This window comes from Brucella sp. IR073 (genome assembly GCF_049065735.1).
Classification (GTDB): domain Bacteria; phylum Pseudomonadota; class Alphaproteobacteria; order Rhizobiales; family Rhizobiaceae; genus Paramesorhizobium.
Genome location: NZ_JBAKHD010000001.1, coordinates 1 through 54426, shown reverse-complemented (window position 1 = coordinate 54426; position 54426 = coordinate 1). Strand labels below are relative to the sequence as shown.

Genomic DNA, 54426 nt, shown 5'->3' with positions numbered 1-54426 from the left:
TAGGACGCTACCGGCCTCGTATTGCAGATGGATGGCGATAAGCTCCAGATCGGGCGGAGAAATACGCCCCGAAGAGATAGCCACCCCCGCCGTCAGCGCCGTCCCCACCGCCGCAACGGACTGCCATTCACTCAGGAATTTCCGGCTCTCGGCATCGCCCCAGGTGCTTTCGCCCCAGATTGCTCCGCCCCACACATTACCGTTTGCATCGCCATAGCTTATCCCGGTGCCGGGGATTTCAACCTGATAGTCGGAGTTGGCGAAAAGCACCGGCTCGAATTTATTGTTCGTCCTCGCCAGACACCGCGCATGGAGCGCGATCTTCTGCGCCGGAGACGCCATGTCATCGAACCGTGGAAGCAGCACTGCCGAATATGGTTCTCCACACTCGGAGCCGCCTGTTTCACCTTGGATGACATACCCGTCACTGGTGCCAAAATAGAGCTTGTCATCGAACACAATGGCGCATCGAGCATCCCACCCGGTATACCTGCACCACGCTCCTGTTTTGGCATTGGCCACCAGCGAAAACTGTGTGTTGCCAGCGAAGGCCGGAACCACGACAAACAGCAGGCTTTCCGTGGGCCAGACGACGGCGCAGAAATCATACCCTGAATAGGCTCGCGAAAAGACCGTCTCCCTCCACAAGCTCTCAATGGGGAAGGTGATCGCAACCGACTGGAGCCCGGCGCGATCCTTCTGCATAATCTGGCTCATCGAAACTATGCCATCATCGGTGATGATGGCTATATCGCCGCCGGTCTTGAAAAATGCATTTTTGCCGAGCGGCTTGCCAATGACATAAGTCCCTACCTTCGACCAAGTGTCGATAGTGTCAGGGTTTGACCCCTGAAACACAGCGACTTCGCCCATGTCGGTGACGAAGACACACATATCATCCATCCCGCTGCCGCTGTCTGTGGACCATGTGCCGCCGAACAACAACACGCCGCCCTTCGTGAAGGTGCTTCCCATCGGCAATTCCTTGGCTTGGCCGCCATAGGAAAGAGTCGGCAAGTACCATGCCGACATGCTGTCGCCCTCAACAAAAAACAGTCGGTTTTGAAAGGACCACACCGCCGAAAGCTTGGCCGTATTGATACCTGTTATGCCCGGCGTGGTTTTATCGGTGATGTCGCTCCACTTGGAGCCGTCGAAGCGCTTCATCGGGTCTGCACCATTCACGGCGATCAACGATACGCTGCCGGCGCTGTTAGAAAATATCGCACTCGACCACTTCCCGCCGGATAAGCCTGAGAACACGGGGGATCGCTGCGTTATCGGCTCTGACGGTATGGTCACGTCAAAGATGGCGGTCGGCGTGGCCGCGAACAGCCTCTTAGCGCTGCCGGTTTCGTAGGCCATAAACGTTCGGATATCCTCTGGCCCGACATAAGCGCGCTTGGCGGTGCCGCGCCGCATCCGCGCGCCGCGTTCGGTGGGGAACCAATTATCCATGACTTCCGCGCCCTCGCCCTGCGGCACGGCGAGACTGTCATTCTGGATAAGGCCGCGACGGGGAGCGGGGAAAACCTTGGTGCCCGACGTTTGTGCACTGCTGGTGGACGGCCCAGAAAAGCGACTAAAAAGCATGGTCAGTACCCCACTGAATAATACAGCGTCTGATTTGTTGGAAGCTGACCGGGATCGTCAGCGGCGACGGCAAAATGTGTAGCGCTCGCCGGGATACCGAGAATAGTTGTGGCCGGAGCCTCAATAAAGGTGCCCTTGCGCCCGGCGGCGTTGACCGTGGCATCCCCGAAATTGATCCAGAATGCGCCATTGGAGCGCAGACGGATAATGGCGGCCCGGTCGGTTACCTTCCCCGCCAGCGATACGGGAGCGCTGGACGGATAGGAGCCGTCACCGGGCGCGCGAGGCAAATAAAGAATGCCGTTTGGCCCCTGCGGGGTGAACAGGATGCACGTCATCGCTACCCCCTCGGCGGGATAAAGTCGGGCACAGGAATATCAAACGGGCTGCGCATAACCGGCGCATCGCCAAAACAGATCGTGCGTATCCCGCGCGCGTCATTGATCAGGCGCGACAACCGTCCTTCATATTCGTTCAGCCGGTCGGCATAGGGCATGCCTTTCGCGCGACGAAAGCGCCAAACTACACCGATACGCACCAGATCGGATGGAAAGAGGATATCGGCATCTTCGTCATCCCAGGACGATTGCCTCTCACCCTTCGCAACGTTCCAGTTTTTCGAGACGTAGGAAACAATCACCTGCTGGTTCGCCTCGAGCGGGCGATAGAAGCCGATGGAGAATGCGCCATCGCTCCCTTGAATGCGGTAATAACGGTTGCCGGCGGCTGATCCCAGTTGCTTAAGGTGGGACCATGCTCCGTTGCTGGTGATCGGGATACATGCCCGGCGCGTCGTCGTTGGTTCGTAAACTGCCAGTTCGTCGCGCGTGACGCGCAGAAAATCGGCCGGGAGCGGGTAATTCTCCGCGCCGCTCCCCACTATCGTCAAGTCCAGTGTGATAGGGTTCGGCCAATCCAGCCGCTCTTGCAATTCCTCAACGGTCTCGCTGAGATAGTCCTTCATGTCCTGAAACGATTGGCCGGTCGCCGGAACCCATGCGAGCGGCGGCTTCAGCCTACACTCCCTTGCGGCCCGGTTCATGAGTTCCGACACCTTCGCCATCACCGCCCCCCGATCATAGCGAACAGACCGAACAGACCGAGAGCGAACGCGGCATATGCGAGCAGGACGGAAATTCGCCAATGCTGGCGGTCCTGCCCGACAAACTGCGATGCGGCGGCCAGAAACGCTGCCACCAGCGCCACGGCGCGCGAGAACTCACCGCCATAGACGATGATCCCGACGAGAAAGACCGCCGAAAAGACGGTCGCACTCAGGGCAAAGCCGAGGAACTCAAGCCCGCGCTCCATCAGCGGACCTCCTCAACAAGTCTGTAACCGACAGGGTCAAGGGAATTTCGTTTTGCGGTTGGCCGGGCTTGGCGGCTGAACATAACAAGTTCGGGCCATCTTGGGCCAAACGGCGCAAAGCTGAAGAAAGATAGTCCGCGCCGTCAAAACCCGGAGCCGTTACATGAATAACATAGCCGCCGATCAGGAGAGCCGGGCCGCCGGTCGTCTCGACTACTTTGGCGAATGCAGCCTCTTGCGTGAAATACTCCTTCGTAATCATACCGCGACCTCCGCTTCTTTCTCGGCTTTAGCCTTTCCGCCCTTCGCCTTGTTTGTCTCTTCCAGGAGCTCCATTGCGGCGGCGAGCTGCTCTTTCAGGCTGTCGATTTCGTCTTGCTGCGCCGAGAGCTTGTCGGCCACCACATTCCGGTCAGCGGCTTCAAGGAAGGCCCGAGCCTGCACAACAAAATCCCGAACGCCGGGCAGATGGATCTTGGAAATGACGCCATCGGTCAGGCTCGCCACTTCCTCGACGGTGCGGATACCGGCGCGATGGAAAGCCTGCGCCTGTTCCGGCGTCACACCCGCCCAGGCGGCGAGCGGCGTCCCCTCCATGGGCAACTCCTGCCCGCGCTTCCACGCCTCATAGGCAGGCTCAATCATCGCCCACCGGACGCGCATGAAACTAAGCTTCTTGCCATCATCGTCGTTTTCGATGAACTCCGGCGGCCTCAGGTTCTTTACGCGCTCCCAGATGCGCGTGGTCATGACCGCGTGAACCGGCGCATACTCGACATAATCCACCGGCACATCGCGCTTGCCGGTTTCTCGGTTCAATTCGTACTCGGTCTTGAAGCTGAGTACGCGGATAGTAGGGGCTTCCATCTTAAAATCCTCATTTCGCGGAAGGCTTGGAAGCGGGGCCGAAGCCCCGCGCTATTATGCCATCAGGCCCGCGGCCTTGAGCTTGGCGAGCAAGCCGTTGAAGTCGGACACCAGCCCGGCCACGTCCGTGGCAGTGCTGTTCGCCTGCGTGGCTGCCTGCCTGACGATGCCAGCGGCGGAAGTCGTCGCGGCCGGCGGCGTGTAGTTACCCGCCTTTGCCGTGGTCGCCGTTGTGCCGATGGTCGGGGCGAACGTGGATGGCTTGCCGGTGATGCTGTCCCACGACACCGACGAGGGAGCGCCAGAGGCTCCGGCATCGGACTTCGTGAACCACGCTTCATCGCCCGCGACGAGCGCGAAATCAGGGGAAGTATAGCCCCCGGCGCCCGCCGTCGCCTCGAATGTCACCGGGTCGATGGTGACGGTAGCCCCGGCGGCGATAGCCCCCGCCGCCTTGGCATAGATGCGGATAAGGCTATCATCGCCGGTGAACGTGGTGCCGAGCTTGAACTTGCTGGCCTCGTCGTTCTTTTCGCCGGGCTTCACGCCAATGAGTGGGGTAATCGGATAAGGCATTGTTCTCCTCCTTACTGATCGAAAAGAACGCCCTGGAGGGAACGGTTCGTGACAACCATATTGCCCATCCAGTAAATCGGCACAACAACGGCGTCCTGATTGGTCGGGCGCTTTTCTTCGTCCGGCGTCCACTTTGCTTCCTTATGCTGGACGATGTAGAGGTAATCCGTGTTCAGGAAGTACATCTTCTCAGCATTGGTCGCGAAATTGGTGTTATCATCAAAGATAACGCTGGCCGTCTTGTACTTGATGTTGATGAACCCGGCCTGCGCTAGATCGGCGTCCATGTAGCGCTGAAGCTGCTGCTCCCCGGCCTCATAGATCGAGTAGAGGTCATGGGAGGCAACAATCAGATCGGGCTTATCCGCGCCGCGATTGAGCGGGAGCCAGAGCTTGTTCATATCGCCCTTCAACTGCTGCGGCGTCAGCGTCTCAGCTTCTGCCGAAAGCTGACGGAACTTGTTACGCCAGAAAGGCCATGTCAAAGCATCAATGCCCCCCACGGTGCCCTGTCCATTGACCTGGATGATCTGTGACAGCCCACCGATCTGGTTGAGCATCGATCCGTCCGAATAGATATCGGTCGAAAATCCATTTGCCGCCGTCTTCAAGGCGTTATCCTTGCGCGCCTTGACGAGATTGATCATGCGTTCGCGGGAACCCATGTTCATGCGGATTTCTTTACCCGACGCCGTGACATGCAAGGCAATCTGCTGCCAGTCGAACTTGACAGAGGTAAGCACGTCCGACGCATTGGTATTCAGACCGTCATAGCCAGAATAGCGCTGATAGGTGCTGTTCTCCGCATATTCGATAGGACGAGCGATTTCATAACCGCCGTCTTCGGTGAGGATCTTCCCCTTCTTTTTCAAGGTGTTCAGAAGGGCGTTGTGCTTGCTCACGTTGTCAGTGACCTTCGTGGACCAGTTGCGGTCCGTAGTCGTCACCATTTCCGTGAATACCTGGGATGGAGTGGGCATGTGGTTTCCCTATTAGCTTGTCATCATCCGGTCATAGGCCGCCGCCATGGCTTCTTCCTCGCTCATGGGACGTTCCTTGCCGGTCGATGTGGATTTCACGTTGATGGATGCGGCTTTTCGCGCTGCCTCGGTCCGTTTCGGGTCCGGCTTCGCTACCGTCGCCTTAGCTTCGGATGCGGCAACCTTTTCCCTGACTTCCGGTATTGCGTTGACTGCCATGTCATATGCTGCCTCAAGCACGTCCCTCAGGGGCGCGCTCGGCTTCGATTTCAAAGCAATGTCGATGAACGCGGGAAGACTGGCCTCGATGTCGGTATAGTGCGGCTTGCTCTTGGCGAAGTCGTCTATGATCCTCTCGGCGTCCTTCTGCGCCATCATTGCTTCGACATGCTTGTTTATTGCTGCCGGGTCACCAAGGCTTTGAAGCTGGCCTTTCAGGCTCGCTATCTCCCTTTGCAGCCCCTGCACCAAATGCTGATCCGGGGTAGGCTGCTGGCCGGAAAGAGCCTGCGCCACCCCACCAAGAACTCCGTATGTCTGCGCAATCTGGAGGATAGTCCCCACAGGATCGCGGTTGAGATTGACCTGCACTGCGCCAAGCTCAAGCGCGCCCTGCGCGAGCTGTTCCGGCGTCATGCCGTCGAAAAGCTCCGGCATCTGCTGCCGGGCCGTCGATAAGCGGTCGATGATGGGCTTGTTCTCACCCAGAAACCGGCCCATCTCTCCGAACTTCCGATCAATCTCGCCCTGGTACGTCGCCAGCGCCTCGCGCGCCTTTGGCGTCATATTCGCCCATTCGTCCTTGATCGCCTGGGGCATGTGCGCCGGGGCCGGGGCGGCGTCTCCGGCTGTCGAACCCGGCGCTCCCTCCCCGGCCCCTTCCTCGCCTTCCAGCGAAGCTTCGCCCGCACCATCGTCGGCGCCGTCACCCTGCTTGGCGGTAAACTTACCATCGTGGCCGCGCTCAGGACCGCCTTGCTTCGTGAGCCGGTCAAAGACGGCCCCCATCGCATCATCTTCAGACGGTTCACCGGTGTCGCCGCCGATAATGGCGTTCTCCACCGGCGGCGCGGCGCTTTCGATCTGCGGGGCTGAAATTTCGGCGTTCTCGACAGTCATAAATATTCCTCGGAAACCTTCAGGCCATGCCGGGCGGCAAAAGCCTTGTTCTTGATTTTGCCTTTGGTCGGAGATAGTGACGGCTCATATTCCACGCAGTTATTGCGCTTCAGGTCTTCACGGCGCTCAGATCGAGACGTGATCGGCTTGCCGTCGACGGGCGAGCGATATTCTGGAATGTCGGAAATAACCGCTGGCATGCAGATTTCACCGGCATACGGCAAATCCATCGCCTCGCCGGTACGCTTGTCCACAAAGCCGCCCTTTCGCCAGACATACACGCCCAAAACCGCCTCCTTTCAAGACAGCCTGAGCATCGGAAAAACCGCGCGAAAGAAGGAGGGATTTGAAAAATGGCGATCTCAGGCGCTAAAACTTGACATCCACCAAAGAATGTAACTTCATTCGCACCATAAAAGGGGGCGTACAGTGTCAGGCATCTCTAATTTCAGCTCATCGGGTCGGCTGTTCTGCGACGGCGAGGATGTATCGCCCGTCGAATATGTCATACAGGTACTGAGCGAAGGACCGGGCCGCTATGCCCGCGGGACGATGTGGGCCGACATTGATGCTCTCACCACGGCCATGCTTGCCTCTTCCGTCCAAATCTCCTCCGACGAGCGCGAGGGTAAAATCGCCGTCGAAGTGAAGGAGGTGAAGGGCGACGGAAGCGCAATCTTCGCCATTTCAGGGAAGCACAGCTTTTAACGGTCGGCGTGCCGTACCCTATGCGCCCACCATAACCGGCCTGCCCTGCACGGCTTCGAGCTGCAATTCCGCCGCCCTGATTTGGCCGTGCTGCTGGATTTCCTGCGCCTTCAGGCCAAGCTCCTGCTCCTTCAGCTCAAGCTCGCGCATCTTGATCTGCAATTCGACCTTGGCTTTCTCGAAATCGATCTCGAGCTTTTTGGCCTCCATCTCCATCTTCTTCTGCGCCGCCTCCTGCGCGGGGTCTGGCTTTTCCTGCCCTGCCGCCTCTTTCGCGCTCTGCGACATCCGTTCAATGGCGTCCTCGGCCTGCTTTCCAAGCCGGAAGACGCGCACGAACGACGCATAGATTTCCGACATGGGTTCAGCCATCTGCGGTGCCTGGGCGACAACCGGGGCCATAGTCGAGAAGAATTGAGCGGTGCCTTGCAGGAACTCGGCCATTTCGCCCTTCACGCGGGACAGATCGGCCTTAACCGTGCTGTCGCTCTCCACGTCAACGCGGTACGACGACGATACAGGGTTGTTCATCAGCTCCATGATTTCCGGCGTGATCTCGATGCCGGTCATCTCCTGCAATGTCGCCGAAGAGAACTTGGTGACGATAATGTCCGCCATCATGCAGAAGATATCACGAACCTGTCGCTCAATCATGCGCTGCATCTTCTGGATGCGCAGTGATCCCCATTGTGTCTTGATCTGCTGCGCGCCCAGCGTTTCGTTCGCGTTCGACGCGCCGCGCACGATATCGGAGATGCCGGTGATTTCGTAAATCGCGGCCTTGACCTCGCCGCGCTGCTGATAAAGCTGCTGGAGGACAGCAATGGCCTGCTGGATGGGCCACCACACCACAGCCTTCTCCAAGCCGCCGGTCTGCGCCAACTGCTCGACGTTTTCGATTGCGATCAGTTCGTTGTCGCCTGCCTCTGCCAGCCGCTTGATATCCGAAGCGTCACCGATGACGCCGCCGCGCACCTTCAACCCCTTCATGATGGCGTTGATGCGCTTGGTGCAAAGGTCAAGTTCGTCGGCCAGCTTCTTATAGACCGTGAACGGGCAAACGGGAGTCATGTTGCCAGTCAGCGTGATCGGCTGCACAATCTCCGGCGTCGGGAAAAAGCCGGGCAAGCCTAGCGGATCATCCTCGATCCGCTGCACTCGCCCGCTGTTCGCGTCCACAAACCACACCTGCTTGGTGCGCTTGTCCCAGATTTCCCATATCTGGATATCGTCTTCGTCATCGTCCTGGCCGTCCATGGTCGCGGGCTGCGATGAATAAAGATCGTCGTCACGGAAGTCTTCAAGGTCATCGCGGGGCATTGAATGCAGGAACGCAATCCACGGCACGTCCTTCCAGCGCTTGGCCTTGCCCATGCGGAAATCGCGCCATGACCACGCCTGAAACTCGATGGTCTCATTTTGCGGCACTATTGTCGGTTCGCCCGTTTCCGGATCGGGCGCTTCTTGCTCAAGGAAAGTCGCCTCAAAGGACAGCCGGACGATACCGCGACCGGAAAGAAAGCTGTCCTGTGCAACGCTTTCTATTTCCTTGTCGAGCCGGTTGTCATCGATCATGACGGTAATGGCCCGCTCGATCATCGTCCCGAAATCCTTGGCGGCTTGATCCGATGCAATCTTTGCCTGCCACGCCTGCACCTGCTGTTGGAACTGCTGCATGGCCTGCTGGTTAGGCGCGCCGGGCTGACCATCCGGGCCGGGCTGCGCTTGCGGCGGCTGCGGTGCCGGGCCTATCGCCAGTATGAACCGGCGGCGCACATCGGGAACCGGCGTGGAATTGTAGATCGCCGGGACAATCGTTTCCACGTTGGAATGCAGGATGTTGAAATCGTACAGCTTGCCGGACCGCGCCTTCGGATTGCAGGCATAGACCTTTTCCGCCGCCTCGGCGTCCTTGCGCCAATCCTCTTCGCGCGTCTCGGCTGCTCGAATGCGTTCAAGCCATTTGCCGCCCTTTTCGAGCAGCTTTTCGCCTTCCGGGGTGCCTTGTGCGGTCGCGTCCTGTTCCATGATCGCAGGCTATGGATATGGACGCGAAAGAGAGAGGGACTTGCGAACGATACCCGACCGTTAACCAAGCGGCATCCGTACCGTTGCCGACTCGCTTGCCGTATGGCAGAAGCTCCATATTCAACCATGGGTCGGGGAACATGCATATTTTCGCTAGCTGGTCCGGCGAGGACAGCAGACAAATCGCTGAATTGCTAAAATCGTGGATACCTTGCGTCCTTCAAGACGTGGACGTTTACGTCTCGTCACGAGACATCGGTAAGGGTGAGCGGTGGGCGTCATCTGTTACAGCACATCTTTCGGAAATCGACTTTGGCATCGTCGTAGTTACCAAAAATAACATGAATGCACCCTGGATACTGTTCGAAGCAGGCGCACTATCTAAAAGTGTAAAAAGTCGTGTTATACCGCTTCTGTGCGGCGTACATCGTATTGATACGGCGAACAGCCCGCTAACACAATTCCAATATGCAATAGTGGAAAAAAAAGAGGAAATTAAAGCCGTAATAGAGCAGGTGAATTCTGCAATGGTTAAACCTCTGGATCAAAAGCGACTTGATAACGCTTTCGATAAATGGTGGCCAGACTTTCAAAACGAGTACAGCCGCATTGAATTAATTTCCACGAGAGATGGAAAGAAAGTAACCGAAAGTGACCGCTTAGATAAAATAGAAGCAGCCATTGAAGAGCTTCTAATATCTTCTCGGCGCTCAAGCAGATACGAAACAGTAAATACTGGAGTCCCCGCATGGGCGACGACGGAGATTGCTTCACTATTCAACGATTCTAAAAGAAAATCTGATTGGATCAAGTATCTTATTAAGTCAAATCCAGCGGATATCGTACTCGCGCGTAAGGAAAAGCCGGAAGACGAGCCTGACGTGTCCAGCTAATCTTCCCTCTCTCTCCGCCTGCGAACCATGGCCTCCACGGCGTCCTTCACGCTCATGTTGCCCTGGATAAGCCCGGTCGGTCCCACCAGATATTCCAGCTCTCTCGGCTTAGCCGGCGGCTCGTCCTTCGGCTTGGCGTCTTTCCATGCCAGCGAGAGGTACCGGAAGCTTGATGCGATATGCTCGCACCAGTCTTTCACCGGGTTGTCACGGAACACCTTCAGCTCGTCATCCCACTCGCGCCGGAACTGCTTCAGGCCCTCTATGCCAAGCTCACAGCGCTCAGCATCAAACACCGCTGCCTTGATTGTCTGCCGGGCAGCGTTGATACCATCCGCCACCGACACCTTCGCCACGCGCACCGGCCTGCGGCCCAACATCTTCAGCGTCTCGAACCGCGTCCGCTTCGTCCCCCACTCCTGCACTACGATATCATGCGGCACATAGTCGTTGCCTTTGTAATCCCGATTATCAAGCCATTTCACCCACTCTTCCAGATCGTCGCTGTCCGGTCGGTAGAAATCCACAATGCGCGGCCCGGCCTCACCGGGGATCACTTGAAAACACCAGATCGGATTGTTGGACGCCTTGCCCAAATCCCATGCCGTATGAACAGGATACCGCTTATCGACGGGGACGGTCCGAATTCGGCCCTCGCGCTCGGCGGTGTTCATTTCAGCGCCGAAATAGGCACCAACCATCGCGCCGGAGAAGGAGCAGTAATATTCCTGTTCGAACATTGCCAAGCCAAGGTCTTCTCCATACAGGTCCTTGTATTCGGCCAAGCTCTCGGCAAGCTGTTCAGCGCTTAAAGCCCTCGTCTCGTGGATGCTGGACAGTTGCGCAAACCATTGGTCATTGGTCTTTGCGCGGTCGTACATGGTCTTTGCGTGGTTATTGCCGCGTGGAGTCGTGATGAAAACGGCGGTCCCGTCCGTTTCCTCGATCATGGGCTTATGGTAGGCCCACGCCGCCGGGTTGCACAGCGCCCATTCCGAATAGGCAACGCCCACCGGCCCGGAGCCTACGGTGGCATTGTACCGGTCGGAGCCAAGAAGCTGCCACGTCGAACCCCAAACCGTTTCTATGAACATGTCGTTGTCGTTTATGCGCTTCCTGATTTCAGGCGGGAACGCCTCATCAATGCGGCGCTTCCCGGTTCGGCCATTGACGCCGTTCCAAATCGCCTTGCGCGCCTGCGCGTATTCAGGGAAGCAATGCCAATAGGTTCCCACGCGCTTCTGTGATAGCTCGCGGAAACCGTTCAGTACGATTTCATCCTTACCCCACCGGCGATGCGCGATTTCAATGAGGCGCTTCTTCTTCTGCTGAACAAGGGCCTCGTGAAATGCGCGCTGATACCACCGAACGCGGAATTGATGGATCATTCTTCGCCCGGCCCCGCCTCATAGACCGTCTGGAAGGTGACGCTCGTTTGCTGCTGCACGTCCTGCTTATCGGCAAGGCCCAGATCGCGGGAAATGATATTGGCATTCAACAGGTCCGCCGCCGCCCCGGAGAATTTTTGCTGATAAATCACATCCTCCACCCGTGAAATGACGTCACGTAAATCGGGACGGCTTTCCCTCCATTCTGTCCACTGCTTGCGCGACACGTCGATGAAGAAGCATAGGCCGGCAAGCGTCATAGCTCGCATCTTGGCGACAGGCTCATGCGTTGCCATCCCTTGGAAGGTGACAAGACGATCCTCATAGAGTGGGTTCGCCTCCACCCACTCGAAATATTCACAGCAGGCCGCCCATAGCGCTTCCGGCGTTTCGAATTTCGGATTAGGGCCGTGAGAGGATCGAGCCTCCCAGAAGCGATTGCCGGGCAGGAAGCGCCCTTTCTCGTCGCGGTCAGGCATGGGTCACCGCCTCCTTCAGTCTCATCTGCACGAGCCGGGGGTGGATCGAGAGCGCCTTTGCAATCTCCTTCACTTCAAAGCCGCGCGTTTTCAGTTCGATGATGTTCCGCCGCCGGGCTTCAGCCGCCATTATGCGCTTTGCCGGGCGGGTTCTGGTGGCGCGGGGATCGCCTGCTTTTCGCCCGCTGCGAATATACCGGCGGACGGTCTCAATCGAGATATCCAGTTCCTCGGCTATCTCGGCGGCAGTGCGATACTCCCACCACATGGTCAAGGCGCGGTCTTTTCGCTTGAACACCACTGGGTGAGGCTTGCCGCCCTTCTTGTTCCGAGAGGAATAGGCATGAAACGGGGTCATGGTTAACCCCTTACGCAGCAGTGCTTAGCCTGCGGATTTCCGCAAGGGCTTCGGCGTGGGATTTTGCGCTGACAACCGCACCGGTGAGCGAGCAACGGGCGAGATAGGTGCCGTCCTGGGTAACGACGATAGCAAAGTTCTTCATGTGGCTTCCTCGATCTGGCGGACCTGAGGTGAAAGCCACGGTAGGGCGAACCGTATATAGCGCGTTCGGCTAAGCCAGGCAACAACATATAGAGTGTCAATCTGTCAACGTATCTATATACACCCCTGAAATTTCACTCATGAGAATACGATTTTTCATTTTGGTTGACATGTTGACAGGTTTTTTAATTTATTGATTTTGTTATATATTTTCCTATGAAATCCGTCACCTAACCCGTCAACCCGTCAACTATCCAATGCGAACCTGTCAATAGAAAAGGGGAATGTGTCGCTGTCAAAAAAGTGACGGGTTTGACTAAATACATCTTTACACAACGTTGTGTATTGTGTATAAATGTGTAAATCCAATGAGGAACACGAAATGAGCCCGAAGCGATCCCCACTCACCCCGCGCGAAGTTGTCAAAATGCTGCGCGCTGACGGATGGGAGATCAAGCGCAAGGGTCCCGGCGACCATGTTCAATACACTCACCCGACCAAGAGCGGTAAGGTGACGGTGGACATGGGCACCCCGGAGTTCCCTATTAAAACGTTGAAGTCGATATTCAAGCAGGCAGGCTGGGACTGGTAAGTCCCGGTTCAACAAAAGGAGCGCATGACGTGCCCATAGCTTACGCAATCATCCATGAGGAAAACGGCCATTACGGCATTTCCTTCCCCGACTTTCCGGGCTGCATTTCAGGAGGCAATTCGGAGGAGGAGGCTATTCGTCGCGGAACTGAAGGCCTGAATTTTCATGTCGCCGGTATGATCGAAGACAACGACCCGCTGCCCGTACTGCGGACGATTGCGGAACTTAGAAGCGATCCGGACCTTGCGGACGATCTACAGGACGGAGTTTTAACCCTTATTCCCTTCGACCTTCCGGGCAAAGCCGTTCGCATCAACGTGTCTATGGACGAGAACCTTCTAGACGCCATAGACCGCGATGCATCACGGCGCGGACAGAGCCGATCCGCCTATCTGGCCGATGCTGCAAAATCACGGTTGCGCGGCGCGGCATAGGGCATACATCAGAAAGGCCCGCTGAAGCAGATCATTGGCCGATCTGATACCAGAATGTAGAAGGACCGGTTTTGGGCTTTACCTCTTGCCGCTCCAACTGCCCGGCTTCGCACATCGACGCCAGCAGCTCGCGCAAATCGCGAGGGCGGATAGAATTTTGGAGGGAGCGCACCAGATCGCGTTGGCTGGCGCGGCCATTGCGGGCCTTTATTGCTCGCATGATCCGCTGTGCGTTCGCCTGGTTCTCGTTGTCGGCCATATAGTCGGCAGCGCCGGACGCCATGAAGCGCGCGGATTGGTGGGCAACCTCGATACCGAACTCCATATCCGCGCGGCGGACCTGCTCGTCATCAAGCCGGCCAATCGCAACGATGGTGGCGATACGGAGTGCCATTTCCACGGTGCGCGCATAAAAAGCCCCGGCATCGACCTCGCGCTCCATGAGCCGCTCGATCTCGCGGGAAAAAGAAGTGTAAGCAGCCTGTGCGCCGTCCGCACACCATGGAAGCGGGCGAACCTGATTGGATGCGGAAGGATCGGCGGCGGGATCATTGCGAACCGCGGATGCCAGCTCGCCGGAGCGGAAATAGATGCGGCGCAGCCCGTCAATGATTTCGGTGGGCACGGTGGCGGGATCGCAAGACGGATCGCACTCGCTCACGCTTGAGCGCCCCGACATAAGCAAGAAGCGGTTCAGCGTCCCATCCTCGAGCGCCGCCCCCTCCATGGAGGAATAGAACTGCTCCGGTGTGGACGCACCGAAAATCGTGATGGAGGGCGAATAGATTGTCTCGCTCGGCTTGCTCGCCCACTCCGGCGTCAGGTACGGCGCGAACGACGATGACCACATGGTGCGCAATACCTTCGATATCGAGCTTTCGAACCCGCTGGCGCGCCGGGAATTGATGCGCTTCATAAAGCCGCCGAACTCATCCATGGGGCAGATCGACAATGGCTTGCGCGTCAGGAAATTCACAACGGCGGGCATGGAGATGAATTCGGACGGCCCGATGTGATGCCCAAGGCTTGCCGCGCTCATGATCCGGGAAATCTGCTGCAATGGGTGGTCCTTTCCCTTGCCGGTGGGCGCAAGGCCAAGGACATAGAGATGTGTGCCGGATCGTGTCGGCCCGGCGAACTGGCGGCCCGCCACGGTGCCGACGATGGCGAGGGCTGCGCCAATAGCAAGCTCCGGCTGCGGGCGGCGCGCTGTAGCCACGATCCACCGGGCTATATCGCCCACCAGCCCCGGCGGATACTCAATCCCACGCTCCTGTTTCTGTGGCAGCGCCGGAACCTCTATCACCTCGCCTGTGTCGGCGTCGGTAATCGTACCGTCCGCCTGCTCGACAAGCTGCCTCACCCCCTCCTTCTCGCTCTGCTGCCTCTCCCACGCCGCGAGGATCATAGCGGACACGCGGGCCGCCTCCTCCTGGTCAAACACCGGCTCGTCGCTCGGCGGTAACTGGCGCGGCTCCTTTGCCCCGGCGCGAATTCCGGATTGGATGGTCTTGCGGCTCTCGGCCTGATTTAATCCGCATGATGCGGCCGCATTCATCAGCAGCCCGAAAATCTCCGCTTCCGATTTCCAGCCCGCGCCGACAAGCTGCCCAAGGGCAAAGGCTGCTTCGTTCAGGGTGTTGTTTCGGCTCCCCTTCGCCGCGTTTTCGACCTTTGCAATTTCCGCATTAATCGCGCCCTCACAATAGGCATTGATGCGCGCGTCACTGTGAGCTTCGCGTGTCACCGGCGCGGGGCGCACCGTTTCCGGCACTGGATTACTGGAGTCGATGATTGCCGCCAGCCAACCGGGGAGCACCGGCGCGGCGACCAAGTTCCCAAAAAGCTCGTAGGTCCGCCCGTCCTCCATCACCGTGCCGGGGGCGATGACATAGCCGCCGGAGCCGCGCACATCGACGCCAGCCGGGAGCGCGCCACGGGCGTTGCCATAGCTTTTCCCCTCAGGTTGCCGGAAGTAGACATGGCTCCCCTCCTTCGGCGTGGCGACCAAAGGCGATGTGTCGATATCGTGCCCGTGGGAGGCGGCGAGATGGCCGAATGCTTCAACACCATCAGCCTCCCCGCCATGGCGGTCGCAATCGATCACAACGAAACCGCACTTCGCCAGATCAAGGCCGATGGCCGCACCGGGCCATTTTGCCCACCACTGCCGGATTTGCGTCGTTTCTGTCGTAGAGACCTCGCGCCACTTGATAAACGGCATCGGGCTTTTCGCCTTCTCCCCCCCGGCATGGCAGGGGAAGACCGAGAAGCCGGACGCCGCCAGCTTCAGCGCCGTTTCCAGATTTTGCATTGCGGCCACCATCATCAGAACGCCGCCTCATTCTTCAGATCCTCTTTGAGCGCGTTGCGATATCCGGCGACGAGGCGGCGGCAGAATTCATGCCACTCATCGACGGTGAGGGTTTTCAGGTCGGTCTTACCGATCTCTTCGAGGTACCCCCCGGCTCTCTGGCCGCCCTTACCAGCGGCAAGGCTCTCTATACGGTCGAATTGATCCTGCTTCATGAAATAGGTGTCCTTCGCAATAGCGATGCACTCTGGATCGTCGCATACCCACAAAACGGGAAGGTTCTGCCTCGGATTGCTGGAATAGCCGATGCCGACTTCGCGCCGGGCGCAAACGGCGCAAAGGCCCGGCTGGGATCGATCCACGAAGCTCATTCCGCTGCCTCGATCATCTTGCGAGCCGGGAATGTGCGACTGACGATATCGAAGAACTTGGTGCCGGGGCGCGGCTTGACGTTCACCGTCTCCGGTTTTGTCAGCTCTCCGGCCCGGCTTAGCGCCTCGTCAGTGGTTTTTGGGAATGGCGTCTTGCCACGATGCAGAACCCACCATTGACATGCCCGCTGCGTGGCGCCGCCTCCATGCTCGAAAGCTACCCACTCGGGGTATGCGTTCAGCCCAGCAAAATGGGTGACCCGTACGCTATCCGGGGATCCCCATTTCTCGTAGCGCTCCAGCCGCCAATCCACCACGGGCAACATCGTAGGCGGCACAGCTTCGGTTGAAAGAATGCCCACCTCTTTCTCAGCGTGAGCTTCATGCTTCGGCTTCTCGTCGCGGGGCCATTCGTGGCCGCAAAATTTGCAGGTGAAGACGTTGACCGCCACCAGCTCGTTGCATCCGGGGCACTCTTTCGCGCGCACATCGCTGACCGAAACCTTGCCCTTGGAGTTGTCGCCGCTCTTTGGCATGACGGAAACAGCATCGACCGGCCCATGTCGGCGCACATTGCCGGCGAAATCGAGAATAAGACAGTCCTCCTTCCCGTGCGCCAGCCGCGTGCCGCGCCCGACAATCTGGACGTAAAGACTGGTCGAGAGCGTGGGGCGCAGCATCGCAACCAGATCGACATGGGGCACGTCAAAGCCGGTTGTCAGAACATTGGCATTCGTCAGGGCGCGAATTTCACCGTTGCGAAAACGCCTGATGATGCTGTCGCGCTCCGCGCCCGGCGTTGCGCCGGATACGGTCTCGCACGAGAAGCCCGCGGCCCGGATTGCATCGCGCACATTGATGGCGTGTTTGACGCCAGAGCAAAACACCAGCCACGCGCGCCGCTCCTGCCCGAAACGGCAGATTTCAGCCACGGCCTCGGCGGTGATGGCGTCGGATGCTGTCTCCAGCGATGCCGGAACGAATTCGCCGCCGCGCCGCTCGACCCTTGAAACATCGATTTCGATTGCTGTCGCCGGAGATCGCAGCGCCGATAAAAATCCGTCCTCGATCCCCTGGCCGATGCCGTAGGTATAAACCACCTTGTCAAAAAGGCGCGTCTGTCCCTCGTCCAGCCGCCCGCTGTCCAGGCGGTAGGGGGTAGCCGTGAAGCCAATAACGCGGGCGTCCGGCTGGATGGCATGCAGATCGTCCAGCAACCGGCGATACATGCCTTCGCTTTTCATCGGAACGAGATGCGCCTCATCGATGACAATCAGATTGCGCCGACCGAGTGCCGCCGCCTTGCGGAAGACGGACTGAATGGAAGCGAAGGTAATGCGGTGGTGCGTGTCGCGCCGGTTCAGCCCCGCACTGTAAATCCCGGCGGGGCTGTCCGGCCATACCTTCTTCAGCGCCATGAAATTCTGTTGCACCAGCTCCTTCACGTGGGTGAGCATCAACACCCGCATATCCGGGTAACTGGAAAGCAAATCCTGTATCATCTTGGCGATGACGACGCTTTTGCCGGTGCCCGTCGCCAGATCGACAAGCGGATTGCCGCCACCGGCGCGCCAATACTCCATGGCGGCGCCGATAGCCTCGGATTGGTAATAGCGAAGCTCGATCATGCCGCCGGCCCTCCATCACGCAAATCCGAGAAGGCCGACTTCATCAATGCATCATCGGCGCGTGTTGGCATCAACACCACAAATTCGCCCCGTGCATCCTGGGTAATTTTCGTGGGGCTTTGGGCGTCTGACACATGCAAGGTCAGTGCCCCACCAGCGGGGAAGGACCGAATAATCTGCGACAAATATTTGAGGTTGAGGCCTACCGCCATTTCTTCGGCAGTATCCGCCTGGATGATTTCGCTGGCGGCCAGCTCACCGGACTGCTGCTTCAGCGAAATGCGGCCATTGCGAAAGGCAAGAATGCCGTGTCGCGTTTGATCCTGCATCACCGACAATATGCGTCCGATTGCCCGTTGCGCTGTTACGCGATCAAAGGTCGCGCATGGGTGCTCATCCTTGAATGACGGGACTACGCGCGTCCAATCCGGGAACGTGCCGTCAATGGCTTTCGCAGTGATGGTCAGGCCGTCATATTGCAAGCGCAAGCCCGGTTTAGCTGAAAATTCAAACCCTATCGGGGCGGGAAGCCCGTTTATGATCGAAACGACCTTCCGCGGCACGATCATGCGTTTTGTCGCGGCGTAATCTTTTTGCGTTGGGAATAAGCCAAGGCGATGCCCGTCCGTGGCGACGACGTTCCCGCCGTCAAGGCAAACGCCATTGAGATAGTAGCGAGTTTCCTCTTTGGAGATGAATGGGCTGGTGAAATAGAGCGCCCTTTTCAATTCATCGCCGTCAATTGGAAGGACGGTTGTTTGACCAATATCCAGCTTCGGAAAGTCTTCCGCTGGCAACGCCGGTATCCGGTAATGACCGCTGGAAAAGCTAATGACAGCCCTCCCATCCTCGGCGGATAGCTTTACCGCTTCGTCGCGGGGAAGATGGCGCACGAGGTTGAACAGAGCGCCGTGATCAAGGGCAGCGCTCCCTTGAGAAAAGGTCACCGGCAACGCGATATCGATTTCCATGTCCAGATCGGTTGCCCGAACCCGCGCGCCGTCGAAAAGAACCATCGACAACACCGGAATGGTATTGCGGCGCTCTATAATTTTGTCCGCCAGCTTCAGCACACTGACGAGAGAATGGGCGGTCGTTTCAATTTTGAACGGAATTTTTGTCATGACAAAGCCTTCTTCGGACCGTCGATCCATTCGGACCCGTCTCGGAGCTGGTAGGTGACTGTTTCGGCCTGCTCGTCCGCGTCGATCTGCTCACCAGGGACAAGAGCCGGGAGATAGAGGTGCGTGGGGCAACCGGCCTTCTGATCTGCTATCGAAAGCTCTTTCTCGTGCCGCTGGCAGTACCACTGCCCGTCATTGATCGGCGTGGAGTGCAGGCAGGTCCGGCAGTTGCGAAGAGCAAAGCCACCGCCGTGGCAGACGCCATAGGACGAGCAATCAAATGCCTTGCACATGAAATAGCCGGGATCGTCGCTGACGCGAGGCGGCGCTGATTGCGTCTCCCTGATCCGCTCCGCCTTGGCAATGAGCGCCGCGCCATGGGCCGGGTCATAATGTACCCGTTCGGCATAAAGCTCGTCGGTATCCTTGTGCTTGGCGAGGTAGAAGGCCCTCGTCAGCCCGAGAAGGTGCATATAGCCCTGCATTTGCGCAACATGCTCGGGCTTCGCTACCTGGACGCCGTAGCGCTTCAGTTGCTCGAAGCTCTTGGCATTGTGGGTCTTGCACTCCAGAAGGTGCTGGACAACCGGCGCTTCTTTGATGCCGGTGGCCTTGCCATCGGTGTGGCCCTTGAAATGGCCGTCCACGGCGACGACTTCCCATTGCTGCCCCGTCGCCGGGTCAACATCTTCCACCTGGACGCCGGCCATGCGCAGCCACGCGACCATCCGCGCCTCTTCAACGTGGCCAGTGTCGAACAGGCGCAATTTGCGCCCGTCAAATTGCTCGGGCAGGTGCACCCAGCGAAATCGATACCAAAGGTGCCGCTCGCATGGGTGCCCGATGGACGATCCGCGAATGACATAATCGAAATCGCGCTCCTGGGCCGCCTCGACTGCCGCCTCTATGGCGGCAATCGTTGGCGATACGGTTTGCGGAAGGGCAACCATCACGCCGCCTCCTCAATCGGCAGTCCAAGCATCTCGTTGATTTCATCGACGCGCAGAGCAGGAACTTGCGGCGCTTCACGCTCCAGATACTTGGAATAAAACGGCTCGCCTTCAGGCCATGCCTCGGCCAGTTTCTTGATAGTCGTTATTTCGGCTAGCATCGCGTCAAGCTGGCGGCGGGCACTCTTTCTCTCATCCCGCAATTTTTCCTTGACCTGTGCATGGCCCTGGAGGCGGTCTGCAAGGTCTCCGGGCGGTATGGCTCCGGTCAAATAGCCGTAAGAGCCTGCGGTATTGCCATTTTTGTCGGTAGCTGGCACCGGCAACTCTTCACCGGCTGCGACGTCGATCGCATGCCCGGCCGCATTGAGCTTTAAAGTCGAAATATGCCTTATCCAGCCTTTCGGCAGGGACCGTGCTATATGGATGATGTCTTTTGGAAAGAGGTATGCGTGGACTTCACGAGCAAGCTCGTGCTCGATCTGTTTTAAAGCCTTTTCCTTCGGGTCGAACGCAAAGGCGATTGCAGAACTGGCGATTGCGTCCCTGGTATATTTCGTAATCCTGCTCATCACGCCTCCCCCTGAACGCGCTTTTCGGTGCGGATGGAAAAGACGGCGACTTTCGGCTTGCGGTATTTCTCGATATCGATACCGTCGCGCTCCATGGCTTTGGTATCGATTGCGCCGGCGCGTTCGCTGACGGCCTGCCGGGCGATATATTCATCGCCGCCAAGCACATCGTCGGTGCCCATCAACTCGGAGACCTCAGCCTTCAGTTCGGCCTCGCGCTCCTCCATCACTTTGATGGTCGCGCGGATATCACCGAGTTGGTCAACGGGGTGCCTGTTTACAGGCAAAGCATGATCGTTCATTGTCTCGGTCCTTTTCGAGCAATGTTGAAATTCGTTGTTTCGGATTGGGTGCCGGGTAATCTGGGTTCCTAGGCCGTGCGATTACCCGGCTGCTTCGTTACGCGCCCGTATTCCAGGGCGCAGAGTCGCCGCCATTGTTGACCGGCGCGCGCTGTTGAGTGGCTGCGGTGTTCGGCCTTGCAGGCACTGGTTGCGTCGTCGCGCCCCCGATTGGCATGACCCTCTTCACCTCGTTCTTAGGCCCGTACTGATCGTTGTTTACGAAAACGACGCGGATTGTGCAGGGAATGTGCTCGATTTCGTTCGTATTTTTCGGCGCTAAGACGCCCGTCGCCTGCCTGATTTCCGCGAACTGCGAATTAGCGATATTGATCACCTTATCGAGGTTTTTCATATTTTCGGCGTAGAGGTTGAGCCGCTGCCAAACCAGCCGACCGTCACAGTTGCCGGTTTCGATCTGCCATGTCAGAACAAGGCACCGCCCTTTGTTTTCGCGTTTGGAAATGGGCTGAATATCGCCCTCGATAATCTTGGCGCGATACTCACCCGGCGGTACAGGGTCAAACGACGAAATTTCAGCATTCGGGTCATAGCTTCCTGCGATATCGACCATTTATGCGGCCTCCTGCTTGGTATCATCTGCGAAGGTGGGGAAGTATTGTGCCAGGGCGGCAAAACCCTGCCCCTTGTCGTAGCGGATCGTCGGCGGCATATTGTACCGGTTCTTGGCGGTATAGGCGGGCTTGCCGACCGTGTGGATAAGGACGGTGCCGCCGCCGGACGCAATTGCGCGATCCTTGTTGAAGCCAACTTCTTCGGACTTGACCGTCACCGGCTGCTTCAGCAGGAAAATCGCGTCCATGTCCCGCTCGAACAGCCCACGGATATCGGCGTTCGGCTTGTCAGAGGTGCGAAGCGCAATTTCGTAGCGATCGTAGGAAACCGTTTCCGGATCATCGAAGCGCATCACCGTAGAATGCGCGATGAGGACAATCGCCATCCCGCGATCCCGGCGCAGCGCATTGATGCCCTCGATGAACTCCGACGCGATCCGCGTGGCAAGGACGTATCCCTTACCATACCCGAAGTCCTCGATATTGTTCTTTGGATTGCCCTTTTCGTCGCCGCGCGCGCAGGTTTCAGCAAAGATCAGCCGTTCCAGCGCCGTGACGCTATCCACCACCAGTGTCTTGAAATCATGCGCTTCGGTATAGAGCGCTGCCAGCGCCTCCATCACCTGTTTGAAGGATTTCAGATCGCTGAACGCATCAAGCTCGACGCCCATCGGCGTTCCTTCCTCGATCTGAAGGAAAACCGGGTTCGGGAATTCGCTCCCCATCGTCGTCTTGCCGATGCCGGGCGGTCCATAAAGCAGAACGCGTGGCGGTTTGTCCGCTTTGCTTTTCGTAAGGCTAGACAGGCTGATAGCCATCGTCTTCTTCTCCTGTGGTTGAGGGCGCATTGAGAAACCACCCGCCGCTCGCGCCGTTCTGCGAGGGGTGAAACGTCAGGTCCAGTTGCTGGACCGGAAGAATGGAGACGTGTGAAAGGCCGTTCGCTTTCGGAAGCCATGAAATCGCGATGGCGGTGACGAAGTGGTCATCCTCGATGATTTCGGCCTTGACGATGGCATCCAGCATCGCCTTGAGCCGATTGTCGATATCGGCGCGGTCGGACATGCGCTCCACGCCAAGTAGCGCTACCACGCGCCCCGGCACCGGCTTGACGCCCTGCCGGCGGATCGCGGCGACACCCATGCGGATGAAGTCATCGTAATGGGTGGCCTTTACGCGCCCCACGCCCTTCACATTCTTGAACAGGTGGTTGGCGCTCGGCGGCGTCGGCATCGTGAAGGTTGCCGGTTCCGGCAGGTCCGCCAGAACACCGGAACCGGCATTACACCGCCCTACCGTGGCAGCGTTCGTCACCATCATGCAGCCTCCCGCGCCGCTGCCGCCTCGGCAAGCCTCTCATAGCTGACGCCCTCAAGCCGTCGTTCTGCGGCGCGGGAAACCATGCGCTTCCAATGGCAAGACGGTATATTTCCCCTTGCGATCATGTTGGTGACCGCTTGGGGGGAGACGCCGATGTCTTCGGCGAATGCGCTCCGCGTCGGCCACAGACCGATGATGGTTAAAAAATCGTTCATGTCCGATCTATACGTTTCGTGTAACTTTTTGTCAACACGTTACGTGTAGAAATTTGTGCTAGAATGCGAAGCAAGCTACACGGGATTTCCACACATGAGCACACCGAGCGAGAGACTTATTCAGGCGCGTGAGGCGGCGGGCTTTAAAAGCGCGCATGAAGCGGCGCAGCATTTCGGCTGGGGATATTCAACTTACGCATCCCACGAGAATGGCCAGCGGGGCATAAGATTGGATGCAGCGCGGAAATACGCGCGCGCCTATCGAGTCGATGTGGCATGGCTGCTGGCCGGTAACGAACCGAAAACAAATAAGGCTGTAGAGCAATCAGTGATTTCGGTTCCTGTCATCGGTAAATCCGCCGCCGGCATATGGCTGGAAGCCGACGCCCTCATATTGCATGAAATGCCAATGATCCCCGCTGTGCCCTCCGCCCACTACCCACCAGAAAAGCAAATCGCCATTTTGGTAGAGGGGCCGAGCATGAATAAGGTTCTTCAGGATGGCAGCTTTGCCATCGGGGTGCTGCTCGAAGCTGCACGATATCCGCGGCACGGCGATATCGTTGCCGTCAGGCGCACAAGGGGCGGTCTCGTTGAAACCACCATCAAGCGATATAAGGTCGAAGATGACGAAGTGTTCCTCGCCCCAGAGAGCACCGATCCCAGGTTTCAAGCCCCTATCGAATACAAGGCGCACGAAGACGACACCCAGGTTGAAATTTTCGCGCTCGTAATCGGCTCCTACACACCCCTCGCATAATTACACATTATGTGTTGACGACTACACGAAACGTATATATCGTGTCTCCAGATTTCGAACCAGGGAGACACGAATATGTGCGACACCTTGCCGTGCAATACCGAACGGGCAACACCTAATCATCCGCTTAGCCATTTTCTCGAGACGGAACCGGCGGCGCTGGCATTAGACCTTGAACGGCTCAAGGTCTTCTCGTTGGCCGAGTTGCATTCACTCTTCAATGCCGTTCTTTTGGTCAGCAACACGCTCCAGGGCATAATCAATCAGCCGAGGTTTAGGAGCGGTATACTTTACAATCGGGCAGGTGATGCCGCTGATGAGCTGCTTGAGTTTCTCAATAAAATTCGAGGGCTGATTTGTAACGCCGCCATCCTGGCCGCGCCCAAGACCGAAGCGGAGCGGCGCCACCAAGCCATTATCATCGTGAAGGAAGAGGCTGATTGCGAAAGCGAGGTGCAGGCTCTCGCGGCGGTCGCGCAATATTTTTGCGGTGGCGAGATGCAAGGGAGTGCAGCATGAACTCCTTTCTCGATATCGAGCCTCCGATGCGCGATGCGGAATGCATGGCGTCGATCCTCACGAACCTCTTGCACGCGCACTTCGCAAGCGATCCCTCTAAGGAGTCGGGGCATCCGGACCTGTATCGCTTGAGCGACCAGGAGGTGAGCAACCTTCTTTATGCTTCCGGCCACCTCTGTGAGCTGATCGGCCAAACAAAGGAGGCTTTTTACAAGGCGAATGGCGAACAAGTGAAAGGCGGTGTGAAATGATCCCCGTTCAAGACATCATCATCCCGCCCAAAACTCGCGCGCCAATAGACCAAATGGACCAGGGCATGGATTTGCTGCGCACCGTACTGGCAGCCCTTCAAGACCAGTCTTTTCTCGACCGCACGATTTTGCAGGCCCTCACCGGGGTCGTGTTCACTGCAATCGAAACGCTTGAGCCAGTCCGGGCAGCGCTCAACAACGCTGGCACCCCAGAGGCGCAGAAAGGCGGTGCAGCATGAACGCCGCTACATGGACGCAGCGCGCCTTTAGGGAGATGCTCGAAACCGAAGCATTCTTCGCTCGTGACATGCTGCGATTGATCGTGGATTACGTTCTGGAGATTTCGCCACTGCCGCTGGACGCCTCCCAACAGATGGATTTGCAGGTGGTGAATACGCTGGCGATTGTCGCCCGCGACCGCGCCGATGGCGTCTGCCAGCAGATTGAGGGCTTCCATTCCGATGCCTCGGCCCAGGAGTCCGCTCCGGTAGCGAGAGCACCCGGCCTTCTTCGAGCCTTCGCAGAATATCAAGCGGCCTGCCAAGCCTTTAACAGCAGGCCCGAGTTCAAAAGCTCGAAGGATGAGGCCGCCGCGGTGGAAGCCACCTATGGGCCGCCCATGCGCGTTCTAAGCGAGTGGGACCAACCGCTGGAGAGCCTTGAGGAAGTGAGGGAAGCCATTCGCTTCGCCTTCACGGAGCAAGCCATCTGCGACGACATGGTGAAGCAGCCCTTGCAGGCAGCGCTCACCTATCTCGAAAAGGTAACCGGCTGGAAAGATCCCGTGGGAGGTGAGGCATGAAGAAGCGCGCTCCTCACGAACTCGACCCGAACCGCTTTGCTGTCCGGTTCTGGCTGTTCATCTACCTGTCCAACACCGCCTTCGTTCTGCTGGCCGTTGCTATCGTCGCATTTCGTTTCTGGAGGGGGTTTTGATGAACCAAGGTGCTACAATAGAAGAAGTTCATGTCGTGTTTGACGGGCTTCCTTCGCCAGAAATGCCCCGCTTTGTTGAGGTTGAGGATAAGGACGGAAGATCCATTAATTTCGGAGAATGGCGCCAGCGTCCGGACGGCTTTGCCGAGTTGGTCTTTTTCGTTCCGGCCGACGCCATCCGCGCGCTGAAATCAACGCCGGTTGCCGATAACCCCGCGCCCGCCGACAAGGGCGGCTTGGTGACGGTGGCGCGCCAGTATCTCGCATGTGGCCCTGCGGGTGCAACTTCGTGGCGAACGGTAAATGACAATCAGTATTCAGAATGGCTCGCCCACGAGAAGAAGGGCTGGGTGCTTATCCACTACCGAGACCTCACGCTCACCGCCGACGCCGAGCGCGAGATAGCGGCGCGGGATGCGGAGATTGCAGCGCTCAAACAGATCAACGCCAACCTGATGGGCGACGACGAAGACAAGCCTCGATACACGATCAAGCGCTTAAAGCAGGAGATCGAGCGAGCAACGGCAGCGATACGGGCCGAACGTGATGAAGCAAATAAGATTGCCAATAATTTAGCGCGCGATTGTAGGCTATTGTCAGTCGAGCGGAACACCCTGAAAGACGAAATCGCGAAGCTGCGGGACAAGGTCGAAAACGTTGTCATAGCGTTTGGGATGGGGTGGGACCTCGACGGCGTTATTGACGCTCTCCGCGCCGACGCAAACGCCAAGGGAGGGGAACAGGGATGATGTCTGCTTACGAACGGCGCGCCCTGGTGTGCAGTGAGTTGCGTCGGGCCGAGTTTGCCACTGCGGACGATTTAGCCCGGCGGCTGAATATCAGCGTTCGCACTGTTTACCGTCATATCGCCAGCCTCCGTTCCGTCGGACATCGCATCGCCGGTGAGGCAGGCGTTGGATATCAGTACCGCGGCGATCCGGTGTGCCATATGGAGGGCCGCCATGACCGATGACCGCCCTCGCCTTCGCAGGAAAGACGTGCCGGAATATCTGCGCAGCAAGCACGGTATTGATGTCTCCCTAACCACTCTCAATACCATGGCGACACGCGGCGGCGGCCCGGCGATGCAATACAATGGACGCATCCCACTCTATCACAAAGACGACCTTGATGCCTGGGCGAAAGCTCGCCTGTCCAAGCCCGTCCATTCGACATCGGAGCTTTAGGCGCCGGCCTAATTGGCCGGTATGCCATCTAGCGTATCCGCTATTTTTTTGGACACCTGATCGGCGGCGGACACCAGCGCCTTGTCAGCCACGTGGGCATAACGCGCCGTCACGCCCGGCACCGAATGTCCGAGAAGGCCCGCAATGGTCAATTCGGAATAACCCATGTCCGCCGCGACAGATGCAAAGGTGTGGCGCATCACGTGAACGCTTACATCTTCGATCTTGGCCTTCTTGCATAACCTCTCCAGGACGCGGGGCAACCCGACGAAATGCCCGTCGCCCCTCTCTGACGGGAAAACCCATCCATTCTTGCTTTCGATGCCAGCGATAGCCGCGAAAGCCGATTGCCCAATTGGCCGGATTTGAGCACCGGTTTTAGTGTCGCCAAAGCGGATCGAGCCTTTGTCTAGGTCCAGCCATTTGACAGGAAGCGCCAGCACTTCCATTCTCCTGCACCCCGACAGCATCAAAAAACGGAGCGCCGCCAGCGCCACGGCAGACTCATCATCCGCTTCCCGCATAGCCTTTCCCAGGCGAGCAATTTCTTCATAAGAGAGGAAGCGGTCTTTTTTCCCCGCCTTCGGCTTTTTTATTCCGCGAACGACATTCTCGCTCACCACTAGTCCGACGCGAGCAAATTCAAGCACCGTACCGAATATAGTAATTGCCCGCGCCGCCGCCGCCTTCCCGCCGGTTGTGACGCCGCCCCGCCCCTCTCGCTTCTTCGCAGTCTTGCCTGCCATGATATCGGCTTGCAGCTTCACAATGTCGGCTCGCGTCAGGCTGACAACAGTTCGATTGCCGATCAGCGGCTTGATGTGGGTTCGGAGCTGACCTTCATTGACGGAATAAGTGTTTGGCTTCAGGCGAGGCTTCGCGTCTTCAAGGTAGAGGTCGCACAATTCGGATACCGTGATAGACTGCCTCAGGCGCGCCCGTTCGGCAGAGGGGTCATTCCCCTTGAAGACTTCGGCCAACCTCTCCCTGGCAAGCTGGCGCGCCTCGTCCGGCGTGAGTGCGCCGACGCGGCCGAGAACCATCTTACGCTGGCGGCCTTCTGCATTTCGGTACTTGATGATATATGATCCGATGCCAGAGGGCATCATGCGGACGCCGAAGCCCTTAAGCTCGGTATCCCATAGATACTGTTCCCCGGCCTCTGACGGCTCAAGGGCGTCTATTATGCGTTTTGTTAGCTTAGGCACTTTGACCCCATCACTGACTTCCGCGGAACCATGGCGGAACCAACTGAAAGCAAAATGGGGCTAGCTCTGTCAATGAGCCTCAAACACCATCAAACACTAACCTATTGTTTTTGCTAATTTCTTCAAACTCAAAAAAACAGTGACAAACATGAGCAAACAGGGTATTTGAATTTTCGTAATGATGGGGTCGCGTGTTCGAGTCACGCAAGCGGCACCATTTTCCCAATGTCTGAAGTTTATTACGCTTTACGGGACGCTGGCTCTGCATCATGCTGAGCATATGGCTTCGCCGGAAATCGTCTATACATGCTTCTTTGATATTAGATACTTTTAGAAAAACTCAATAATCATACAGTAATTCCAACTTAACCTTAAATTTATACTTAATATATTCAATAAGCCGCACTAATTCTGCGCGTCCAGCACTGATTTCTGGGCGCTTCCGGAGATCAGTCCCATGATGGCTTTGGTGTGGGTATTGCTTTCGCTTGCGTTTCTGTTCGGCTGGTTTGGGCGGCGGGAGATTGCGCTTGCCTTTATCGCTCTGTGCTTCGCGGTGGCGGTGAAGCTGTTTCTCTGGGAAATCCATAGCCCCACCTACGGATACCGGATGCCCTGGATACAGACGCAGCATATTGAGACGCCGCCAGCGCCGCAGCAGCGTGCTGAAACCGCTGAGATCGGAGGGCAGGCATGAGCGCGCGCAGCACCAGCACCAGAAGGCGCACGAGCAAGGCTGCGGCGAGCCGCGATCCCATTCGCGCTGAGCCGTATTTACCCGCCGTCGCCGAGCCGCGGCTTGCCGCGCTGCACTCCTTCTACCTGCTGGCCATGCTGGCGGTTATCGCGGCCATTCTGACAGCGGCGATGGTGATGCAATATGGCTATGACGAACTGCCCTGTCCGCTCTGTCTGCTGCAGCGGGTCGCGCTGCTCGGCGTGGCGTTCGGCATCATTCAGCAGTTCCGCAGCGGCTTTTCGCTTCGCAACACCGGCCTCAGCCTGCTCTTCACGATTTTCCTGCTGGTCGTCTCGGTGCGGCAGACCTTGCTCGATATCTATCCGCGCCCCGGCCATTCCTATATCGGCAGCGCCATTTTCGGCCTGCACATGCCGGTCTGGTCGATTCTCATCGCGCTGGCGCTGCTCATCGCCTATGCAGCGAAGCTTATCCTTTTCGCCGAGGGCAGCCATATGCGCAACGGTCCTCCTGCCGGGCAGCCGGCGATCCGCGCGCTGGCGACGGTGCTTGGCCTCTATATGGTCGCCATCGTGCTCGTCAATTTCGGCTCGGTGGTGCTGCAATGCGGCCTCGACCAGTGCCACACCTTCGGCTACAGGCTTCTGCCATAGCCGAAAACGCGCTTATGGGTTTTCGGCTTCCGCGATGGCCTCTTCCAGCGGCTTGTCCTTCCAGAAGCGGACGTGGTTCTCCATGGTGCTGAAGCTGCGCCCCAGCATGCGGTCGGTGTACATGATGCCATTGAGATGGTCGATCTCGTGCTGGAGGATGCGCGCATACCAGCCCTCCGCCTTTATATGGACGGGCTCACCATTGTGGTCGAGGCAATCCACCTCGACGCGCGTGGCGCGCGGGACGAGCGCCGTGAAATTGGGGAGACTGAGGCAGCCTTCGAAGAAAACCGCCTCCGGGCCGGGCAGAAGCCTTATCCTGGGATTGATCACGACGTGGAACGGCACCGGGCGACGACCCCGGCGGGCAAGCTCTTCCTCCGGAAGCGCCTTCTGATATTCGGCGCGGTCCTCAATGACGGCAATTTGCAGGGACTGGCCTATCTGGGGCGCGGCCAACCCGACGCCCGGAGCGCTGCGCACGGTGTTACGCATCAGTTCCATCAATTGCTGTATCGAGGGCGACCTGATTTCATCGACTGTCAGCTCGCGGCCTACCTGCCGCAGGACAGGATCGCCGACTGTGAAGATCTTGAGGCTTAAGGGCATGCTATTCTCCCTGAAAAACAATTCGGCATTTCAATCCCTTACGGTCATCATACACCTTTCCGCCGGTGCGTAAAATTTTCCTCTTTTATTGGGATCGATAAGACGGCCCGACTCGTACAATATAGCAATGCGGCTGGACCTGAGTTCCAGTCTGGAGGCCCAGCGCGAAACGCCCCCCAACCCCGCGCCGGGCCTCCTCTCTTTTCCGCTTCATTCCCAAAAAACGCTGTCGGTCACGCCCTGGCAAGATGGCAACTTATTGGAGTAGCGCGAGAGCCGCCGCTCATCCATGATTGACCGGAGCTGATGCCGCAGAATTCCCCCGCCAAAGCCGCCATTATCAATGCCGGGCCTTCGCGCGGGGACGGCATCGCATAGCCAGCGGAAGCTGCCGTAATTTAAGGAGATGTGAATGCCTGAAACAGAACGCCGCCTGGACACCGCCGAGCCAACCTTTCCGCCTTATGCCGGCGATGGCGCGGCGGAACTCTCCGGCGGGAACAAAAAACATGTGGTCGGCTTCCGCTTCGTCTACGGGCTGGCGCCGCAGGAGCCGATGATCGAGCTTCAGCTCAAAGACAATCATTCGGGCATCGAGACGCTCCATATCCGGCTGCCGGACGCGATGTATCTGCTCGGCGCACTCCAGCATGTCCAGCAGGAAACGGAAGCCGCAATTCCGCTGGAACCGCCTGCCTTGGCCCGATAGATATTGCGACGCGAGACGGACCGAGCTGCATGTGGCGAAAAGCCGCACTGTGCGCTTGTCTTTCCAACTGATCGCGCTAAAATAAGTTCCATTCAGACAATGAAAGAAGCATGTCCTTCCGTAAGGAGGGAAGCATCATCGTTTGAGGGAGGTAACAATGAGTGAGGTTATTTTCGGCGCGGGCAGAACACCGCGCCCCGCGCCATCCCATCTACTACAGCAGATCCATATGGACATGCCCAAGCCATCGACTGATCCAACGCGCATTTCCGATATATTGCGGCTGGCGAAAGGCGGTTATTCGCGCTTCCGCCGCAAGCCGCCATCACCAAGAAATATTCAGGGCAAGGGAAGCAAAGGAGCTTAAAGCGCGTTGCGTTTAAATGCGCTTATGTAACGCGCTATAAGTTTGGTTTACGCCTGTCTTATCCAAAACCGGTTCTCGCTTTTGGAAAACATGCTCTAACCTTGCTTTCGCCTGCGGGCAGGCGCGGCGCTCATCATGCCGGTCTGTTCGCGGGCTTGGCCTTGCGTGATCAGCCGGGCGCTGCGGTTGCCCGTCAGGTAAATCCAGAGCCAGCTCAGCGCCACGGCGATGCGATTGCGCGTGCCGATGAGGAAGAAGACGTGGGCGATGCCCCATATCCACCAGGCAAGCCAGCCACGAAGCTTGATCCAGCCGAAGTCGATGACGGCGGCGCGCTTGCCGATGGTGGCGAGGCTGCCGGAATGCTTATAGTGAAACGACGCGGGCTCCGGCTTTCCGGCGAGGCGCGCCCGGATGACCGCCGCGACATACCCACCCTGCTGCTTGGCAGCGGGCGCGATGCCGGGAACCGGGCTGCCGTCCGGCGCGGTTACGGAAGCGGTGTCGCCGATGACGAAGATATCCGGATGGCCAGGCACGGTCAGGTCCGGCTCGACCTTGACCCGGCCCGCGCGATCGGCCTCCGCGGCAAGCCATTTCGCGGCAGGTGACGCCTTGACGCCGGCGGCCCAGAGAATGGTGCCCGTCGCGATCCTGTCATCGCCGAAGACCACATAGCCGTCTGCGCATTCGGTCACGGGCGCGCCGGTGCGCACCTCCACGCCCAAGCGCTCCAGCGCCTTGCGGGCATAATCCGACAAATCCTCCGAGAAGGCGGCGAGGATGCGCGGGCCGGCCTCGATCAGCACTACCCGCGTCATGTGCGGGTCGATGTTGCGAAACTCATCCTTGAGCGTGACATGAGCAAGCTCGGCGATGGCGCCGGCCATTTCCACGCCGGTCGGGCCGCCGCCGATGATGACGAAAGTCAGAAAGGCCTGCCGCCGCTCCGGGTCGGTTTCGCGCTCGGCGCGCTCGAAGGCGACGAGCATGCGGCGGCGAACGGTTGTCGCGTCCTCCAGCGTCTTCAGGCCGGGAGCGAATTTCTCCCACTCGTCATGGCCGAAATAGGCATGGGTCGCGCCGGTGGCGATGATGAGCGTGTCATAGGGCACATGGTAGCCATCGGCCAGCAGCACCTCGCGCTTGGCGGTGTCGACGCCGCTGACGGTGCCGAGGATCGTTTCGACCTCCGGGCGGTTGCGGAAGAGATGGCGGATCGGCCAGGCGATCTCCGACGTCGCCAGCGTCGCCGTCGCCACCTGATAGAGCAGCGGCTGAAACAGATGGTGGTTGCGCTGGTCGATGATGGTGATGCGAACCGGAGCGCCCTTCAAGGAGCGAATGGCCTCCAGCCCTCCAAAGCCAGCGCCGACAATCACGACATGATGCTCGCCCAAGGAAATTATCCTGTCCGTTGCGTCTAGAGTTTAATCTAGATCAATAAAGCAGCGGATCAATGAATATTGTTATGCAGTGGGGGAATAGGTGGAGCGTTTTATTGCGGGGGTGGAAGTTGTTTGGGGTGGTTGTCCATATCTTGGCGGGCCATCACCCCCTCTGCCCTGCCGGGCATCTCCCCCTCAAGGGGGGAGATTAGCTGCCATCGGCGACGGCTCATTTCTTCACCGTCTGCGATTGGCGAAGCCGGACCTCACATCCAATCTCCCCCCTTGAGGGGGAGATGTCAGGCAGGACTGAGGGGGTGGCTGAAGCGCACCGCCCTATCCGGCAGCGCATCTCACTCCGCCGCCACCGGCCCCGCTTCCTTCCGCACTCCCTCATCCTCCCGCTTCTTCGGGTCCTTCCAGGCAATCAACCGGTAGAACATGGGGATGAAGAAGGTGGCAAGGAAGGTGGCCGCCAGCATGCCGCCGATGACGCCGGTGCCGATGGAGTGGCGGCTGGCGGAGCCGGCGCCGGTGCTGATGGCGAGCGGGACCACGCCCAGGATGAAGGCGAGCGAGGTCATGACGATGGGGCGGAAGCGCAGGCGCGCCGCCTCGATGGCCGCATCCATAGCCGATTTCCCCTCCTCCCGCTGAAGGACGGCGAACTCGACAATCAGGATCGCATTCTTCGCCGCAAGGCCGATCAGCGTCACAAGGCCGATCTGGAAATAGACGTCATTGGTCAGCCCCCGCAGCAGCACCGCCACCAGCGCGCCGAACATGGCGAAGGGAACCGCCGTGATGACGGCGAGCGGCAGGCTCCAGCGCTCATATTGCGCCGCGAGGATGAGGAACACCATGATCAAGCCGAAGATCATCGCCTGCGAGCCGGTGCCGCTGGTGGAAAGCTCCTGATAGGCCGTGCCGGTCCAGGCGATCTGGTAGCCGGCGGGGAGCGCTTCCTTGGCGACTTCCTGCATGGCGCGGATGGCGTCTCCCGAGGTGTAGCCCGGCGCGGGATTGCCGGTGACCTTGGCCGCGTTGAAGGCGTTGAAGCGCTCCAGCTGGTCGGGGCCGACGACGCGCTTCACCGTCACGAGCGTGGAGAGCGGGATCATGCTGCCGGAATCGGCGCGCACGAACACATGCTTCAGATCGTCGGGCGTACGGCGGAAATCCGCCTCCGACTGGAGATTGACCTGATAATTGCGCCCATAGAGCGTGAAGTCGTTGACGTAGAGGCTGCCGAAGGTGGCCTGCATCGCCTCGAACACCGAGCTGATCGGCACGCCCATGGCCTTGGCCTTGTCGCGGTCGAGATCGAGGCGATATTGCGGGATGTTGGGATCGAAGCTGGTGCGCACGCCCGCCAGTTCCGGCCGCTTGGACGCCGCCTCGACCAGCTTGTTGGTCGCCTCGGTCAGCGCCGCCACGCCGCGCCCTGTGCGGTCTTGCACATAAAGCTCGAAGCCGCCTGTGGTGGAGAGGCCGAGGATCGGCGGCGGGTTGAAGGCGAGCACCATGCCGTCCTTGATGCCGGCGTTCATGCCCATCAGCTGGCCCGGTAGATTGCGCGCGTCGGTTTCGGGCGTCGTGCGCTCGTGCCAATCCTTCAGCGTCACGAACATGGTGCCGGCATTGGTCTTGAGGCCACCCGAGAGGAGATCGAAGCCGGACACAGCGAAGACGTTCTCGACCGCCGGGTTCTTGCGCATATTCTCGCTCGCAGTATCCACCACCGCCTCGGTGCGGGCGAGCGATGCGGCGGGCGGCAGCAGCGCCACGCTGAAGAGAACGCCCTGGTCCTCATCGGGCAGCAGCGAGCCGGGAATTGTGTAGAACATATAGGCCGTGGCGCCGCCGAGGATGGCGAAGAGCGCGAGGCCGATGCCGACCCGCTTCACGAAAAAGCGCACGCCGGATGTATAGCCGTTGGTCAGCCGCTCGAAGAAGCGGTTGAAGACACGGAACGGCAGCATCGGCTCGTGATGGCCGGGCTTCAGCAGAAGCGCGCAGAGCGACGGGGTCAGCGACAGGGCGACGATGCCCGATATGATCACCGACATGGCGATGGTGACGGCGAACTGCTTGTACATTTCGCCGACGAGCCCGCCCATGAAAGAGACCGGTACGAACACCGCGCACAGCACCAGCACGATGGCGATGACCGGCCCGGTCACCTCGCCCATGGCCTTGATGGCGGCTTCCTTGGGCGGGAGCTTCTCGGTCGACATGATGCGCTCGACATTTTCGAGCACCACGATGGCGTCGTCGACGACGATACCGATGGCGAGCACCAGGCCGAACAGGGTCAGGAGGTTGATCGAGAAGCCGAGCAGCCACATGCCCGCGAAGGTGCCGATGATCGAGATCGGCACGGCGATGATCGGGATCAGCGTCGCGCGCCAGTTCTGGAGGAAGATGAAGACCACCGCCACGACAAGGATGATCGCCTCGATGAAGGTATGGATCACCTCATCGACGGAGACCTGGATGAACTTGGTGGTGTCGTATGGAACCGAATAGTCGATCCCATGCGGGAAGTTCGCCTTCAGCTCGTCCATCCGCGCCTTGACGAGCTTCATCGTGTTGAGCGCGTTGGCGCCCGGCTGGAGATAGAGCGCGATCGGCACGGCGGGGGTGCCGTTGAGATTGCTGTTGACGAGATAGCTCTTGGTGCCAAGCTCCACCCGCGCCACATCCTTCAGCCGCAAGGTGGCGGCGTTCTTGTCGGATCGCAGGATGATGTTCTCGAACGCCTCGGCGTCCGGCAACCGGCCCTGCGTCGTTGCCGAATAGGTGAAGGCACCGGATTTCGGGTCGGGCTGGTCGCTGAACCGTCCGGCGGCGAATTGCGCGTTCTGCTCGCGGATGGCGGCAGCGACGTCGCTCGGCGTCAGATTATATTGCGCGAGCTTGTCGGGGCGCAGCCAGATGCGCATGGAATAGTCGATATCGCCCAGAAGCTGGACATCGCCGATGCCGGGAATGCGCTTGAGATCATCGATGACGTTGAGGAGCGCGTAATTGCCGACATAGGTACGGTCATAGGAACTGCCCTTGTCCGCATACATGGCGACGAGGCCGAGAATGGAGGTCGAGCGCTTGTTGACGGTGACGCCGAGGCGCGTCACCTCCGTCGGCAGCGAGGAAAGGGCGCGCTGCACGCGGTTGTTGACGTTGATCGTCGCCTGGTCGGGGTCGGTGCCGAGCGCGAAGGTGATGGTCAGCTGCATCCGGCCGTCGCTGGAATTGGTCGATTGCATGTAGAGCATGTTCTCGACGCCGTTGACCTGCTGCTCCAGCGGCGCGGCGACGGTCTGCGAGACGGTTTCGGCGCTCGCGCCCGGATAGGTCGCGGTGACGACCACCTGCGGCGGGGTCAGCTCCGGATATTGCGCAATCGGCAATATCCGCATGGTGATGAGGCCCGCCATGACGATGACGATGGAAATGACCGCCGCGAAGACCGGGCGGTCGATAAAGAAGCGATTCATTACTGCGTCACCGATGCCTGATTTACGTTCTTGCCGTCAGCCGCGGCGGTATCGACCGTGACGGGCGCGCCGGGGCGCACTTTCATGACGCCCTCGGTCACGACGCGGTCGCCCGGGTTCAACCCGGACGAGACGAGCCAGCCGCCCTCGACCGTGCGGTTCACCGTGACCGGCCGCATCTGCGCCTTGCCATCGGACCCCACCACATAGACGAACTGCCCCTGCGAGCCCTGCATCAGCGCCGCTTCCGGCACGACGATGGCGTTGTCGATGGTCACGCCCATGATGGTGGCGCGAACGAACTGGCCGGGGATAAGGCGATGATCGGGATTATCGACCACGGCGCGGGCGCCGAGCGTGCCGGTTTCCTTGTCGAGGCTCGACGAGGTGAAATCGATGACGCCTTCATGGTCGTAGACCTGCCCGTCGCCGAAGGTGATCTTCACCTTGAGCTTGTTCGGGTCGCCGCCCTTCGCCTCCTGCACGTCGAGCAGGCGGCGGATTTCGGCGGCTTCCGCGTCCGAGAAGGAAAAATTGATATAGACCGGGTCGAGCTGGGTGATCGAGGTCAGCAGGCTCGAAGAAGCGTCCGTGCCGATGAGGCTGCCTTCCGGCACCTGCTCGCGGCTGGTAATGCCGCTGATCGGTGCGGTCACCTTGGTGTAGCTCAAATTCAGCTCGGCGGTGCGCACCTGCGCCTTAGCGGCGGCAACGGCTGCGGCGTTGGCGTCGCGTGTGGCGATGGCGCTGTCGCGGGTCGCCGTGCTCTGCACCTTCTGCTGCACGAGTTGCTCGGCGCGCTCGGCATCGCGGATCGACTGGGTATATTGCGCCTCGGCCTGCGCCAGCTGCGCCTTGGCGCGCGCCAGCTCCGCTTCATAGGGCGCGGGGTCGATCTCGAACAGAACCTGGCCCGCCTTGACCTCAGTCCCTTCGGTGAAATTGCGGTGTAAAAGAATGCCCCCTACCCGCGCGCGCACCTGCACCTCGCGGAAGGCCGAAACTCTTGCTGCATATTCATAGGTCAGCGGCACCTCGCGCGGCTTCACATCCACCACGCTCACCTGCGGCGGAGGCGGCGTCTGAGCCAGCGCGGCGCTTCCCGCCAGAACGAGAAAAACAATGCCGGCGGCCGGTCCCGCCAGGGAAAATTTGCTCGATGTCATTGTGAAGCGAGGCCCCTTCTCGGATGTTTGCCCGAAATAAATACATACATGAATGTTTGTAAATAGGCTAAAAGTTGATATTATGTCGTGGTGGCTCCAATGACCGTTCACGATTGAGTTATTGGGGCCGGGAGGGTAATCACCCCGAAAGAATGGGGGGAAAGACAATGCGACGGACAAAAGCGGAAGCCGAAGGAACGCGCGAGGCCATCCTCGACGCGGCGGAAAAAGTGTTCCTGAAAAACGGGGTCAACCAGTCCACGCTGGCACAGATCGCCCAATGCGCGGGGGTAACGCGCGGGGCGATCTATTTCCATTTCAGGGACAAGACCGATATCTACAAATCCATCGTCGATCGCATCCGCTTTCCGGAGGAAGATCTGATCGAGCGGGCGGCGCGGGCCGACATGGAAGGCGATCCGCTGGACGTGCTGTTTCATGCGCTGGTGGCCTGCCTTCATCTGTTTGCCGAGGATGAGCGCCAGCAGCGCGTCTTCACGATCATACACCAGCGCTGCGAATATGTCGGGGAGCTTAGCGAGGCGCTCGGGCGGCTGCGTGAGCTCAACACCGGGATACACCAGCTTTTCGTGCGGCTGATGCAGGCCTGCGAGCGACGCGGAATGCTGTCGTCCGACTGGGCGCCTGATGATGCCGCCCGCGCGCTGATGGCCGCCATGTCCGGCATTCTCGGCGAATGGGTGCGGACAGAAAAGGCCTTCGATCTCGTGACCGTCGGCACCCGGTCCATCCGGGCGCTGATGGCCGCTTTCAGAAAAAGCGGTGTTTCTCGCGGGCAGGAAGAAAGCCGGGGGCCGAAAGTCCGCGTGGTTTAGAGCGTCCACCTGTAATGGAGATAGCTGACTCATTCTTTATCTTTGTGCCCATGCGACCGTAGAGGAATGGATCCCAGTGACAAGCACTGGAATGACGAGGTGGAGATGTTTTTTCCCACTATCTGATATGCTTCTGCCATGCGGGACGTCGGAGGTGATTTGCCTGCAGCCAAAGCAACCCGTCATCCCAGTGCTTGTCACTGGGATCCATTCCTCAACGCCTCCACTATAACAACGGCCCAAAACGGATCCATCAAACACAAACCACTCTAACAGCGAATTTTCCACCCGGCGGTGGGCGTCCCCCGAATTTTTACGCTTACGTCAATGTCATACTCTTGCGTGAGAGCCTGAACTGACCGTAGATAGATGTGGAGGACGAGCATTTGTCGCGATATCCGGTTGGTGGGCCCGCCAGACAGCGGGCGGATCGACCGGCGCAACGAAACTGACAGGGAGGCAGCATTGGCACAGGAACAGACACCGGCAGCGAAGGCTGCCGGGGTGCAGGTAACAGGCGCAAACGAGGCGGCGGATCAGGCTTCCAGGGGGGGGAACCGCGTCTGGCTCAAATCCTATCCCGCGGGCGTAAAAGCAGAAATGACGACGCCGGCCTATTCGTCCATCGGCGATCTCATCGTCTCATCCTGCCGGAAATTCGCCGAGCGGCCCGCCTTTACCAGCATGGGCAAATCGCTGACTTATGCCGATCTGGAGAAGCATTCGGCCTCGCTTGCCGCCTTCCTGCAGGCGCGCGGGCTCGTCAAGGGCGACCGTGTGGCGCTGATGATGCCGAACGTGCTGCAATATCCCGTCGCCATCGCCGCCGTATTGCGGGCGGGGTTCGTCGTGGTCAACGTCAACCCGCTCTATACGCCGCGCGAACTGGAGCATCAGCTCAATGATTCCGGAGCGAAGGCGATCATCATCCTCGAAAACTTCGCCACGACGCTGGAGAAGGTGCTGGCGAAAACTGAGGTGAAGCATGTCATCGTCGCCGCTATGGGCGACATGCTGGGCTTCAAGGGCCATATCGTCAATCTGGTGGTGCGCAAGGTCAAGAAGATGGTTCCGGCGTGGAGCCTGCCCGGCCATGTGCCTTTCAAGGCGGCGCTGGCAGAGGGCGCGGCGAAGAGCTTCACCCCAGCCGAGGTGGCGCCCTCCGACGTCGCCTTCCTGCAATATACCGGCGGCACGACGGGCATTTCCAAGGGCGCAACGCTCACCCACAGCAACATCCTCGCCAATGTCGAGCAGCTGCATATGTGGGTGGAGGTCGCCTATCGCATCAAGGGCAAGCCGAAGGACCTCAACTATATCTGCGCCTTGCCGCTCTATCACATCTTCGCGCTGACGGTGAACGCGCTGATGGGCATCGAGCAGGGCGCGCGCAACGTGCTCATCGCCAATCCGCGCGATATCCCGGCCTTCGTCAAGGAATTGCAAAAATATCCTGCGCATATCTTCCCCGGCCTCAACACGCTGTTCAACGCGCTGATGAACAATGAGGATTTCCGAAAGATCGACTTCAAGCCGATGATCCTGTCGCTGGGCGGCGGCATGGCGGTGCAGCGCCCCGTCGCTGAGCGCTGGCGCGAAATGACCGGCTGCCATATCACCGAAGGCTACGGCCTCTCCGAGACATCGCCCGTCGCCACCGCCAACAGCCTGGAGGCGACGGAATATACCGGCACGATCGGCCTCCCCCTTCCCTCGACCGACATCGCCATCCGCGACGAGGAGGGCAATGACCTGCCTCTTGGCGAAGTGGGCGAGATCTGCATTCGCGGGCCGCAGGTGATGAAGGGCTACTGGAACCGCCCCGACGAGACGAAGGCAGCCTTCCATGCAGACGGCTTCTTCCGCTCCGGCGACATGGGTTTCATGGACGAGCGCGGCCTCACCAAGATCGTTGACCGCAAGAAGGACATGATCCTCGTCTCGGGCTTCAACGTCTATCCCAACGAGATCGAGGAAGTAGCAGCGGGACACCCCGGCATCGTCGAAGCCGCGGCGGTGGGCATCCCGAACGAGCATTCCGGCGAGGTGGTGAAGCTCTTCGTCGTGCGCCGCGACCCTGATCTCACGGAGGAAGAGGTCAAAGCCTTCTGCGCCGAGCGGCTCACCAACTACAAGCGCCCGCGCATCGTGGAGTTCCGCAACGAACTGCCGAAGACGAATGTGGGCAAGATTTTGCGGCGGGAGTTGCGGGAGTAAGGCAGGTGCCGGAAGGCGGTTATCCGCTGCGGAGATAGCCGCCTATTCTGCCAGCCAGTTCTCCACCCTGAGACCGGGAATACGCACGAACTCACGCATATTGTCTGTCACCAGTATCAAGCCGAGCGCATAGGCGTGGGCGCCGATCAACAAGTCGTTGTGTCCGATCGTTTGCCCGGTTGCCTCGAGTTCCGCGCGGATGCGGCCATATTCGAGATCAACCGGCCTATCCATCGGCAGCACCGGAATCGTTTCAAGCGCGCCCTCGATTCTGGCAAGCAGCTTGGGCGATCCCTTTTTTGCGCCGCCGTAGCGTAGCTCTGCGGCAACGAGGATGCTGGTATAGATTTGTTTATGCCCGACCTTTTCGATACGGCTCGACGCCAAGCCGAATGGGTTGCGAATCATATCGCTGATGATGTTCGTATCGAGCAAATAGCCGTTCAAAAGATATCCTCGGGCTTCACCGACATATCCTCGATATCGGGGAACTGATCCTCCGGCCCGAGCGGCGCTTCCTTCTTCCACTCGGCCAGCAATTCGATGATGTTGGCCGGCTTGCTTACGGGCTCGATAATAAGCTTTGTTCCTTCGCGGTGGATCAATACGCGATCCCCCGGCAATTCAAATTCAACGGGAATCCGCACCGCCTGGCTGCGGTTGTTGCGGAACAACTTCGCCTCTTTGGGCCTTGATGGTGGCTGCGGGACAGGCATGACTTCGCCTCCTTAGCATATGTCATATTGTATATGCCTATTTGCGGCAAATCAACCGCGCCCCGCCAACACCCCCGGCAAATCCGCCACCGAATTCAGCACCATATCCGCATGGGGCTCCAGCGCCTCGCGCGGGCTGTTGCCGGAGAGCACGCCGACGCTGAGGCCTGCGCCAGCCGCACGGGCGGTTTCCAGATCGTGCAGATTATCGCCTACCATGGCGATCTGATGCGGGTTCAGTCCGAGCCTTTCGGCGAAATACAAAAGCGGGTCGGGGTGGGGTTTTGGGCGTAGAGCCGTGTCGTAGCCGATGAAGACATCGAACAGCGCGGCAATTCCCAGCGCCTCCGCCGTTGCCCGCGCGCCGGCTTCGGAATCGTTAGTGGCGATGCCGAGCCGGTAGCCCTTGGCGCGCAAGGCCTCCAGCGCCTCGCGCATTCCCTCGATGGCGATAGCGGCGCGCGCGCCTTCGCTGACGGCGTAATCATCATAGTCGCGGATCAGGGCTGCGCGGGCCGCCGGGCTTTCGGTCGGGTGCCAGAGATCGACGATATTCTCGACCGTTCCCGCCGCAATCACCGAATTGGCGCGGAAACACTGGGCCGACCAGTCATAGCCGCCCTCTTCCAAGAGGATGCGCGCCCTCGCCTCGTCGCCTCCGGCGGCGCGGCGTGCAAGCTCCTGCGAGATGCCGAACCAGGTGCGGTCGAAATCGACGAGCGTGCCGTCCTTGTCGAAGAGAATGGCCTTGATGGCGTTGAGGTTCGACGCCATCATGCCTCCAGCGTGCCGGGGCGCTTGACGACATCGGAGGGCCGGCTTCCGAGCAGCTTCAGGAGATCGTCGCCGCGCCTGATATAGCGCACGCTGCGGCGGGTGAGGATGCGCCCTGCCTGCGGCGCGGTGAGCGTGATGTCGCCCGAGGGGTCACCCGGACGGGTGACGATGGTGACGAGACTGTCACCCTCGGCCACCTCGTCGCCGAGCCCGACATGATAAAGCACCATGCCGCCCTGCGGCGCGCGAACCATCTCGACATTTTCCAGCGGCGTCACCGGGCCGTTGAAACTGTGGGCGAGCTTGACGCCGTCGTCCCTGACCACGCCGCGATGGGCGAGGAAGCGGTAGAGGCCTTCGGCGTCCGCGCGGCCCGTGTCGAAGCCGACATCGGCAAGGCCGCGGAACTCGACCGTGGTGACGGCGCGGCGCTTCATGTTGCGCTGGTCTGCCGGCAATTGCAGCACGGGATAGGCGCAGGCCTCCTCGAAGGCGGCGTCGGCGGTGGAATCCCAGGCGAGAATGGCCTTGGAACCCAGCGCGCTCGCCAGATCGAGCATATCGGGCAGGAAGTCCTTGTGGATGTAGAGATAGTTCTCGCTCTGGTCGTCGCAATGGAGGTCGAGCACGATCTCATGCGGCAAAGCAAGCCGCAACAGCGCCGCCTTCAGCCGCTGGGCGAGCGGCACAGGCGCGTCGGTGGCGACGAGTTCGGATGTGTCGAAATCCGGCAGCAGGGGAAAGGCGCGGTTGAAATTGGTCTGGGTAAAGAACTCGAACCGGCCGAGATGCTGATAGGCCATCCATTGGTTGGAGCCGATGGGGTTCGCCTGCGGGACGATGGTGATATTGCCCGCAATGCGCCCTTCCGCCTCCGCCTTCTCCAGCATCGGCACGAGGAAATGCAGCGCCGCCTGTCCCGGAAGTTCTGCGCCGTGGAGGGCGGATTGCAGGTATGCGTCGGGGGCGTGTTTGTCGCTGCCTGTAAAGCGCAGGATGCGGAGTTCGATGGCGTTGCCGGGGACGTCGCCGGGGAAGGTGATGGTTTCGGTGTTCATGCTAATTCTTCTGACTACGCATTTCAGTTGTAGCGCAAATTATGTTCCAACGGAATCGCGACGCGCCCCCCTCTGCCCTGCCGGGCATCTCCCCCGCAAGGGGGGAGATTACGCCTTCATGGACGCTCGGTGCCAATCGCAAACCGTGCTGGATGGGCGCCGTGAGCCGTGTCAGCCAATCTCCCCCCTTGCGGGGGAGATGTCCGGCAGGACAGAGGGGGGCGCTGTCCCGCCAGCGCGCCAAAACTACTCCCTACCCCGCCGCTCCAGCAAATGCGCCACCAGACCTTGCGTAGAAGCATCGCGGCCCTCGGCGCTCTTCTCGCCCGAGACAACAGGCAGAAGCTCGGTCGCCAGTTCCTTGCCCAGCTCCACGCCCCATTGGTCGAAGGCGTTGATGCCGAAGAGCTGCGCTTCGACGAAGACACGGTGCTCGTAAAGCGCCACGAGCCGGCCAAGGGCATAGGGGTCGAGAAGGTCATGGAGGATGGTCAGCGACGGGCGGTTGCCGGAGAAGACGCGGTGGGGCGCGATGCGCTCGACATCCGCTTCGCTCATGCCCTTGGCGGTGAGCTGCGCCCGCGCCTCATCAAGCGTGCGGCCCTTCATCAGCGCTTCCGACTGGGCAAGGCAATTGGCGATGAGCATCTCATGCTGGTGGGCCAGATGCGGCTCGTGCCCCTTTGCGGCAAGGATGAACTCCACCGGAATGACGTCCGTGCCCTGATGCAGCAGCTGGAAGAAGGCGTGCTGGCCGTTGGTGCCGGGCTCGCCCCACACCACCGGACCGGAAGGCCCGGAAACCGGCTTGCCGTCGAGCATGACGCTCTTGCCGTTCGATTCCATGTCGAGCTGCTGGAGATAGGCGGGAAGCCGGGCCAGCCGTTGCGCATAGGGGATGATGGCGCGGCTGCCATACCCACAAATGGCACGGTGCCAGTAGCCGACGAGGCCGAGCATGACAGGCAGGTTTTCCTCGAGCGGCGCATCGCGGAAATGCACGTCCATGGCATGGGCACCGTCGAGGAAGCGGCGGAAATTTTCTGGCCCGATGGCGATCATCAGCGGCAGGCCGATGGCCGACCAGATGGAATAGCGCCCGCCGACCCAGTCCCAGAAACCGAAGACCCGGTCGGGCGCGATGCCGAAGGCAGCGACCTTCTCGAGCGCGGTGGAAACGGCGGCGAAATGCGCGCCGACAGCCGCCTCGCCCAGCGCGTCCGCCACCCATTTGCGGGCGGTCTCAGCATTGGTCATCGTCTCGATGGTGGTGAAGGTCTTGGAGGCGACGATGATGAGCGTCGTCGCGGGATCGAGGAGTTCCAACGTATCGGCGATATGCGCGCCGTCGATATTGGAGACGAAATGAGCACGCGGGCCGTCATGATAGGGCGAGAGCGCCAGCGTCGCCATGACCGGGCCGAGATCCGAGCCGCCGATGCCGATATTGACGATATCGGTGATGGCCTTTCCCGTCGCGCCCTTGATGGTGCCGTCGCGAAGTCCGTTCGAGAACGCGGCCATACGGTCCAGCACCTCGCGGACGGCGGGCAGCACATTCTCGCCATCGACGAGGATTTCCTTCGACGTCGAATCGCGCAGCGCGACATGCAGCACAGCGCGGCCTTCCGTGGTGTTGATCGCCTCTCCCCCGAACATCGCTGCCCGGCGGCCCTCCACATCGGCGGCTTTCGCCAGGTTTTTCAGAAGGCGCATGGTCTCGTCATTGACGAGGCATTTCGACCAGTCGAGGAGAAGATCGTCGAGGGAAAGCGAATAGCGCGCAAAGCGCTCAGGATCGGCGGCGAAGGCGGCGCGCATGTCTCTCAGTGCGCCATTCTGCCAATGGGCTTTCAGTGCGGCTACGGCTTCGGCAATTTCAGGCTCGTTCCTGCTCATCACGCATACTCCCGAATCGAAAGGTTGGGTGAGACTAGAGCGGGACGAGGAAAAGTGTAAGGCCGGAGCGAGGAAATCTCCCCGCCCCGGCCTTCAAATCATCGCCAATCCGCGCTTAGTGGTTATCGCGCGGCAGGCCCATGGTCTGGGCGATGCGCTGGTACTTGACCGCGGGCTTCAGCACCATGCCTTCGGAGAGCTGGTCGACCATGCCGCGCTGGATCTCCTGCCAGGGCGTCTGGTGCGGCGGGTATTTGTAGCCGCCTTCCGCCATCAGATCGCTGCGGCGCTTGTTCAGCTCCTCGTCGGGGATGAGGATGTTGGCCGTGCCCTTGTTCAAGTCGATGCGGATGCGGTCGCCCGACTTCACCAGCGCGAGCCCGCCCATGGCGGCGGCCTCAGGCGAAGCGTTGAGGATCGAGGGCGAGCCAGACGTGCCGGACTGGCGACCGTCGCCGACGCAAGGCAAAGCGTGGACGCCCCTCTTGATGAGCTCTGCGGGCGGGCGCATGTTGACTACTTCCGCCGCGCCGGGATAGCCGATGGGGCCGGTGCCGCGCATGATCAGGATAGAGTTTTCATCGATGCCGAGCGATGGATCGTCGATGCGGTGATGGTAATCCTCCGGCCCGTCGAACACCACGGCGGTTCCTTCGAAGGCATCGGGATCGTTCGGGTTCGACAGGTAGCGGTCGCGGAATTCCGGCGAGATGACGCTGGTCTTCATGATGGCGCTATCGAAGAGATTGCCCTTCAGGTTGATAAAGCCGGCCTTCTCCTTGAGCGGCGCCGAGAACGGGCGGATGACATCGGTGTTGAGATTTTCCGCGTCGCGGCAATTCTCGCCGATGCTCTTGCCGTTGACGGTGAGCGCGTCCGGATGCGGCAGCTTGCCGGCCTTCATCAGCTCACCCACGACCGCGGGCACGCCGCCGGCATGGTGGTAATCCTCGCCCAGATATTCGCCAGCCGGCTGGAGATTGACCAGCAGCGGGATCTCATGGCCGAGCTCCTGCCAGTCGTCATTGTCCAATTGGACGCCGAGATGGCGGGCGATGGCGTTCAAATGGATCGGCGCGTTGGTGGAGCCGCCGATGGCGGAGTTGACGACAATGGCGTTTTCGAACGCTTCGCGCGTCATGATATCCGACGGGCGCAGGTTCTCGCGCACCATCTCCACGATGCGCATACCGGTTTCATAAGCGATCTGGCCGCGCTCGCGATAGGGTGCGGGGATGGCCGCGCCGCCCGGAAGCTCCATGCCGAGCGCTTCGGCGAGCGAGTTCATGGTGGTGGCGGTGCCCATGGTGTTGCAATAGCCGACCGAAGGCGCGGACGAGGCGACGATGTCGATGAACTGCTCGTAGTCGATTTCACCGGCGGCAAGGCGCTGGCGGGATTTCCAGACGATGGTGCCCGAACCGGTGCGCTCGCCGCGATGCCAGCCATTGAGCATCGGGCCGACCGAAAGGGCGATGGCCGGGATGTTGACGGTCGCCGCGCCCATCAGCATGGCGGGCGTCGTCTTGTCACAGCCAATGGTCAGGACCACGCCGTCGAGCGGGTAGCCGTAAAGCACCTCGACCAGGCCGAGATAGGCAAGGTTGCGGTCGAGCGAAGCGGTTGGGCGCTTGCCGGTTTCCTGGATCGGATGAACCGGGAACTCCAGCGCCACGCCGCCGGCAGCGGCAATGCCGTCGCGCACGCGCTTGGCAAGCTCGAGATGGTGACGATTGCATGGCGAAAGGTCGGAGCCGGTCTGGGCGATGCCGATGATCGGCTTGCCCGAGCGCAGTTCCTTGGCTGTCAGGCCAAAATTCAAGTAGCGCTCCAGATAGAGCGCGGTCATGTCCGGATTGTCCGGGTTGTCGAACCATTCCTGAGAACGGAGATGCCTGATTTTCTTTTCGCTCATGATTTCGCTTTCCTCACCGGGTTCCCCAGTCTTTTCCCATGCCATCCGCATGGTCCTTTGCCATGGCATAGGCCAATCCGGGAGAATCGGCAACAAGTATTACTAAATGACTTTTGGATCATCGCGCGCCATTTGGACGCGGAAAAGGCGGGCGTGTTTGATGCGTGGCAAATTTCCGTGAGAAACCCTACATTGGCCCGGGATAGAGACAAGGAGAGCACATGGATCTGACGGGAGAGGAGCGCATCGCCGCGCCGCGCGAAGCCGTGTGGCGGGCATTGAACGATGTCGAGACCTTGAAAGCCGCGATTCCCGGCTGCGAGGCGCTGGAATGGCGGGGGCCCGGTCAGCTCGAGGCGGCGCTCGTCATGCGGTTCGGCCCAGTGAAGATTAGGCTTTTCGGTGAGCTGGAGCTCTCCAATATCAACCCGCCCGTATCCTACACGATTTCGGGAGCCGGCAAGGGCAGCATCGCCGGCTTCGTCCATGGCAGCACGGATGTGGTGCTGGCCGAGGACGGCAATGAGACGGTGCTGACTTATACGGTGCGCGGCGACGCGGGCGGGGGAATCGCGCAGTTGGGCGCCAGGCTGATCACGTCGAGCGCGCGGAAGCTGGCGGATCGGTTTTTTGCGAATATCGGGGCGGCGGCTGGTGGGATTTAATCGATAAAGACCCGGCGCTCTACGGCGCCCCCCTCTGTCCTGCCGGACATCTCCCCCGCAAGGGGGGAGATTACGCTGTCATACCCGTCCGGCACCAATCGCAAACGTCCCAGAATGGATGGTGATCGTCGTGCCAGCCGATCTCCCCCCTCGCGGGGGAGATGTCCGGCAGGACAGAGGGGGGCGCCGTAGAGCGCCAGGCTATATCAGCAAGCCGCCAATTACTTTTTTGCTGCGCGACGCGCGGCAAATATCCGCTCCGCCTCTTTAAAAATCTCATCGACCGACCGCGTGCTGATGCCGCTCTTGATGGATTCGTCGATGAGTTGACGTAACTCTTCGAGAGTATACTCCCGGTCATGTCTACGCTCGGCAGGGAGAATCTCACCCGTCTCGGGAGAGATCATCGTCACGGGAATGGTCTTTATCGGCGCTGCCATGACCGGTCTCCTCGGGCGCTATCGCCTGAGCGATTTCACCACCTTATCGGTAGCAGATCAAGCCTCTCGCCTTACCCCTTCCGCACCGCCTCCGCCAGTTCCCGCCTCAGGCGGTTATGCTCTTCCACCTTCGGCTTCGTAAACCGCCCGAGCAGGAGGTAGGCGACGGGGGTGATGTAGAGAGTCGCCAGGGTGGCGAGGCCGAGGCCGCCGACAATGACCCAGCCGAGCGCCACGCGCGCTTCCGCGCCTGCGCCCTGCGCCAGCACCAGCGGAACGCCGCCGAGGATGGCGCAGATCATGGTCATCGTCACCGGGCGCAGGCGGATATTCGCGGCCTCCTCGATCGCCTCACGCACGCTCATCCCCTTGTCGCGCAGCTGGTCGGCGAATTCGACGATGAGAATTCCGTTCTTCGCCATGATGCCGACGAGAAGCACAAGACCGATCTGGCTATAGACGTTGAGGCTGGTGCCGCTCATCAGCATGGCGAACACGGCGCAGCCAAGGCCCAGCGGCACGGTCGCCATGACGATGAAGGCGCTGACGAAGCTTTCGAACTGCGCCGCCAGCACCAGGAGGATGATGACGATGGCGAAACCGAAGGTGATGGCGAGGCCGTAGGAGGTTTCGCCCAGCGTGCGCGCCTCCGCCAGCGGGATGATGCGCGCGCCGGCGGGAAGCTCGGGAGCGGCGATCTTGAGCGCTTCCTGATAGGCATCGCCCAGCGCGAAGTCCGGCCTCAGGCCCGAGGTGATGGCGACGGAGCGCATGCGCTGCTCGCGGTCGAGTTCCGGCGGCACGGCCTGCTCCACCACGGTGGCGATAGACGACATGGGAACATAGCGGCCGTCGCTCGTCTTCAGAAAAATGTTTTCGAGGTCGGTCGGATCGTTGATCGGGTTGGTGGTGGAGACCAGCTTCACGTCGAAGCTGCGGTCGCCGATATAGACCGAGCCGATCTTGCGCCCGTCGAGGACGGACTGGACGGCATTGGCGAGGCCGGTGATATCGATGCCGAGGTCGGAGGCGCGCTCGCGGTTGATGTTGACGGAAAGCTGCGGCTGGGTCGGGTCGATGGAAAGGCGCGGCGACTGGTAGCGCGGGTCCTTCTCCATCGCCGCGACGATGTTCTGCGCCGCGGTGCGAAGCTGGGTATAGTCATTGCCGAGCAAGGCGAATTGCAGCCCGTTGCCCGCGCCGCGGATGCCGAGGCTGTTCGGCTGGGAGGTGAACACGCGCACGCCGGTAATCACCTTCAGCCGCTGCATGACGTCGGTCATGATCTGCTGCTGGGTGCGGACGCGCTCGCCCCAGGGCGCCAGCGTCAGCACGATGATGCCGCTGTTCGGCGAGCCGCCGGTTCCGGCGATGGCGAGCGTGCTCTGGATTTCGCCCGCATCGCGCAGGGGCTGAAGCAGTTTCTCGACCCGGTCGATCTGACTTTCCATGAACTCGAGGCTGATGCCCTGCGGGCCGCTCAGGCGCAGCAGGGCCTGGGCGCGGTCCTCCGTGGGCGTCAGTTCCTGGCGCAGCGTGCCATAGGCGACATAGGAAGCGGCGGCGAAGAGAAGCGCCACAGCCACCACGACCATCGGCGCGGCAAGGCAGGCATGAAGCGTGCGGCGGTAAAAGCCGGAAAGCGCCCCGCCGACGCGGCGGAATGCCCCCGGCGAGTGCTCTTCATGGTGCACTGCCGCCTCCGACAGGAAGCGCGAGGCGAGCATGGGGCAGAAGGTGAGCGCAACGACGGAGGACAGCAGAACCGAAATCGCCAGCACCACGCCGAACTCCCGGAAGAGGCCGCCCATCTGGCCCGGCAGGAAGGAGATCGGGACGAAGACGGCGGCGAGCGTCAGCGTCGTGGCGATGACGGCGAAGAACACTTCCTGCGTGCCGAGCACCGCCGCGGCGCGCGGACCCAGCCCCATATTGCGGCGGCGCACGATGTTTTCGAGCACGACGATGGCGTCGTCGACGACGAGGCCGGTCGCCAGCACCAGCGCGAGCAGCGTCAGAATGTTGACCGAGAAGCCGAGCAGATAGATGGCGGCGATGGTGCCGATGAGCGCCACCGGCATGGAAATGGCGGGGATCAGCGTGGCGCGGATATCCCACAGGAACAGGAAGATGATCAGGATGACGATGAAGACCGAGGCGACAAGCGCAATCTCGACTTCATGAATGGCGCCGTCGATGAAGTTGGCATCGTCGCTCGTCACGTGGATATCGACGCCCGGCGGCATGGATTTCTGCAATTGCTCGACAGCGGCGCGGATACCCTTGGAAATGTCGAGCGTGTTGGATTGCGCCTGGCGGATGATGCCGAGGCCGATGGCCGTCTTGCCGTTGGAACTGACCGAAGAGCTTTCGATATCGGGGCCGAGCGTCACATTGGCGACGTCGCCAAGCTTGGTGTGCCCGTTGATGATGATGTTCTCGAAGGCCTCCGGCGTTGTCACCGTGGCCGCCGCGCGCACCACGATGGACTGGTCGTTGCTCTTGAGCGAGCCCGCCGGCTGGTCGAGTGCCATGGTGGAGAGCGCATTGGAGATATCGGCGATGGTCAGGCCATAGCTCGCCAGCTTGGCCTGATCGATATCGATGCGGAAAATCTTGTCGCGGTCGCCATTGACCTGCACGTCGGCGACGCCGGGCACGGCGGCCAGCACGTCTTCGATCCGGTCCTCGACCAGCACGGTCATGTCCTGGATCGGCATGGAATCCGAGGTCACCGCAAGGCGCATCACCGGATCGGCATTGGCGTCGGCCTTGATGATCTGCGGCGCGTCGGCCTCCTCGGGCAGATTGTTGGTCACCCGCGATATGGCGTCGCGCATGTCCGCCGCCGCGACGTTGAGATCGACACCGTCATTGAATTCGACGGTGACGCGGCTGCGCCCGAAGGAAGAAGCGGACGAGATCGACTTGACGCCCGGAACGCGCGCCACCGCGTTTTCCAGCACCTGCGTCAATTCACGGTCGACGGTCTCGGCGGATGCACCGTCGAAATCGGTGCGGATCGTCACGATGGGCCGGTCGACATCCGGAAGCTCGCGGATATCGACGCCGGTAAAGGCGGCAAGGCCGGCAACGACGATGAGGACGTTGAGGACGAAGGCCAAGACCGGGCGGCGGATGAAAAGCGCGGTGAAGCCGCCCTCATCGGAGCCGTGAGAAGAGGATGGTTGATTGCTCATGAGCGAAGCCTCATTCGGCCTTCGCCTCGGCGGCGGGCTGCCCCGCTGCCGGGCCGGGCGCACCGCCGTCATTGGCAATCTTCACCGCCCCGCCATCGCGCACGGTCTGGACGCCCTGGGTGACAACCATGTCTCCCGGCTTCAGCGACGCGTTCACCAATATGCTCGTCGTGTTGCGCTGGATGATCTGCACGGCCACTTTTTTGGCCACTCCGTCAACAATTTGCCACACGAAAGCCCCATCGGCGCCCCATTGCACCGACAATGGATCGACGGAAGGGTACTTATCGCCGGGAAAAAGCAGCGTTACCTCGAAGGACATACCGGCCCGCAATGTGTCATCCGGATTGGGGATTTGCGCACGCACGCGCAGGGTGCGGCTCTCTTCATCGATGGCATTGTCGATGGCGACGATCTTGCCGTCGAAGGCCCGACCCGGCACGGCGATCGAGGTGGCGGTGATCGGCTGGCCGATCCTGATCTGCGGGGCATAGCGCTCGGGAACCCATACATCGATCAGGATCTGCGAGCGGTCGTCGATTGTCGCTATCGCCGTCGTGGTGGTGACGAAATTGCCGGCATTGACCGGCAGGATGCCGATGACGCCCGAAATCGGCGCGGTGACCGTGCGGCGGGAAAGCGCCAGCGCCGCCTCCTCCGCCACCAGCTTGGCATTGGCAACGGCAAGCTGGGCATCGACCACCTGCACCTCGGTCGCCGTGTTGGTCGAGCGCAAGGTGGTGATGCGGCGCAGGGTGTTCTGGGCGTTCTGAAGGGCGATCTCCGCCTTGTCATTGGCGATCTGCTCTTCGGCGGAGTCGAGTGCCGCAATCGGCTCGCCTTCCTTCACATGCGCACCGGCCTTGACCAGAAGCCTGGTCAGCATGCCGCCGGACCAGGGCGTCACCGAAACGGTTTCCACCGCCCTGCCCGTGCCGATGGCGCTGAGGCGCGTGTTGATGGTGTCCTCCCGGACAGGCGCGGCGACGACGAGCGTCGGTCCCTGCCCGCCGCCACGGCCCGCGCCCTGGCGGCCGCCCTGCAGAGCGGTCTCGCTTCCGGGATTGCCTGAATAGAAATATTTCCAGCCGGCGAAAGCCGCCAGCAGGACGAGGACGACGAGGATGATCTGCTTCCAGATTTTCATCCGGCACTCCGGTTGCGGAAAGGCACGATACCCTCACGATCGGAGGGAACACAGGGTATATCGGACAGGGGGATTAACGAAATCTGAGCGCTGTCTATCAAGGGCGCGGCCTTTTCTAACCGGTCGGGGCCTCATTGCAGGCGAAACGTTCAAATCACTGGGGCGTGATACAATTTGACGGTCGCGGCAGGCGACGTCCAATTAAATTTATGTAATCCATCAGCGCCCCGAGGCATCATGCCTCTTGATATTGCTCATACAGTATGACTTTTAACCTCATATGAAAACCAACGCCCTCCCCCGGGGGAGGACGAACCTGTCTGAATGGGAGGGTAATGATGAATCTGGTTCAGCTGATCAGCGAAAAGGGCAAGCGGCGGGTCGCGGCGCGTGACGAAGAGGGTTTCCGCATCGTGCAGGGCACCCGCTCGGTGCTGGAACTCGCCCATGAGGCGATCGAGGAAGAAACGACCATCGATGCCATCATCGAAGAGCGCGGGCTCGGCAAGGTGGTCGATGTAGAAGCCGCCTACAAGGATGGCCGCCTGCTGCCGCCCATCGATGCTCCCGACGCGGCGCATATCCACCTGACCGGCACGGGCCTGACGCATCTGGGCTCCGCCGCGACGCGCGACGCCATGCACAAGAAGGCTTCGACCGAAAAGGAAGAGAGCCTCACCGACTCCATGAAGATGTTCAGGATGGGCCTCGAAGGCGGCAAGCCGGCGAAGGGCGAGACCGGCGTGCAGCCCGAATGGTTCTACAAGGGCAACGGCACGATGCTGGTGGCACCCGGCGCGGCGCTCACCTCCCCTTCCTTCGCCGACGATGGCGGCGAGGAGCCTGAGATCGCCGGCATCTATGTCATCGGCCCGGACGGAACGCCGTTCCGCTTGGGCTTCGCGCTGGCGAACGAATTCTCCGACCATGTCATGGAGCGGGTCAACTATCTCTACCTCGCCCATTCGAAGCTGCGTCCCTGCGCCATCGGCCCGGAACTGCGCCTCGGCAAGCTGCCGGACCATATCAGCGGCACCTCGCGTATCCTGCGTGATGGCAAGACGCTGTGGGAGAAGCCGTTCCTCTCGGGCGAGGACAACATGTCCCACACCTTCGCCAATCTGGAATATCATCACTTCAAATATGAAGTGTTCCGCCAGCCGGGCGACATCCACATCCATATGTTCGGCACCGCGACGCTCTCCTTCGCCGATGGCATCCGCACCGAGCCGGGCGACGTCTTCGAGATCGAAGCCCCGGATTTCGGCCTGCCGCTGCGCAACCCCCTCGTCAACGCCAAGGCGGACAAGGTGAAGATCAAGGCGCTGTAAGCGTTTCGGCGGATTGTTTTTGAAAGAGCAGGATGCACGCCATGCATCCTGCTCTTTGTTTTTTTCCGCATGATCCTATCCGAAAAGTCTGCAACTTTTCGGGGTCATGCTCTAGGCCAAGGACAGCCGCACGTCGAGGCTGTTGCGGGTGGCGTGGGAATAGGGGCAGACGATGTGCGCCTGATCGATGAGCTCGCGGGCGGTTGCCGGGTCAATGCCCGGCAGCGCGACGGTGAGCGCCACGTCAAGGCCGAAGCCCTGCCCGTCATCGCGCTTGCCGATGCCGACCGCCGCCGTGACCGTGCTGTCGTCGGCGATCTTCACCTTGCGCTGGCTGGCGACGAATTTGAGCGCGCCCAGGAAGCAGGCGGCATAGCCGGAAGCGAACAGCTGCTCCGGATTGTTGCCCTCCCCGCCGGGGCCGCCCAGCTCCTTCGGCGTGACCAGCGCGACGCTGAATGCGCCGTCCTTCGTAGCAGCCTTGCCGGTGCGGCCGCCGGTGGCGGTGGCTTCGGTGCGATAGAGGATATCCATTTCTGTCTCCATGATTTGCGATAATGTTTATCGCGATAACGAAAATGATGTAGCGCGATTCCTGTTACACGTCCAGCTAATTTTTATCGCGATATTTATTTTCGCGATTATGATGGATATAGGAGGGCCAAGGAGATTCGCCATGAGCCAGCAAAAAGAAACTGCGCCGCTGCCGCTGGACGACCAGCTCTGCTATGCGGTCTATTCCGCCGGGATTGCCATCCAGCGGCTCTATAAGCCCCTGCTCGACCAGATGGGACTCACCTATCCGCAATATCTCGTGCTGAATGTGCTGTGGCGGGAGGACGCGCAGACCGTGGGCGGCATCGCCGAGCAGCTGGCGCTCGAATCGAGCACGCTGACGCCGCTGCTCAAAAGGCTGGAAGGCGCAGGGCTCGTGCGCCGGACAAGGAACCCGGACAATGAACGGCAGGTGGTGGTGGCGCTAACCGAAGAGGGACAAGCGCTTCGTATGCGCGCCAGCTGCGTCGGCGAAGCGCTATTTGCCGCCTCGGGCCAAAGCCCGGAGCGATTGGGCGAACTCAACCGGGACATCAGGGCGCTGCGCGACGCCATCTATGCACGCATCGGCGGGTGGAACAGGCCGGTGTAAGGGCGGCCTCGCTCTAGAGTTTTTAGATGGAAACGTTGGTGGAACAATACCCCCCTCTGCCCTGCCGGGCAGAGGGGGGGGTGCCTCGCGATTCCGTTAGGGCGTAGTGACAATTTAATGATTTTACGATTCCCAAGGAATGGCAAATCAGATTCAACACTGGCTTTTGGAGGCTGGTGTGGAAGGCGAGATACTTCGGGATGATCAGTGGGAGCGGCTACGGGACTTTGTACCGGGCGGGCGTA

General features: G+C 60.1%; 64 protein-coding genes (2 of these 64 cut by a window edge). 22 read left to right on the top strand and 42 right to left on the bottom strand.

Annotated elements, in window-relative coordinates; genetic code table 11:
* Position 1: a 1-nt sliver of a GNAT family N-acetyltransferase gene (locus ACOWVG_RS00320; protein ID WP_420959365.1), read on the bottom strand. 464 nt of this gene lie to the left of the window's left edge; a 1-nt sliver of its 465-nt coding sequence is all that appears in the window; the start codon is cut by the window's left edge — 1 of its three bases falls inside, at position 1; its stop codon lies beyond the left edge, outside the window.
* Positions 1-1593: the 5' portion of a hypothetical protein gene (locus ACOWVG_RS00315; protein WP_420959364.1), read on the bottom strand. Its footprint begins 3 nt before the window's first position; only the first 1593 of its 1596 coding nucleotides appear in the window; it begins with the start codon at positions 1591-1593; its stop codon lies off the left edge, out of view. Before ACOWVG_RS00315 ends, ACOWVG_RS00320 begins: the two co-directional genes overlap by 4 nt.
* Before the next feature lie 2 nt (positions 1594-1595).
* Positions 1596-1931, bottom strand: coding sequence for a hypothetical protein (locus ACOWVG_RS00310; RefSeq protein WP_420959363.1), 336 nt, complete (start codon positions 1929-1931; stop codon positions 1596-1598).
* A gap of 2 nt (positions 1932-1933) precedes the next feature.
* Positions 1934-2656, bottom strand: a complete 723-nt coding sequence (locus ACOWVG_RS00305; protein ID WP_420959362.1) for a hypothetical protein — start codon at positions 2654-2656, stop codon at positions 1934-1936.
* Positions 2656-2904, bottom strand: a complete 249-nt coding sequence (locus ACOWVG_RS00300; RefSeq protein WP_420959361.1) for a hypothetical protein — start codon at positions 2902-2904, stop codon at positions 2656-2658. Before ACOWVG_RS00300 ends, ACOWVG_RS00305 begins: the two co-directional genes overlap by 1 nt.
* Positions 2888-3166, bottom strand: a complete 279-nt coding sequence (locus tag ACOWVG_RS00295; RefSeq protein WP_420959360.1) for a hypothetical protein — start codon at positions 3164-3166, stop codon at positions 2888-2890. Before ACOWVG_RS00295 ends, ACOWVG_RS00300 begins: the two co-directional genes overlap by 17 nt.
* Complete coding sequence (locus ACOWVG_RS00290) at positions 3163-3771, bottom strand: hypothetical protein (RefSeq protein WP_420959358.1); 609 nt, start codon at positions 3769-3771, stop codon at positions 3163-3165. Before ACOWVG_RS00290 ends, ACOWVG_RS00295 begins: the two co-directional genes overlap by 4 nt.
* Positions 3772-3825: 54 nt before the next feature.
* Positions 3826-4347: a head fiber protein gene (locus ACOWVG_RS00285; protein ID WP_420959357.1), complete on the bottom strand. Its 522-nt coding sequence runs from the start codon at positions 4345-4347 to the stop codon at positions 3826-3828.
* An 11-nt stretch (positions 4348-4358) separates the two neighbouring features.
* Complete coding sequence (locus tag ACOWVG_RS00280; protein ID WP_420960132.1) at positions 4359-5297, bottom strand: phage major capsid protein; 939 nt, start codon at positions 5295-5297, stop codon at positions 4359-4361.
* A gap of 42 nt (positions 5298-5339) precedes the next feature.
* Positions 5340-6446, bottom strand: a complete 1107-nt coding sequence (locus ACOWVG_RS00275) for a hypothetical protein (RefSeq protein WP_420959356.1) — start codon at positions 6444-6446, stop codon at positions 5340-5342.
* Positions 6443-6727, bottom strand: a complete 285-nt coding sequence (locus tag ACOWVG_RS00270) for a hypothetical protein (protein ID WP_420960131.1) — start codon at positions 6725-6727, stop codon at positions 6443-6445. The genes ACOWVG_RS00275 and ACOWVG_RS00270 overlap by 4 nt, the downstream gene beginning before the upstream one ends.
* 148 nt (positions 6728-6875) lie before the next feature.
* Between ACOWVG_RS00270 and ACOWVG_RS00265 the strand changes: the two genes are divergently transcribed.
* Positions 6876-7154 (top strand): hypothetical protein, encoded by a 279-nt coding sequence (locus tag ACOWVG_RS00265; RefSeq protein ID WP_420959355.1) that lies wholly within the window; start codon positions 6876-6878, stop codon positions 7152-7154.
* An 18-nt stretch (positions 7155-7172) separates the two neighbouring features.
* On the opposite strand, the gene ACOWVG_RS00260 is transcribed toward ACOWVG_RS00265, so the two are convergent.
* Positions 7173-9182, bottom strand: coding sequence for a hypothetical protein (locus ACOWVG_RS00260; RefSeq protein WP_420959354.1), 2010 nt, complete (start codon positions 9180-9182; stop codon positions 7173-7175).
* Between the two features lie 140 nt (positions 9183-9322).
* On the opposite strand from ACOWVG_RS00260, the gene ACOWVG_RS00255 reads away from it, so the two are divergent.
* On the top strand, positions 9323-10075 hold the full coding sequence (locus ACOWVG_RS00255) for a TIR domain-containing protein (RefSeq protein WP_420959353.1): 753 nt from the start codon (positions 9323-9325) through the stop codon (positions 10073-10075).
* Here the strand turns inward: ACOWVG_RS00255 and ACOWVG_RS00250 are convergent.
* From ACOWVG_RS00250 to ACOWVG_RS00235, 4 genes are read right to left on the bottom strand one after another with little or no spacing between them, the layout of a single operon-like run.
* Complete coding sequence (locus ACOWVG_RS00250; RefSeq protein ID WP_420959352.1) at positions 10072-11463, bottom strand: hypothetical protein; 1392 nt, start codon at positions 11461-11463, stop codon at positions 10072-10074. The genes ACOWVG_RS00255 and ACOWVG_RS00250 overlap by 4 nt on opposite strands.
* The gene (locus ACOWVG_RS00245) at positions 11460-11942 is read right to left on the bottom strand and encodes a DNA-packaging protein (protein ID WP_420959350.1); all 483 of its coding nucleotides are present in this window, start codon (positions 11940-11942) and stop codon (positions 11460-11462) included. Before ACOWVG_RS00245 ends, ACOWVG_RS00250 begins: the two co-directional genes overlap by 4 nt.
* Positions 11935-12300, bottom strand: coding sequence for a hypothetical protein (locus ACOWVG_RS00240; protein WP_420959349.1), 366 nt, complete (start codon positions 12298-12300; stop codon positions 11935-11937). Before ACOWVG_RS00240 ends, ACOWVG_RS00245 begins: the two co-directional genes overlap by 8 nt.
* 10 nt (positions 12301-12310) lie before the next feature.
* Entirely contained in the window at positions 12311-12445 is a 135-nt protein-coding gene (locus ACOWVG_RS00235; protein WP_420959348.1) for a hypothetical protein, read from the bottom strand.
* Positions 12446-12826: 381 nt separating this feature from the next.
* Here ACOWVG_RS00235 and ACOWVG_RS00230 point away from each other — a divergent pair, with 381 nt between their 5' ends.
* Positions 12827-13036 (top strand): type II toxin-antitoxin system HicA family toxin, encoded by a 210-nt coding sequence (locus tag ACOWVG_RS00230; protein ID WP_420959347.1) that lies wholly within the window; start codon positions 12827-12829, stop codon positions 13034-13036.
* Positions 13037-13065: 29 nt separating this feature from the next.
* Positions 13066-13470, top strand: a complete 405-nt coding sequence (locus ACOWVG_RS00225; RefSeq protein ID WP_420959346.1) for a type II toxin-antitoxin system HicB family antitoxin — start codon at positions 13066-13068, stop codon at positions 13468-13470.
* Positions 13471-13501: 31 nt separating this feature from the next.
* On the opposite strand, the gene ACOWVG_RS00220 is transcribed toward ACOWVG_RS00225, so the two are convergent.
* The 11 genes from ACOWVG_RS00220 to ACOWVG_RS00170 form a co-directional block, all read right to left on the bottom strand.
* On the bottom strand, positions 13502-15799 hold the full coding sequence (locus tag ACOWVG_RS00220) for a bifunctional DNA primase/polymerase (RefSeq protein WP_420959344.1): 2298 nt from the start codon (positions 15797-15799) through the stop codon (positions 13502-13504).
* A complete protein-coding gene (locus ACOWVG_RS00215) occupies positions 15799-16155 on the bottom strand; it encodes a DUF6511 domain-containing protein (protein WP_420959343.1) in 357 nt (118 codons plus the stop codon). The genes ACOWVG_RS00220 and ACOWVG_RS00215 overlap by 1 nt, the downstream gene beginning before the upstream one ends.
* Positions 16152-17783 (bottom strand): DEAD/DEAH box helicase family protein, encoded by a 1632-nt coding sequence (locus ACOWVG_RS00210; protein ID WP_420959341.1) that lies wholly within the window; start codon positions 17781-17783, stop codon positions 16152-16154. Before ACOWVG_RS00210 ends, ACOWVG_RS00215 begins: the two co-directional genes overlap by 4 nt.
* Entirely contained in the window at positions 17780-18907 is a 1128-nt protein-coding gene (gene dnaN, locus ACOWVG_RS00205; RefSeq protein WP_420959339.1) for a DNA polymerase III subunit beta, read from the bottom strand. The genes ACOWVG_RS00210 and dnaN overlap by 4 nt, the downstream gene beginning before the upstream one ends.
* On the bottom strand, positions 18904-19857 hold the full coding sequence (locus ACOWVG_RS00200; RefSeq protein WP_420959337.1) for an oxidoreductase: 954 nt from the start codon (positions 19855-19857) through the stop codon (positions 18904-18906). The genes dnaN and ACOWVG_RS00200 overlap by 4 nt, the downstream gene beginning before the upstream one ends.
* Positions 19857-20429 carry an Nmad5 family putative nucleotide modification protein gene (locus ACOWVG_RS00195; RefSeq protein WP_420959336.1) on the bottom strand — a complete coding sequence of 191 codons (573 nt, stop codon included), beginning with the start codon at positions 20427-20429 and terminating at the stop codon, positions 19857-19859. The genes ACOWVG_RS00200 and ACOWVG_RS00195 overlap by 1 nt, the downstream gene beginning before the upstream one ends.
* Positions 20429-20731 carry a hypothetical protein gene (locus ACOWVG_RS00190; protein ID WP_420959335.1) on the bottom strand — a complete coding sequence of 101 codons (303 nt, stop codon included), beginning with the start codon at positions 20729-20731 and terminating at the stop codon, positions 20429-20431. The genes ACOWVG_RS00195 and ACOWVG_RS00190 overlap by 1 nt, the downstream gene beginning before the upstream one ends.
* A 97-nt stretch (positions 20732-20828) precedes the next feature.
* Positions 20829-21344 (bottom strand): DUF669 domain-containing protein, encoded by a 516-nt coding sequence (locus ACOWVG_RS00185; protein WP_420959333.1) that lies wholly within the window; start codon positions 21342-21344, stop codon positions 20829-20831.
* Positions 21345-22163 carry an ATP-binding protein gene (locus ACOWVG_RS00180; protein WP_420959332.1) on the bottom strand — a complete coding sequence of 273 codons (819 nt, stop codon included), beginning with the start codon at positions 22161-22163 and terminating at the stop codon, positions 21345-21347. It lies immediately after the preceding gene.
* Entirely contained in the window at positions 22144-22665 is a 522-nt protein-coding gene (locus ACOWVG_RS00175; RefSeq protein WP_420959331.1) for a RusA family crossover junction endodeoxyribonuclease, read from the bottom strand. The genes ACOWVG_RS00180 and ACOWVG_RS00175 overlap by 20 nt, the downstream gene beginning before the upstream one ends.
* Complete coding sequence (locus tag ACOWVG_RS00170; protein ID WP_420959329.1) at positions 22662-22880, bottom strand: hypothetical protein; 219 nt, start codon at positions 22878-22880, stop codon at positions 22662-22664. Before ACOWVG_RS00170 ends, ACOWVG_RS00175 begins: the two co-directional genes overlap by 4 nt.
* A gap of 94 nt (positions 22881-22974) precedes the next feature.
* Between ACOWVG_RS00170 and ACOWVG_RS00165 the strand changes: the two genes are divergently transcribed.
* The 9 genes from ACOWVG_RS00165 (at position 22975) to ACOWVG_RS00125 (ending at position 26533) form a co-directional block, all read left to right on the top strand.
* Entirely contained in the window at positions 22975-23640 is a 666-nt protein-coding gene (locus ACOWVG_RS00165) for a helix-turn-helix domain-containing protein (RefSeq protein WP_420959328.1), read from the top strand.
* A 75-nt stretch (positions 23641-23715) separates the two neighbouring features.
* Positions 23716-24159, top strand: coding sequence for a hypothetical protein (locus ACOWVG_RS00160; RefSeq protein WP_420959326.1), 444 nt, complete (start codon positions 23716-23718; stop codon positions 24157-24159).
* Positions 24156-24410, top strand: coding sequence for a hypothetical protein (locus ACOWVG_RS00155; protein ID WP_420959324.1), 255 nt, complete (start codon positions 24156-24158; stop codon positions 24408-24410). Before ACOWVG_RS00160 ends, ACOWVG_RS00155 begins: the two co-directional genes overlap by 4 nt.
* Entirely contained in the window at positions 24407-24649 is a 243-nt protein-coding gene (locus tag ACOWVG_RS00150) for a hypothetical protein (protein ID WP_420959323.1), read from the top strand. Before ACOWVG_RS00155 ends, ACOWVG_RS00150 begins: the two co-directional genes overlap by 4 nt.
* Positions 24646-25212 carry a hypothetical protein gene (locus ACOWVG_RS00145; RefSeq protein ID WP_420959322.1) on the top strand — a complete coding sequence of 189 codons (567 nt, stop codon included), beginning with the start codon at positions 24646-24648 and terminating at the stop codon, positions 25210-25212. Before ACOWVG_RS00150 ends, ACOWVG_RS00145 begins: the two co-directional genes overlap by 4 nt.
* Positions 25209-25346 (top strand): hypothetical protein, encoded by a 138-nt coding sequence (locus ACOWVG_RS00140; protein WP_420959320.1) that lies wholly within the window; start codon positions 25209-25211, stop codon positions 25344-25346. The genes ACOWVG_RS00145 and ACOWVG_RS00140 overlap by 4 nt, the downstream gene beginning before the upstream one ends.
* Positions 25346-26095 (top strand): hypothetical protein, encoded by a 750-nt coding sequence (locus tag ACOWVG_RS00135; protein ID WP_420959319.1) that lies wholly within the window; start codon positions 25346-25348, stop codon positions 26093-26095. The genes ACOWVG_RS00140 and ACOWVG_RS00135 overlap by 1 nt, the downstream gene beginning before the upstream one ends.
* Positions 26092-26319 carry a helix-turn-helix domain-containing protein gene (locus ACOWVG_RS00130; RefSeq protein WP_420959317.1) on the top strand — a complete coding sequence of 76 codons (228 nt, stop codon included), beginning with the start codon at positions 26092-26094 and terminating at the stop codon, positions 26317-26319. Before ACOWVG_RS00135 ends, ACOWVG_RS00130 begins: the two co-directional genes overlap by 4 nt.
* The gene (locus ACOWVG_RS00125) at positions 26309-26533 is read left to right on the top strand and encodes a hypothetical protein (protein ID WP_420959315.1); all 225 of its coding nucleotides are present in this window, start codon (positions 26309-26311) and stop codon (positions 26531-26533) included. Before ACOWVG_RS00130 ends, ACOWVG_RS00125 begins: the two co-directional genes overlap by 11 nt.
* 8 nt (positions 26534-26541) lie before the next feature.
* Here the strand turns inward: ACOWVG_RS00125 and ACOWVG_RS00120 are convergent, their stop codons facing one another.
* Positions 26542-27741: a tyrosine-type recombinase/integrase gene (locus ACOWVG_RS00120; protein ID WP_420959314.1), complete on the bottom strand. Its 1200-nt coding sequence runs from the start codon at positions 27739-27741 to the stop codon at positions 26542-26544.
* 457 nt (positions 27742-28198) lie between these two features.
* Between ACOWVG_RS00120 and ACOWVG_RS00115 the strand changes: the two genes are divergently transcribed.
* Together ACOWVG_RS00115 and ACOWVG_RS00110 are read left to right on the top strand one after the other, a co-directional pair.
* Complete coding sequence (locus ACOWVG_RS00115; RefSeq protein ID WP_420959313.1) at positions 28199-28438, top strand: hypothetical protein; 240 nt, start codon at positions 28199-28201, stop codon at positions 28436-28438.
* On the top strand, positions 28435-29094 hold the full coding sequence (locus tag ACOWVG_RS00110) for a disulfide bond formation protein B (protein WP_420959311.1): 660 nt from the start codon (positions 28435-28437) through the stop codon (positions 29092-29094). Before ACOWVG_RS00115 ends, ACOWVG_RS00110 begins: the two co-directional genes overlap by 4 nt.
* 12 nt (positions 29095-29106) lie before the next feature.
* Here ACOWVG_RS00110 and def read toward each other — a convergent pair whose 3' ends face one another.
* A complete protein-coding gene (def, locus tag ACOWVG_RS00105; RefSeq protein WP_420959310.1) occupies positions 29107-29703 on the bottom strand; it encodes a peptide deformylase in 597 nt (198 codons plus the stop codon).
* Between the two features lie 412 nt (positions 29704-30115).
* On the opposite strand from def, the gene ACOWVG_RS00100 reads away from it, so the two are divergent.
* On the top strand, positions 30116-30412 hold the full coding sequence (locus ACOWVG_RS00100; protein WP_420959309.1) for a hypothetical protein: 297 nt from the start codon (positions 30116-30118) through the stop codon (positions 30410-30412).
* A gap of 157 nt (positions 30413-30569) precedes the next feature.
* A complete protein-coding gene (locus tag ACOWVG_RS00095; RefSeq protein ID WP_420959307.1) occupies positions 30570-30779 on the top strand; it encodes a hypothetical protein in 210 nt (69 codons plus the stop codon).
* A gap of 95 nt (positions 30780-30874) precedes the next feature.
* On the opposite strand, the gene ACOWVG_RS00090 is transcribed toward ACOWVG_RS00095, so the two are convergent.
* From ACOWVG_RS00090 to ACOWVG_RS00080, 3 genes are all read right to left on the bottom strand, one after another.
* Positions 30875-32185, bottom strand: coding sequence for an NAD(P)/FAD-dependent oxidoreductase (locus ACOWVG_RS00090; RefSeq protein WP_420960130.1), 1311 nt, complete (start codon positions 32183-32185; stop codon positions 30875-30877).
* A gap of 335 nt (positions 32186-32520) precedes the next feature.
* A complete protein-coding gene (locus ACOWVG_RS00085) occupies positions 32521-35667 on the bottom strand; it encodes an efflux RND transporter permease subunit (RefSeq protein ID WP_420959306.1) in 3147 nt (1048 codons plus the stop codon).
* Complete coding sequence (locus tag ACOWVG_RS00080; protein ID WP_420959305.1) at positions 35667-36833, bottom strand: efflux RND transporter periplasmic adaptor subunit; 1167 nt, start codon at positions 36831-36833, stop codon at positions 35667-35669. Before ACOWVG_RS00080 ends, ACOWVG_RS00085 begins: the two co-directional genes overlap by 1 nt.
* A 167-nt stretch (positions 36834-37000) precedes the next feature.
* Between ACOWVG_RS00080 and ACOWVG_RS00075 the strand changes: the two genes are divergently transcribed.
* Positions 37001-37669: a TetR family transcriptional regulator gene (locus ACOWVG_RS00075; protein ID WP_420959304.1), complete on the top strand. Its 669-nt coding sequence runs from the start codon at positions 37001-37003 to the stop codon at positions 37667-37669.
* A gap of 465 nt (positions 37670-38134) precedes the next feature.
* Positions 38135-39886, top strand: a complete 1752-nt coding sequence (locus ACOWVG_RS00070) for a long-chain fatty acid--CoA ligase (protein ID WP_420959303.1) — start codon at positions 38135-38137, stop codon at positions 39884-39886.
* A gap of 42 nt (positions 39887-39928) precedes the next feature.
* Here ACOWVG_RS00070 and ACOWVG_RS00065 read toward each other — a convergent pair whose 3' ends face one another.
* From ACOWVG_RS00065 to ACOWVG_RS00040, 6 genes are all read right to left on the bottom strand, one after another.
* Positions 39929-40333, bottom strand: coding sequence for a type II toxin-antitoxin system VapC family toxin (locus ACOWVG_RS00065; protein ID WP_420959301.1), 405 nt, complete (start codon positions 40331-40333; stop codon positions 39929-39931).
* The gene (locus ACOWVG_RS00060) at positions 40330-40602 is read right to left on the bottom strand and encodes an antitoxin (protein ID WP_420959300.1); all 273 of its coding nucleotides are present in this window, start codon (positions 40600-40602) and stop codon (positions 40330-40332) included. Before ACOWVG_RS00060 ends, ACOWVG_RS00065 begins: the two co-directional genes overlap by 4 nt.
* A gap of 51 nt (positions 40603-40653) precedes the next feature.
* Entirely contained in the window at positions 40654-41379 is a 726-nt protein-coding gene (locus tag ACOWVG_RS00055) for an HAD family hydrolase (RefSeq protein WP_420959299.1), read from the bottom strand.
* On the bottom strand, positions 41376-42437 hold the full coding sequence (locus tag ACOWVG_RS00050; protein ID WP_420959297.1) for a peptidase M14: 1062 nt from the start codon (positions 42435-42437) through the stop codon (positions 41376-41378). Before ACOWVG_RS00050 ends, ACOWVG_RS00055 begins: the two co-directional genes overlap by 4 nt.
* A 246-nt stretch (positions 42438-42683) precedes the next feature.
* Positions 42684-44336 (bottom strand): glucose-6-phosphate isomerase, encoded by a 1653-nt coding sequence (pgi, locus tag ACOWVG_RS00045; RefSeq protein WP_420959295.1) that lies wholly within the window; start codon positions 44334-44336, stop codon positions 42684-42686.
* Positions 44337-44451: 115 nt separating this feature from the next.
* Positions 44452-46251, bottom strand: coding sequence for an IlvD/Edd family dehydratase (locus ACOWVG_RS00040; protein WP_420959293.1), 1800 nt, complete (start codon positions 46249-46251; stop codon positions 44452-44454).
* Between the two features lie 221 nt (positions 46252-46472).
* Here ACOWVG_RS00040 and ACOWVG_RS00035 point away from each other — a divergent pair, with 221 nt between their 5' ends.
* The gene (locus tag ACOWVG_RS00035; RefSeq protein ID WP_420959292.1) at positions 46473-46916 is read left to right on the top strand and encodes an SRPBCC family protein; all 444 of its coding nucleotides are present in this window, start codon (positions 46473-46475) and stop codon (positions 46914-46916) included.
* Positions 46917-47137: 221 nt separating this feature from the next.
* Here the strand turns inward: ACOWVG_RS00035 and ACOWVG_RS00030 are convergent, their stop codons facing one another.
* The 3 genes from ACOWVG_RS00030 to ACOWVG_RS00020 form a co-directional block, all read right to left on the bottom strand.
* Complete coding sequence (locus ACOWVG_RS00030) at positions 47138-47356, bottom strand: hypothetical protein (protein WP_420959291.1); 219 nt, start codon at positions 47354-47356, stop codon at positions 47138-47140.
* Positions 47357-47427: 71 nt separating this feature from the next.
* Positions 47428-50556: an efflux RND transporter permease subunit gene (locus ACOWVG_RS00025; protein ID WP_420959290.1), complete on the bottom strand. Its 3129-nt coding sequence runs from the start codon at positions 50554-50556 to the stop codon at positions 47428-47430.
* Positions 50557-50566: 10 nt separating this feature from the next.
* A complete protein-coding gene (locus ACOWVG_RS00020) occupies positions 50567-51703 on the bottom strand; it encodes an efflux RND transporter periplasmic adaptor subunit (protein WP_420959289.1) in 1137 nt (378 codons plus the stop codon).
* 338 nt (positions 51704-52041) lie between these two features.
* On the opposite strand from ACOWVG_RS00020, the gene araD1 reads away from it, so the two are divergent.
* On the top strand, positions 52042-53034 hold the full coding sequence (gene araD1, locus ACOWVG_RS00015) for an AraD1 family protein (protein ID WP_420960129.1): 993 nt from the start codon (positions 52042-52044) through the stop codon (positions 53032-53034).
* Between the two features lie 111 nt (positions 53035-53145).
* On the opposite strand, the gene ACOWVG_RS00010 is transcribed toward araD1, so the two are convergent.
* On the bottom strand, positions 53146-53568 hold the full coding sequence (locus ACOWVG_RS00010) for an organic hydroperoxide resistance protein (RefSeq protein WP_420959288.1): 423 nt from the start codon (positions 53566-53568) through the stop codon (positions 53146-53148).
* Positions 53569-53710: 142 nt separating this feature from the next.
* On the opposite strand from ACOWVG_RS00010, the gene ACOWVG_RS00005 reads away from it, so the two are divergent.
* Positions 53711-54181 carry a MarR family winged helix-turn-helix transcriptional regulator gene (locus ACOWVG_RS00005; protein ID WP_420959287.1) on the top strand — a complete coding sequence of 157 codons (471 nt, stop codon included), beginning with the start codon at positions 53711-53713 and terminating at the stop codon, positions 54179-54181.
* The last annotated feature ends 245 nt before the right edge of the window (positions 54182-54426 follow it).

Bases quoted from the DNA above. Each gene is read 5' to 3' on its own strand.
- ACOWVG_RS00310 (WP_420959363.1), bottom strand. From the start codon at position 1,931: ATGACGTGCATCCTGTTCACCCCGCAGGGGCCAAACGGCATTCTTTAT.
- ACOWVG_RS00305 (WP_420959362.1), bottom strand. From the start codon at position 2,656: ATGGCGAAGGTGTCGGAACTCATGAACCGGGCCGCAAGGGAGTGTAGG.
- ACOWVG_RS00300 (WP_420959361.1), bottom strand. From the start codon at position 2,904: ATGGAGCGCGGGCTTGAGTTCCTCGGCTTTGCCCTGAGTGCGACCGTC.
- ACOWVG_RS00295 (WP_420959360.1), bottom strand. From the start codon at position 3,166: ATGATTACGAAGGAGTATTTCACGCAAGAGGCTGCATTCGCCAAAGTA.
- ACOWVG_RS00290 (WP_420959358.1), bottom strand. From the start codon at position 3,771: ATGGAAGCCCCTACTATCCGCGTACTCAGCTTCAAGACCGAGTACGAA.
- ACOWVG_RS00285 (WP_420959357.1), bottom strand. From the start codon at position 4,347: ATGCCTTATCCGATTACCCCACTCATTGGCGTGAAGCCCGGCGAAAAG.
- ACOWVG_RS00280 (WP_420960132.1), bottom strand. From the start codon at position 5,297: ATGGTGACGACTACGGACCGCAACTGGTCCACGAAGGTCACTGACAAC.
- ACOWVG_RS00275 (WP_420959356.1), bottom strand. From the start codon at position 6,446: ATGACTGTCGAGAACGCCGAAATTTCAGCCCCGCAGATCGAAAGCGCC.
- ACOWVG_RS00260 (WP_420959354.1), bottom strand. From the start codon at position 9,182: ATGGAACAGGACGCGACCGCACAAGGCACCCCGGAAGGCGAAAAGCTG.
- ACOWVG_RS00255 (WP_420959353.1), top strand. From the start codon at position 9,323: ATGCATATTTTCGCTAGCTGGTCCGGCGAGGACAGCAGACAAATCGCT.
- ACOWVG_RS00250 (WP_420959352.1), bottom strand. From the start codon at position 11,463: ATGATCCATCAATTCCGCGTTCGGTGGTATCAGCGCGCATTTCACGAG.
- ACOWVG_RS00245 (WP_420959350.1), bottom strand. From the start codon at position 11,942: ATGCCTGACCGCGACGAGAAAGGGCGCTTCCTGCCCGGCAATCGCTTC.
- ACOWVG_RS00240 (WP_420959349.1), bottom strand. From the start codon at position 12,300: ATGACCCCGTTTCATGCCTATTCCTCTCGGAACAAGAAGGGCGGCAAG.
- ACOWVG_RS00235 (WP_420959348.1), bottom strand. From the start codon at position 12,445: ATGAAGAACTTTGCTATCGTCGTTACCCAGGACGGCACCTATCTCGCC.
- ACOWVG_RS00230 (WP_420959347.1), top strand. From the start codon at position 12,827: ATGAGCCCGAAGCGATCCCCACTCACCCCGCGCGAAGTTGTCAAAATG.
- ACOWVG_RS00220 (WP_420959344.1), bottom strand. From the start codon at position 15,799: ATGATGGTGGCCGCAATGCAAAATCTGGAAACGGCGCTGAAGCTGGCG.
- ACOWVG_RS00215 (WP_420959343.1), bottom strand. From the start codon at position 16,155: ATGAGCTTCGTGGATCGATCCCAGCCGGGCCTTTGCGCCGTTTGCGCC.
- ACOWVG_RS00210 (WP_420959341.1), bottom strand. From the start codon at position 17,783: ATGATCGAGCTTCGCTATTACCAATCCGAGGCTATCGGCGCCGCCATG.
- dnaN (WP_420959339.1), bottom strand. From the start codon at position 18,907: ATGACAAAAATTCCGTTCAAAATTGAAACGACCGCCCATTCTCTCGTC.
- ACOWVG_RS00200 (WP_420959337.1), bottom strand. From the start codon at position 19,857: ATGGTTGCCCTTCCGCAAACCGTATCGCCAACGATTGCCGCCATAGAG.
- ACOWVG_RS00195 (WP_420959336.1), bottom strand. From the start codon at position 20,429: ATGAGCAGGATTACGAAATATACCAGGGACGCAATCGCCAGTTCTGCA.
- ACOWVG_RS00190 (WP_420959335.1), bottom strand. From the start codon at position 20,731: ATGAACGATCATGCTTTGCCTGTAAACAGGCACCCCGTTGACCAACTC.
- ACOWVG_RS00185 (WP_420959333.1), bottom strand. From the start codon at position 21,344: ATGGTCGATATCGCAGGAAGCTATGACCCGAATGCTGAAATTTCGTCG.
- ACOWVG_RS00180 (WP_420959332.1), bottom strand. From the start codon at position 22,163: ATGGCTATCAGCCTGTCTAGCCTTACGAAAAGCAAAGCGGACAAACCG.
- ACOWVG_RS00175 (WP_420959331.1), bottom strand. From the start codon at position 22,665: ATGATGGTGACGAACGCTGCCACGGTAGGGCGGTGTAATGCCGGTTCC.
- ACOWVG_RS00170 (WP_420959329.1), bottom strand. From the start codon at position 22,880: ATGAACGATTTTTTAACCATCATCGGTCTGTGGCCGACGCGGAGCGCA.
- ACOWVG_RS00165 (WP_420959328.1), top strand. From the start codon at position 22,975: ATGAGCACACCGAGCGAGAGACTTATTCAGGCGCGTGAGGCGGCGGGC.
- ACOWVG_RS00160 (WP_420959326.1), top strand. From the start codon at position 23,716: ATGTGCGACACCTTGCCGTGCAATACCGAACGGGCAACACCTAATCAT.
- ACOWVG_RS00155 (WP_420959324.1), top strand. From the start codon at position 24,156: ATGAACTCCTTTCTCGATATCGAGCCTCCGATGCGCGATGCGGAATGC.
- ACOWVG_RS00150 (WP_420959323.1), top strand. From the start codon at position 24,407: ATGATCCCCGTTCAAGACATCATCATCCCGCCCAAAACTCGCGCGCCA.
- ACOWVG_RS00145 (WP_420959322.1), top strand. From the start codon at position 24,646: ATGAACGCCGCTACATGGACGCAGCGCGCCTTTAGGGAGATGCTCGAA.
- ACOWVG_RS00140 (WP_420959320.1), top strand. From the start codon at position 25,209: ATGAAGAAGCGCGCTCCTCACGAACTCGACCCGAACCGCTTTGCTGTC.
- ACOWVG_RS00135 (WP_420959319.1), top strand. From the start codon at position 25,346: ATGAACCAAGGTGCTACAATAGAAGAAGTTCATGTCGTGTTTGACGGG.
- ACOWVG_RS00130 (WP_420959317.1), top strand. From the start codon at position 26,092: ATGATGTCTGCTTACGAACGGCGCGCCCTGGTGTGCAGTGAGTTGCGT.
- ACOWVG_RS00125 (WP_420959315.1), top strand. From the start codon at position 26,309: ATGACCGATGACCGCCCTCGCCTTCGCAGGAAAGACGTGCCGGAATAT.
- ACOWVG_RS00115 (WP_420959313.1), top strand. From the start codon at position 28,199: ATGATGGCTTTGGTGTGGGTATTGCTTTCGCTTGCGTTTCTGTTCGGC.
- ACOWVG_RS00110 (WP_420959311.1), top strand. From the start codon at position 28,435: ATGAGCGCGCGCAGCACCAGCACCAGAAGGCGCACGAGCAAGGCTGCG.
- def (WP_420959310.1), bottom strand. From the start codon at position 29,703: ATGCCCTTAAGCCTCAAGATCTTCACAGTCGGCGATCCTGTCCTGCGG.
- ACOWVG_RS00100 (WP_420959309.1), top strand. From the start codon at position 30,116: ATGCCTGAAACAGAACGCCGCCTGGACACCGCCGAGCCAACCTTTCCG.
- ACOWVG_RS00095 (WP_420959307.1), top strand. From the start codon at position 30,570: ATGAGTGAGGTTATTTTCGGCGCGGGCAGAACACCGCGCCCCGCGCCA.
- ACOWVG_RS00085 (WP_420959306.1), bottom strand. From the start codon at position 35,667: ATGAATCGCTTCTTTATCGACCGCCCGGTCTTCGCGGCGGTCATTTCC.
- ACOWVG_RS00080 (WP_420959305.1), bottom strand. From the start codon at position 36,833: ATGACATCGAGCAAATTTTCCCTGGCGGGACCGGCCGCCGGCATTGTT.
- ACOWVG_RS00075 (WP_420959304.1), top strand. From the start codon at position 37,001: ATGCGACGGACAAAAGCGGAAGCCGAAGGAACGCGCGAGGCCATCCTC.
- ACOWVG_RS00060 (WP_420959300.1), bottom strand. From the start codon at position 40,602: ATGCCTGTCCCGCAGCCACCATCAAGGCCCAAAGAGGCGAAGTTGTTC.
- ACOWVG_RS00055 (WP_420959299.1), bottom strand. From the start codon at position 41,379: ATGATGGCGTCGAACCTCAACGCCATCAAGGCCATTCTCTTCGACAAG.
- ACOWVG_RS00050 (WP_420959297.1), bottom strand. From the start codon at position 42,437: ATGAACACCGAAACCATCACCTTCCCCGGCGACGTCCCCGGCAACGCC.
- pgi (WP_420959295.1), bottom strand. From the start codon at position 44,336: ATGAGCAGGAACGAGCCTGAAATTGCCGAAGCCGTAGCCGCACTGAAA.
- ACOWVG_RS00040 (WP_420959293.1), bottom strand. From the start codon at position 46,251: ATGAGCGAAAAGAAAATCAGGCATCTCCGTTCTCAGGAATGGTTCGAC.
- ACOWVG_RS00035 (WP_420959292.1), top strand. From the start codon at position 46,473: ATGGATCTGACGGGAGAGGAGCGCATCGCCGCGCCGCGCGAAGCCGTG.
- ACOWVG_RS00030 (WP_420959291.1), bottom strand. From the start codon at position 47,356: ATGGCAGCGCCGATAAAGACCATTCCCGTGACGATGATCTCTCCCGAG.
- ACOWVG_RS00025 (WP_420959290.1), bottom strand. From the start codon at position 50,556: ATGAGCAATCAACCATCCTCTTCTCACGGCTCCGATGAGGGCGGCTTC.
- ACOWVG_RS00020 (WP_420959289.1), bottom strand. From the start codon at position 51,703: ATGAAAATCTGGAAGCAGATCATCCTCGTCGTCCTCGTCCTGCTGGCG.
- araD1 (WP_420960129.1), top strand. From the start codon at position 52,042: ATGAATCTGGTTCAGCTGATCAGCGAAAAGGGCAAGCGGCGGGTCGCG.
- ACOWVG_RS00010 (WP_420959288.1), bottom strand. From the start codon at position 53,568: ATGGATATCCTCTATCGCACCGAAGCCACCGCCACCGGCGGCCGCACC.
- ACOWVG_RS00005 (WP_420959287.1), top strand. From the start codon at position 53,711: ATGAGCCAGCAAAAAGAAACTGCGCCGCTGCCGCTGGACGACCAGCTC.